A 56,569-nucleotide genomic window follows, 5' to 3' on the forward strand; every position below is an offset into this window, starting at 1 on the left:
CACCGAGGGGCGGCGCTGTCAGGCCTCCGGGTCGGCCCACTGTGCCGGGGCCGACCACGCCGCGAGCGTCCGCCCGCTGACGAAGGTGTGCTCCCTCCCCGTGACCGGATCGGTGAACTCCAGCCTTAGCGCGAGCAGTTGCAGCGGGCGCCGGAAGTCACCGGCCGGCACGGGGGCGGTCACCTCCGGGTAGAGCGGGTCGCCGAGGATGGGCACGCCCAGCGCGCTCAGATGCACCCGCAGCTGATGGGTCTGCCCGGTCTCGGGGACGAGCCGGTACCGGCCGAGTCCCGCCCGGTGCTCGGCCAGTTCCACCCGTGTCACCGCGTTCGGCTCGCCCTCGACCTCCCGGGCGGCCGGCACCCCGCGTTCCTTCACGATCCGGCTGCGCACGGTCCGGGGCAGGGCGAGCGAGGGATCGTACGGCGCCACGGCCTCGTACTCCTTGCGCACCAGGCGGTCCCGGAACAGCGTCTGGTACGCGCCGCGCTCCTCGGGCCGCACCGTGAACAGCACCAGACCGGCGGTGAGCCGGTCCAGCCGATGGGCGGCGGTCAGCGCCGGGAGGTCCAGTTCGTGGCGCAGCCGGGCCAGCGCGGTCTGGGCGACATGGGCGCCGCGCGGGGTCGTCGCGAGGAAGTGCGGCTTGTCGGCCACGACGATGTGCGCGTCCCGGTGGACCACCTGGAGCGGGAACGGCACGGGAGGCTCCTCGGGCAGCTCCCGGTGGAACCACACGAACATCCCCGGCTCGTACGGTGCGTCCGGCGCCACCGCCCGCCCGTCGGCCGCCACGACCAGCCCCGCGTCGAACATCTCCTCGACCATGCCGGGCCCGGCCCCCGTCAGCCGCTCCACGAGATGCTCCCGGACGGTGGCCCATGTGCCACCGAAGGGCAGCCGCACCCGCACCGGGTCGACACCGTCGCGCTGGGGCAGCGGGGCGGGCGGGGGTGTCGTACGGCGTCTCATCGCGACCCAGAATACGGTCGGGCAGGTGAATACGGTTGAGCCGGCGGCCCGCTCCTCGGCAGGATGCCGATCATGCCCTTCCTCACCCGCCCGGTCCTGACCGCCGGAGCCCTCACCCGCACCTCCCAGCCCACCCTCCCCACCGGTGACGGCCTGGTCCTGCGCCCCTGGCGGGCCGGGGACGCACCTGCCGTGCACGCCGCCTTCCAGGACCCGGTCCTGCACCAGTGGCACATCAGGTCCTGCGACTCCGAGGACGAGGCGGCGGCCTGGATCGGGGAGTGGCAGCGGGCCTGGGACAAGGAGGACAACGCTCAGTGGGCCGTCGTGGACGAGGTCACGGGCGAGCTGCGGGGCCGGGTCGCCCTGCGGCAGATCCTGCTCGGCGACGGCGTGGCCGAGGTCGCCTACTGGACGGTGCGGGAGGCCCGCGGCCGGGGTGTGGCGGCCCGCGCCGCGACCGCCCTGACCCGCTGGGCCTTCGAGGAGATCGGCTTCCACCGCCTGGAACTCATGCACTCCACCGTCAACGAGGCGTCCTGCCGTGTCGCCGCCAAGTGCGGCTTCGCCCTGGAGGGAACCAAGCGCAGCGCCCTCCAGCACCCGGACGGCTGGCACGACATGCACTTCCACGCGCGCGTGCGCGGCGACTGAACGCGGCCCGCACCGGCGGCCGGTGCGGAGCAACTCCCGGGCCGGGCCGCTGTCCGACCGGTGACCGGTGACCAGGACCGACGTCCGACCGGTGACCGAGGCCGTTGCCCGACCGGTGACATGATGAGGAGCCGAACTCCCCCGCCCCGAGGTGAAGGCCATGCCACCGTACGAGCTTGCGGACCGACTCGTCGTCGGCGTCGCCTCCAGCGCCCTGTTCGACCTGGAGGAGTCGGACGCGGTCTTCCGGGAGCAGGGCGAGGAGGCCTACCGGGCCTACCAGGAAGAGAATCTGGACGCCACGCTCCGTCCCGGGGCCGCGTTCGCGTTCATCCAGCGGCTGTTGTCGCTGAACGACCTCGGGGACCCCGGCGACCCGCTCGTCGAGGTGATCATCCTCTCGCGCAACGACCCCGACACCGGTCTGCGGGTCATGCGCTCCATCCAGGCCCATGAACTGCCGATCACGCGGGCCGTCTTCATGCAGGGGCGTTCCCCGCACCCGTTCATGACCGCCTTCAACATGTCGCTGTTCCTGTCGGCGAACGGGGACGACGTGCGCGAGGCGGTCGCCGCGGGCCTGCCTGCGGGGCACGTTCTCGGCTCCCCGCAGGCGGACGACCCCGCCGACCGGGATCTGCGCATCGCCTTCGACTTCGACGGCGTCCTGGCAGGCGACGCCTCGGAGCAGGTGTACCAGGCGGGCGGCCTGGAGGAGTTCCGCGCCCATGAGGCCCGCAATGCCGCGACTCCGCACGATCCCGGGCCGCTGCGCGACTTCCTGGCCAGCGTCAACCGGATTCAGCGCTGTGAGGAGCAGCGGCGGCGGGACGACCCGGACTACACGATCCGGGTGCATGTCTCCATCGTGACCGCGCGCAGCGCGCCGACGCACGAGCGTGCCGTGACGAGCCTCAAGAAGTGGGGCGTCACCGTCAACGACGCCTTCTTCCTCGGCGGCATAGAGAAGGGCGCCGTCATGAAGGTGCTGCGACCGCACATCTTCTTCGACGACCAGGTGACCCACCTGGAGCGCACGTCCCGGACCACGCCCAGCGTGCACGTGCCCTTCGGCAAGATCAACGAGACGGCGCCCTGAGGGGAGGGGCTCCCGGCGGCTTGGGGGGTGCTTCCGCAGCGGCTTCGGGCGGTCTTGGGGCAGGCCGGGGGTGGCCTTCGAGCAGCCTTCGAGAGGTCTGGGGCCGCGCCCTATGCGGCCGCCGCGCCGTCGCTCTCCTGCTCGGCCTCGATGCGGGCGTTCCAGTCCCGCTTGGAGGCCTGCCAGCCGTCCTCGTTGTGGCCGAGGCGCCAGTAGCCGGAGATCGAGAGGTCCTCGCGCGGGATCTGCAGGTCGACCCGCAGCAGCCGGCGCAGCTCCTTCACGAACGACGCCTCACCGTGCACGAACGCGTGCAGCCGGCCCTGGGGGAACGTGAACGCGCGCACGGCCTCCAGCAGGGCCTCGCCCACCGGCCTCTCCCCGCGGTGGAGCCAGACGACCTCCACGTCGGAGTCGATCTTCTGCTCCTCCTCGGGGCCGGACACCTCCACGAAGGCGTGCGCCCGCGAGCCGGCGGGCAGCGACTCCAGAGCGCGGGCGATCGCGGGCAGCGCGCTCTCGTCACCGACGAGCAGATGCCAGTCGGCGTCCGGGGCGGGCGCGTACGCCCCGCCGGGGCCCATGAAGTGCAGGATCTCCCCGGGCTGCACCCGGGCGGCCCAGGGCCCGGCCAGACCCTCGTCGCCGTGGATCACGAAGTCCAGGGCGAGTTCGAGGTTCTCCGGGTCCCAGGCGCGCACGGTGTACGTCCGCGTGACGGGCCACTGCTCACGGGGGAACTCCGCACGGATCCGCTCCAGGTCGAAGGGCTCCGGATAGGTCACGCCCGGCGGGCCGAACAGCAGCTTCACATAGTGATCGGTGCAGGTGTCCGCCGCGAGACCGGCGAGTTCCTCGCCACCGAGCACCACGCGCTGCATGTGCGGGGTGAGCCGCTCGGTGCGCACCACCCGGGCGGTACGGGGCTTTCGCGGCTGTCGTCCCGGACGCTCTGCCATCACGGCCTCCTGCTGCATTGGTTAGGTTTACCTAAGTTAGCATCTCTCTTCCGCCGACAGGGGTCTCGCGGGGAGCGCGATGAACGCGTTTTACCGGAAGATTCCGTTGTGGATCACTCGCCGAGCGTCGTCAGCAACCGTTGCAGGGAGCCGCCCAGCCCCCAGCGTGCCGCCAGCGCATCGAGGCCGGCCGGGTCGCGCGGGGTGCGCGGCAGCGCGATGTCCACGTCCGGCAGCGGCACGTCGTCCGCGACCCGCACCACCTTCGGCGCGACGGCCACATACGGCCGCGCCTCGGTCAGCCGCTTGCGCTGCGACGGCGTCAGCTTCGCCCGGGGATCGTCGACCGCCGCCATGATCCCGGGCAGATCGCCGAACTCGGCGAGCAGCTTGGCGGCCGTCTTCTCGCCGATCCCGGCCACGCCCGGCAGGCCGTCGCTCGGGTCGCCGCGCAGCAGTGCCAGATCCGCGTACCCCCGGCCGTCGACTCCATACTTCTCACGCAGGGCCGCCTCGTCGGTCAGCTGCAGCGTGCCGACCCCCTTGATCGGGTACAGCACCCGGATCCCGCGCTCGTCGTCGACCAGCTGATAGAGGTCGCGGTCGCCGGTGACGATGTCCACCGGGCCGGCCGCGCGGCCGGTGAACGTGCCGATCACGTCGTCTGCCTCGTAGCCCTGGACGCCGACGCGGGCGATGCCGACCGCGTCCAGCACCGCCTCGATGACCGGCACCTGCGGGGAGAGCGTGTCCGGCACCTCCTCCTCGTCCGGCCCGCCCTCGTGCTCCACCGCGACCCGGTGCGCCTTGTAGGTGGGGATGAGGTCCACCCGCCACTGGGGCCGCCAGTCGGCGTCCATACAGGCCACCAGTTGCTCGGGACGGTGGTCCTTGACCAGGCGGTCGATGAAGTCCAGCAGTCCCCGCACGGCGTTCACCGGCGTGCCGTCGGGCGCCTTCACGGAGTCCGGCACGCCGAAGTAGGCGCGGAAGTACAGCGAGGCGGTGTCGAGAAGCATGAGTCGTCCGGTCACGCTCGCATCATGCCGCACGGCACTGACAGTCACTCGATGCCGGAGACAGGTCGCTATGAGCTGTATCACTTAAAAGTTTGACCAAGGAGCTACTGGAAAGGCGCGGCCTCTGTCCTGTCCCGCCAGACGAGAGGTACGTGTGTCATCCAGGCTTGAGGCCGAGCACCTGTTCAAGGTGTTCGGCAGACGACCGGACCGGGCAGTCGACAGGCTGCGACAGGGCACCGACCGCGAGGAGCTGCGCGCCGACGGCACCACCGCCGCCGTGATCGACGCCTCCTTCCGCGTCGAGGCCGGCGAGATCTTCGTCGTCATGGGCCTGTCCGGCTCCGGCAAGTCCACCCTGCTGCGCATGCTCAACGGTCTGCTGGAGCCGACCGCGGGCCGGGTGCGCTTCGACGGCGAGGACTTGACGGCGCTCACCGACCGCGACCTGCGCGCGCTGCGCTCGAAGAAGATCAGCATGGTCTTCCAGCACTTCGCTCTCTTCCCGCACCGCAGCGTCCGCGACAACGCCGCCTACGGTCTGGCCGTGCAGGGCGTGCCCCGCGCCGAGCGCGAGCGCCGCGCCGACGAGGCGCTCGCCCTGTGCGGCCTGGCCGGCTGGGAGGACTCCTGGCCGGACGAGCTGTCCGGCGGCATGCAGCAGCGCGTGGGCCTCGCCCGGGCCCTCGCCACCGACGCCGACCTGCTCCTGATGGACGAGTCCTTCAGCGCCCTGGACCCGCTGATCCGCCGCGACATGCAGGACCAGCTCCTCGAACTCCAGAAGACCCTGAAGAAGACCATCGTCTTCATCACCCACGACCTCAACGAGGCCATGCGCCTGGGCGACCGCATCGCCGTCATGCGCGACGGCCGCATCGTGCAGACCGGCACCGCCGAGGACATCCTGCTGCGCCCGGCGAACGACTACGTCGCGTCCTTCATCCAGGACGTCGACCGCTCCCGCGTGCTGACCGCCGCCGCGGTGATGGACACCGAGCTCCGTGGCGACGAGGCGGACTGCGGCTGCGAGACGGCCACGCCGGACACGCCGTTCACCGAGCTGTGCGCCATCAGCGCCCGCCTCACCCACCCGGTCGCCGTCCTCGACGCCGGCCGCGCGCTCGTGGGCGTCGTGCCCCGCCGGCGTCTCGTCGGCCTCCTCGGCGACGAACAGGGCGAACCCACGGCGTGCGACAAGGGCGGGAAGAAGGTGATCGCCCGTGCCTAGGCTGCACCTCGGCGACTGGGTCGACTCCGGTGTCGACTGGCTGGTCGCCCACCTGTCCTGGCTGTTCGACGCGATCCGCACGGTCGTGGAGGGCATGTACGACGGCATCGACACGGTCCTCGCCGCCCCCGCGCCGCTCCTGATGGCCGGCATCCTCGCGGTCGTCGCCTGGTGGCTGCGCGGCCTGGTCGCCGGCGTCCTCGCCTTCGCCGGCTTCGCGCTCGTCGACTCGCTCGACCTGTGGGACCGGGCCATGTCCACGCTGGCCCTGGTCCTCGTCGCCACCGTCCTCGCCCTGGTGATCTCGATCCCGCTGGGCATCTGGGCCGCCCGTTCCAAGGCGGTCAGCGCCGCCGTGCGGCCCGTCCTGGACCTGCTCCAGACGATGCCCTCGATGGTCCTGCTGATCCCGGCCATCCTCTTCTTCGGCCTGGGCACCGCCGCCGGTGTCGTCGCCACCCTGATCTTCGCGCTCGCCCCCGGCGTCCGCATGACCGAGCTGGGCATCCGCCAGGTCGACGCCGAACTGGTCGAGGCCGCCGAGGCGTTCGGCACCACACCGCGCGACATCCTGCTGCGCGTCCAGCTGCCGCTCGCCCTGTCGACCATCATGGCCGGCGTCAACCAGGTGATCATGCTGGGTCTGTCGATGGTCGTCATCGCGGGCATGGTCGGCACCGGCGGCCTCGGCGGCGCGGTCAACGAGGCCATCGGCCAGCTCGACATCGGCTTCGGCTTCGAGGCGGGCGTCGGCATCGTCGTCCTCGCCATCTACCTGGACCGCATGACCGGCGCGCTCGGCACCCAGCTGTCCCCGCTCGGCCGCAGGGCCGCCGCGAAGGCCCCGACGACCGCGTGGTCGTACCGGCCGCGCCCGGCGGTCGCCGTCGCCGGTGTCGTCGTCCTCGCGCTCGTCGCGGGCGGCCTCGGGATCTTCGGGCCCTCCTCCGGCACCTCCGCGGCCTCCGGCCAGAACACCGGCAAGGGCAGGCAGATCAGGCTCGGCTACATCCCGTGGGACGAGGGCATCGCCTCCACCTTCCTGTGGAAGGAACTGCTGGAGCGGCGCGGCTTCAAGGTCACCACCACCCAGTACGCCGCGGGCCCCCTCTACACCGGCCTGGCCACCGGCCAGCTCGACTTCCAGACCGACTCCTGGCTGCCCACCACGCACGCCGAGTACTGGAAGAAGTACGGCGACAAGCTCGACGATCTCGGCAAGTGGTACGGCCCCACCTCCCTGGAGCTGACCGTCCCCTCCTATGTCAAGGACGTGAACTCCCTGGCGGACCTGAAGGACCACGCCTCCGAGTTCGGCGGCAAGATCGTCGGCATCGAGCCCAGCGCGGGCATGATGGGCATGCTCAAGGACAAGGTCCTCAAGGAGTACGGCCTCGACGGCACGTACGAGGTGGTCGACGGCTCCACGCCCGCGATGCTCGCCGAGCTCAAGCGCGCCTACGCCAGGAAGCAGCCGGTCCTCGTCACCCTCTGGTCGCCGCACTGGGCCTACAGCGACTACGACCTGAAGAAGCTCCAGGACCCGCGCGGCGCCTGGGGCAAGGGCGACGGCGTGCACACCCTCGCCCGCAAGGGCTTCGCCGCCGACAACCCCGAGGTCGGCAGGTGGCTGAAGGACTTCTCGATGACCGAGAAGCAGCTCACCGGCCTGGAGGCGCAGATCCAGGAGGCCGGCAAGGGCAGGGAGCAGGACGCGGTCCGCACCTGGCTGGGGCAACACCCGGGGCTGGCCGACAGCTGGGCGCCGGTCGCCCGCAAGGGCGCACAGAAGCAGGCGGCCGGGTGACCTGACGGGCCCGGACCGCCGTCAAAGGGGCGGGTGTCGCCGTACGTCCGTCGACGGGCGTGGGGCGACGCCCGCCCCTCGCGGTGTCCGGACCCCTGCGTACGACCTGTCCGGCTACGGCAAGGATCCGGCCAACTACACAGCGCCATGGGCCCCGCCCGGGCGGGAACACGGACGCCCGCTCCCGCCTTGAAGCAGGAGAGACCCGTCCCGCACGGCCGGGCGCCGCACTGGCGCGAACCGTGGGGGTACGGGCCCCGGGGTGTGTCGGGGATGCGCCACCCGCCTGAAACGGTTTGCCGAACATGCGTAGGGTGCAGAGAACTCTTCGGAGGTGCGCCCGGCGGCGGGCACCCTGCCGACGGCACGACGAGTGAAGCAGGGAGCCGGAGCGATGGGCGACCACAAAGACCAGCAGCCCGTGCGGGTGGGCGCGGCCGTACGGCGGCGTCGCCGCGCGCTGGAGCTCACCCTCGCCGTCGTGGCCGAGCGCAGCGGCCTCTCGGTGCCCTTCCTGAGCCAGGTCGAGAACGACCGCGCCCGTCCGAGCCGCACGTCCCTGGAGAAGCTGGCCGACGCCCTGCGCACCACGGCCGTCGAACTCCTCGCCGCCGCCGACCCCGCGTGCAGCGTGGACGTCGTACGCGCCGACCTCACTGCCGAGGGTGAGGGCGACTGCACCCCGCGCACCCGCTCCCTGGTGCGCGGCCACCACCAGCTGCACGCCTCCGAGTTCACCGGCGACCACGAGGCCGGCCGCGAGTTCCAGCACCGCAACGACGAGCTGATGTACGTCGCCGAGGGCGCCGTCGAGATCGAGGCCGAGGGCCGCGCCTACCGCCTCGGCCGCGGCGACACCCTGTACCTCACCGGCGGGGTCCGCCATCGCTGGCGGGCGACCGTCCCGGACACGCGGGTCGTCGTGGTGGCCGTCGCCGAGCACATCGAGGCTGTGCAGGACAGGGCTCGCTAGTGCGCCGGGGGACGGGCCGTCGTGGGGCGTTTGCGGGCCCGTTGTGGTCGATCGCGCAGTTCCCCGCACCCCTTCGGGGCGCTGCCTAGTGCGCGTCGTCTCCCTCGTCCCCTCCCTGACCGAGGCCGTCGCCGTGACGCTGCCCGGAGCCTTGGTCGGCGCCACCGACTGGTGCAGCCACCCGGCGGACCTCGACGTCACCCGTATCGGAGGCACGAAGAACCCGGACACGGACCGTGTCCTCGCCCTGGCTCCCGACCTGGTGATCGCCAACGAGGAGGAGAACCGCGCGCCCGACCTGGACGCCCTGCGCGCGGCGGGTACGGAGGTGCTGGTCACCGAGGTACGGACGGTGCCGCAGGCCTTCCGGGAGCTGGACCGCGTCCTGACCGCGTGCGGGGCGCCCTCCCGGCCCCGCTGGCTGGACGAGGCGGAGGCGGCCTGGGCCGCACTGCCGCAGCCCGCGAGCCGCACCACGGCCGTCGTGCCCGTCTGGCGCCGCCCCTGGATGGTTCTGGGCCGCGACACCTTCGCGGGTGACGTGCTGGCCCGCCTGGGCGTGGACCACCTCTACGCCGCCCACCCCGACCGCTATCCCCGCGTCCCCCTGGACGAGCTGCGCGCGGCCCGCCCGGACCTCGTCGTCCTGCCGGACGAGCCGTACCGCTTCACCGCCGACGACGGCCCCGAGGCCTTTCCCGGCCTGCCCTGTGCCCTGGTCGGCGGACGGCACCTCACCTGGTACGGACCGTCGCTGGCCGAGGCGCCGCGGGTGCTGGCGAAGGCCCTGCGAGCAGCTCACCGCTGAGCATGCCCCGCACCGTCCCGGCCGAGGCCGCGAGCCATGCGGTGACCAGCATCGCGTACAGGCCGACGGCCAGGGCCTCGTACCCGGCGAGCCCGGTGTGCCGGGCGAGGGCGGCGGCTCCGGTGACACAGGTGCCCACCGGGAAGGTGAACGCCCACCAGGTCATGGCGAAGCCCATGCCCCGGCGCCGGGCCCGCACCACGTGCACGGCCGCGAGCACCAGCCACAGCAGCGCGAACCCCATGACCGGCACTCCGTAGAGCACGGCGAACACATCGAGACCACGGGCGTACGGCGCCGGTACGACCCCGGGGGCGTCGTCCGCGATCAGGCCGAGCGCGGTGGTCGACTGCCCGAGCGGGCCGAGGACCAGGAACAGGGTCGGGGTGAGCGCGAGCGGCAGCGGGCCCGAGGTGATCAGCCGGGCGAAGACCAGCGGCAGCATCAGCAGGGTGGCCAGCAGGCTCACTCCGAACAGCGCCAGGCAGGCCAGCAGCAGGGTCTCCCGGGGCTGCCCGGGCGGCAGGTGCGGCACGAGCAGCGGACCGAGCGCGGCGGAGACCATCGGCGCGACGAGCGGCAGCAGCCAGACCGGAGTGGCGTCGGAGGGCTCGACGCGGTGCCGGACCGTCATCAGGTACGGCACCGCGACGGCCGCCGTCAGCCCGATCGCCGTACCGGCTGTGAACAGCACCGTGTCGAGGGCGACGGCCGGGCCGGTGCCGATCCAGTCCCGGCCGACGGTGACGGCACCGCCGCCGACCGCGAGCAGGGCCATGGACAGACAGCCGTAGAAGGGCGCCATCGCTGGGTCGAGGAGGTGGGCGCGGGCCTGGTCGCGGTGGTGGGCCCAGTGCCGGGCCCGGGCGGTCAGCAGGACCGCCAGCACCAGGGAGGCCAGCGCCCAGACCGCCGTGCACAGCCCGCGCAGGGCGCCGAGGTGTACGGGGAGGGCCGCGCCGGCCGTGCCGACGACGGAGGTCCCCATGACGGCGGCGTACCAGTTGGGGCCGAGATGCCGCACGCGCACGGCACGGGCGGCGGGAAGCGAATGTACTGCGGTGACCATGGATCCACCCTCACGCCGCCGATCGCCGCTGACCAGGGGGTTCACATCTATCAGGGCATAAGCTGGCTTTATGAGCGAGAAGTATGCGACGGACGACGGACGGCCCGGTGGCTCGCTGGCGCACCGGGTGCCGGACCTCGGCGCCCTGGAACTGCTGCTGGCCGTGGCACGGCTGGGCAGCCTGGGGGCGGCCGCCCGGGAGGTCGGCATCACGCAGCCGGCGGCCAGCAGCCGCATCCGCTCCATGGAGCGGCAGCTCGGCGTGGCGCTGGTCGACCGCTCCCCGCGCGGCTCCCGGCTCACGGACGCGGGCGCCCTGGTGACCGACTGGGCCCGACGGGTGGTGGAGGCGGCGGCCGCCTTCGACGCGGGCGCGCGGGCCCTGCGTGACCGGCGGGACTCGCGGCTGCGGGTCGCGGCGAGCATGACCATCGCCGAGTACCTGCTCCCGGGCTGGCTCCTGGCCCTGCACGCCGAGCGCCCCGACACGGCGGTGTCGCTGCTCGCGGGCAACTCGGCGAAGGTCGCGGAGCTGTTGCTGGCCGACGAGGCGGACCTGGGCTTCGTGGAGGGGCTCACGGTCCCGGCGGGTCTGGACTCCGCGGTCATCGCCCAGGACCGCCTGATCGTCGTCACGGCCCCCGGCCACCCCTGGGCCCGCCGCCGGCGTCCCGTGACGGCCCAGGAGCTGGCGGCCACGCCGCTGATCCTGCGCGAGCGGGGCTCCGGCACCCGCCAGGTCCTGGACACGGCCCTGGGCGGCCTCGCCCGTCCGCTGATCGAACTCTCCTCGACGACGGCGGTGAAGGCGTCGGCGGTCAGCGGCGCGGGCCCCTCGGTCCTGAGCGAACTGGCCGTGGGGGAGGAGCTGGCCCTGCGGCGCCTGGTGAGCATCCCGGTGGAGGGGGTGTCGCTGCGCCGCGACCTGCGGGCGGTGTGGCCGACGGGGCACCGGCCGACGGGCCCGGCCCGGGAACTGCTGTCGCTGACCCGGCACGCGCCGAGCACGACCGGCGGCTGAGGCAGGCCCAGTCCGGCCCGGTGCGCCGAGGCGCACCGTCCCGTTCAGCTCGGTGTGGCGAGGTGCCGGGCCGGGCGGGAAGGCAGGGTCGTTCTGCCCGGTGCGGCCACGTGCCGGCCCGGCAGGAAGGCGGGCCGGTCAGTCCGATGCGGCGACGTCCGGGGCGTCCGGGACATCCGGGGCCTGCGGGACTTCCGGGACCTGCGGCTCGGGCGGGAGGGCTGTCGATGCGGCGTCGACCAGTGCCCGCATCACCCGCAGGTCCTCGCCCATCTCCGGATGCCACTGCACCCCGAGCGCCCACCCCCGGCCGGGCGGCACTTCGATCGCCTCCACGGTCCCGTCCTCCGCGTGGGCCGACGGCAGCAGCCCCGCCCCGAGCCGGTCCACCGCCTGATGGTGATAGGTGGGCACGGAGGTCTCCTCCGGGACGATCCCCCCGTACAGCGTCCCCGGCTCCGGCTTCACCCGGTGCCTGCCGAACACGCCGACCGCCTCCGTGTGCCCGTCCAGGTGCTGCACCAGCGTGCCGCCGAGCGCCACGTTCAGCAGCTGCATGCCCCGGCAGATCCCGAGCAACGGCACGTGCGCCGCCAGCGCCGCCTCGATCAGCGCGAGCTCCCACGCGTCCCGCTCCGGCGCGGGCGGCCCCGTGCGCGGCGAGCGCTCGGCGCCGTACCGGGACGGATCCACGTCCGGCCCGCCCGCGATCACCAGCCCGTCCAGGCGCCGCACCGCCGCGGCGGCCCGCCCGGGCGCGTCCGGCGGCAGCAGGAAGGCGAGCCCTCCGGCCCGCTGCACCAGGTGCGGATAGCCGGACGGCAGCAGCACGGCGTCCAGCTCCCACACGCCCCAGCGCGCACCGGCCTCCAGATACGTGCTCACACCGATCAGCGGTCGTACGGTCACGCTGCCCTCCAGGGAATCGAAAGGTCCACACGCATACCTTTGCAGAGCCGACTCACGCCAGGAAGCCCCGCAGCAGCGCCGCCGTACCCGCGCAGTGCTCGCGCATCATCTCCCGCGCGCCGTCCGCGTCCCCGTCCAGCACCGCCTCCACCAGCGCGGTGTGCTGGCGCTGCGAGTGCTCCAGGTTGCGCACCAGCAGCGGGATGCAGTCCAGCAGGTCGTTGACGGTCGCCCGTACCGCCGCGTACTGCGCGGTCAGCGACGGCGAACCACACAGCTCGGACAGGGTCAGGTGCAGCAGCGTGTCCAGTCGTCGGTAGTCGGCGAGCGGGGCCTCGTGGGTGCGGTCCAGGGCCTGCCGCAGCCGGCCAGCCTGCTCGTCCGTCAGCCCGTGCGCCGCGCACAGCCCCGCCGCTCCCACCTCGAGCACCTCGCGGAAGCGCAGTACGTCCTCGATGTCGACCTCGGTGATCCGTCGCCGCAGCTCGTCCTCGCCGCCGGCGTCCGCGCGCGGCAGCACGAACGTTCCGCCGTACCGCCCGCGCCGCGACTCCAGCAGGCCCTGGTCCTGGAGCACCTTCAGCACCTCGCGCAGGGTCACCCGGCTGATCCCGAGCCGCTCCGCCAGCTCCCGCTCGGCGGGCAGCCGTTCGCCGCCCGGCACCAGGCCGAGCCGTACGACCTGGAGGATCTGCTCCAGTGCCTCCTCGAAGCCGTTGCCGGCCCGCACCGGCCGCAGCACCGGAGTGAGCCGGTCGGTTCCCATCCGTTCACCGAGCCCCGTCGGATCCACTTCCTGCGACATCCGGCCGTACCCCCTTCCCAAGCAATGGTTCTCGGCAATACCTTATGGCTCCCGGCCCCGCCGCAAAACGCGACGCAGCCCAAGGAGGCTCTCCCGTGGCAGACCGCACACCCCCGCTGAGCGTCGAGGAGCTGCGTGCCCTCGTCGCCGGCGGTGAGATCGACACTGTCGTCCTGGCCTTCCCCGACATGCAAGGGCGGCTCCAGGGCAAGCGGTTCGCGGCCAGGTTCTTTCTCGACGACGTACTCCAGCACGGAACCGAGGGCTGCAACTACCTTCTCGCCGTCGACACCGAGATGAACACCGTCGACGGCTACGCGATGTCCTCCTGGGACCGCGGCTACGGCGACTTCGCCATGCACCCCGACCTCGCCACCCTGCGCCGCATCCCCTGGCACCCCGGCACCGCCCTGCTCGTCGCGGACCTCGCGTGGAACGACGGCTCCCCGGTCGCCGCCGCCCCGCGCCAGATCCTGCGCCGCCAGCTCGACCGCCTCGCCGAACTCGGCTACACCGCCCAGGTCGGTACCGAGCTGGAGTTCATCGTCTTCAAGGACAGCTACGAACAGGCCTGGGACGCGGGTTACCGCGGCCTGACCCCGGCCAACCAGTACAACATCGACTACTCGATCCTCGGCACCGGCCGCATCGAGCCCCTGCTGCGCCGCCTGCGCAACGACATGGCCGGCGCCGGCCTGACCGTCGAGTCCGCCAAGGGCGAGTGCAACCCCGGCCAGCACGAGATCGTCTTCCGCTACGACGAGGCCCTCACCACCTGCGACCAGCACGCTCTCTACAAGACCGGTGCCAAGGAGATCGCCGCCCAGGAAGGCGTCTCGATCACCTTCATGGCCAAGTACAACGAGCGCGAGGGCAACTCCTGCCACATCCACCTCTCGCTCGCCGACGCCGACGGCGGCAACGCCATGGCCCAGGGCCACGAGGACGGCATGTCCGAGGTCATGCGGCACTTCCTCGCCGGACAGCTCGCGGCCCTGCGCGACTTCTCCCTCCTCTACGCCCCCAACATCAACTCCTACAAGCGGTTCCAGCCCGGGTCCTTCGCGCCCACCGCCGTCGCCTGGGGCCACGACAACCGCACCTGCGCCCTGCGGGTGGTCGGCCACGGCCGCTCCCTGCGCTTCGAGAACCGCCTCCCCGGCGGCGACGTCAACCCGTACCTCGCCGTCGCCGGACTCGTCGCGGCCGGTCTGTACGGCATCGAGCACAAGCTGGAGCTGCCCGAGCCCTGCCCCGGCAACGCCTACAGCGCCGACTTCGAGCATGTCCCGACCAGCCTGCGCGAGGCCGCGGAACTCTGGGAGAACAGCCCCGTTGCCAAGGCCGCCTTCGGCGACGAGGTCGTGGACCACTACCGCAACATGGCACGCGTCGAACTGGAGGCCTTCGACGCCGCGGTCACCGACTGGGAGCTGCGCCGCTCCTTCGAACGCCTGTGATTCGAACGCCTGTGAAAGGTCATCACGTGTCCGACCCGCACGAGCTGAAGGTCCTCAACCCCGCCACCGAGGAGGTCGTCGCCACCGTCCCCGCCGCCGACGCGGCCGACGTGGACGCCGCCGTCGTACGGGCCGGGCGCGCCCAGCAGGCATGGGCCGCCCTCGCGCCCGCCGACCGCGCCCGCCTGCTGCGCCGCTTCGCCGACGTCGTCGACGCCCACGTCGACGAACTGGCCCGCCTGGAGGTCCGCGAGGCCGGCCACACCCTCGGCAACGCCCGCTGGGAGGCCGGCAACGCCCGCGACCTGCTGCTGTACGCGGCCGGCGGCGCCGAGCGCCTCCTGGGCAGGCAGATCCCCGCCCCGGGCGGCTGGGACGTCACCTTCCACGAACCCCTCGGCGTCATCGGCGTGATCGCCCCCTGGAACTTCCCCATGCCGATCGCCGCCTGGGGCTCCTTCCCCGCCCTCGCGGCAGGCAACGCGGTCGTCCTCAAACCCGCCGAGACCACCCCGCTCACCGCCCTCCGGCTCGCCGCACTCGCCCTGGAGGCGGGCCTGCCCGAGCACGTCTTCCAGGTCCTGCCCGGCTACGGCCACACCGCGGGCCGCGCCCTGGTAGACCACCCCGACGTGGCCAAGATCGTCTTCACCGGGTCCACCCGCACCGGCCGCGAGGTCATGGAGCGCTGCGCCCGGCTGGTCAAACCGGTCACCCTGGAACTCGGCGGCAAGAGCCCCAACGTCGTCTTCGCCGACGCCGACCTCAAGACCGCCCTCGACCCCTTCTCCTTCCTGGACAACGCCGGCCAGGACTGCTGTGCCCGCACCCGCATCCTCGTCCAGGAGTCGGTGTACGAGGAGGCCCGCGACTTCCTCGCCGACGCGCTGGCCGCCGTCGTGGTGGGCGACCCGGCCGACGAGAAGACCCAGATGGGTCCGCTGATCTCGCGTCAGCAGCTGGACCGCGTACGGTCGTACGTCCCCGAGGGCGCCCCCGCCCTGCGCGGCAGCGCCCCCGACGGGCCCGGCTTCTGGTTCCCGCCGACCGTCCTCACGGGGGAGGGGCCGGACAGTGCGGCGGCCCGCGAGGAGATCTTCGGTCCCGTCGCCGTCCTCCTCCCCTTCGGCGACGAACAGGACGCGATCCGCCTCGCCAACGACACCCCCTACGGCCTGTCCGGCTCCATCTGGACCCGGGACGTCGGCCGCGCCCTGCGGGTCTCCCAGGCCGTGCGCGCGGGCAACCTGTCCGTCAACTCCCACTCCAGCGTCCGCTACTGGACCCCCTTCGGGGGCTTCAAGCAGTCCGGACTCGGCCGTGAGCTGGGCCCGGACGCCCTGACCGCCTTCACCGAAACCAAGAACGTCTTCATCAGCACGGAGGGCCCCGCACAGTGACCGACACCCTTGTTTGCCGCCGCCTGGCCGGCCGTACCGCCGTCGTCACCGGAGCCGGCAGCGGCATCGGACTCGCCGCCGCGCGCCGCCTCGCCTCCGAAGGCGCGCACGTCGTCTGCGCCGACGTCGACGAGGCCCGCGGCAAAGCCGCCGCCGACGAGGTCGGCGGGCTGTTCGTCAAGGTCGACGTGACCGACCCCGAGCAGGTCGAGGCGCTGTTCAAGACGGCGTACGACACCTACGGCAGCGTCGACGTCGCCTTCAACAACGCCGGCATCTCCCCGCCCGACGACGACTCCATCCTGGAGACCGGCCTGGAGGCCTGGAAGCGGGTCCAGGAGGTCAACCTCACCTCCGTCTACCTGTGCTGCAAGGCCGCCATCCCGTACATGCGCCGCCAGGGCAAGGGCTCCATCATCAACACCGCGTCCTTCGTGGCGAGGATGGGCGCGGCCACCTCCCAGATCTCGTACACCGCCTCCAAGGGCGGCGTGCTCGCCATGTCCCGCGAACTGGGCGTGCAGTTCGCCCGGGAGGGCATCCGCGTGAACGCCCTGTGCCCGGGCCCGGTCAACACCCCGCTGCTGCAGGAGCTGTTCGCCAAGGACCCGGAGCGGGCCGCCCGCCGGCTCGTCCACATCCCGCTCGGCCGGTTCGCCGAGGCCGAGGAGATCGCTGCCGCCGTCGCCTTCCTGGCCAGCGACGACTCCTCCTTCGTCAACGCGACCGACTTCCTCGTGGACGGCGGGATCTCGGGCGCGTACGTCACGCCCCTGTAGGCGCACGACCCAGGACGGCGGCCGCCACCCGGGCGGCCGCCACCCACGGCGGCGGCCTCAGAGGAAGGTCTGCCCCTCACCGCGGTACGTCGGCACGGCCGCCGTCACCGTGTCGCCCTCGATCAGGTGCAGCGTGTCGAACCGCTCGCACAGCTCGCCCGCCTTGGCGTGCCGGAACCACACCCTGTCGCCGATGAGCAGGTCGTCGGCGGGCGTCCCGAGCAGCGGGGTCTGCACCTCGCCGGGGCCCTCCTGCGGGTCGTAGCGCAGGCCCTCCGGCAGGTACGGCACCGGCAGCCGGTCGGGACCTGCGGCGCCGGAGGCCGGATAGCCGCCGCCGAGCACGGTGACCACACCCACCCCGGGCCGCCGTACGACGGGCTGGGCGAACAGGGCGGCCGGACGGCCGGTGAACGTCGTGTAGTTGTCGAAGAGCCGGGGCACGTACAGCCCCGAACCGGCCGCGATCTCGGTGACCGCGTCCTCCGCGGCGGTGTGCTGCACACTGCCCGTGCCACCGCCGTTGACGAACTCAAGGCCGGGCGCCACGGCCCGCACCGCACGCACCACGGCGGCGCGCCGCTCGACAAGTTCACGCCGGGCGGTCGCCTGCATCAGCCGTATGGCCCGCGAGCGCAGCGGCCGCCCGGCGACGGCGTCCCCGACCCCGGCGACATGCCCCTCGTACGCCATGATCCCCACCAGCCGGAACCCCGGCCTGCGGGTCACGGCCCGGGCCAGTTCGGCGAGTTGGGCCGGGGTGCGCAGCGGCGAACGCAGCGCACCCACCCGGATCCGGCCGCCCAGCAGTTGCAGCGAGGTGTCCAACTCCAGGCAGACACGCACCACTTCGCGACCGCCGTCGCGGGCCGCGTCGATGAGGTCGAGCTGGGTGACGTCGTCGGCCATCACGGTGACGGCGCCGGCGAGCTTGGGATCGGCGGTCAGTTCCGCGAAGCCCGCACGGTCGGCGGACGGATAGGCCAGCAGGATGTCGTCGAAACCGGAGCGAGCGAGCCACAGGGACTCGGCCAGCGTGAACGACATGATGCCCCGGAAACCGTCCCTGGCCAGGACGCGTTCCAGCAGGGCCCGGCAGCGGACCGACTTGCTGGCGACCCGGACGGGCTTGCCGGCGGCGCGGCGGACCAGGTCGTCCGCGTTGGCGTCGAACGCGTCCAGGTCCACGATCGCGACAGGTGCGTCGAGGTGGGCGGTGGCCCGGTCGTAACGGGCCCGATCAGCGGCACGCGCAGTCATGACGGAAGCCTGCCAGACAGGATTACCGCAGGGTAGGGGGACGTTCCGGGCAGATGCCCCGGCCTGGTGGACTGGTTCTCCTTCTCTTACCGACAAGCCGTAGAGTGACGCGCACGTACGGCGGAACGCCGCAGGCCGCTTCACCTGAACCGGGATGCCGCTCCAGCCGTACGGGTATGCGTGCCCGGACGGAGTTCTCCCACCGGGCACGGCCGGGAAGCACGACGGCCCGCGTACGAGGAAACGGCCCGGGCACGAGGAAACGGGGGGTGCATGAGCACGGAAGCGCGCCGCGCCCCGGTCCCTCCGCGCCCCTCGACACCGCCTCCTGGCCACCCCCGGCCTCCCGGGCACACCCCGGACACCGCTCCCGCCACGCCGCCACCGGGCACGCCCACCGGCTCCACACGGATCCCGGACGGGTACGGTCCCCTCCCTGATGCGGCGCTGCGCCGGGTCCCGGGGGCGCAGCGCACCCCGCCCGCGACCGCGCCGGAGGACGGCGACCTCGCGGGCGACCTCGACGACGAACCCTCCGTCTTCGCACCGCGCCCCGCGCGCACCGCGTCCGCCCCGGCGACGGGGGAGGGGGAGGTGCGGCCGAAGCCCCGGCACACCGGGGGAGCGACCGGAGACGACCGTCCCCGCATCGCCGCCCCGCGCCCCTCCGCCGTACCCGAGGCCACCCACCCGGCGAGCCCGCCGCCACCCCCTGCCTCGGCCCGCTTCCCCGACGCCCCGCCGAGCGCAGGCCGCAGGCCCCACGAGCCGGGCCCCGGCAGGCCGGCGCCGTCGCGCCCGGCCCATCACCCCGGGGTCCGTCCCGGCAGCGCCGAAGCCCCGGCGGGCGACGCCGCCGCCCCGGCCGTGCCGCCGCGCCCGGTGCACGACCCGGGGGCGCCCCGTCGCACCGAGGCCCCGGCCGAGTCCCTGTCGGAGACGACGGCTCCGCTGCGGCGCATTCCGCCGGCACCCGGGCGGCAGCGCCCCGCGCCCGCGTCGTCGTCCGCTTCCGGGTTTCCGGGTTCCGCGCCCGCCTCGTCGTCCGCCACAGGGCGTCCGGGCTTCGCGCAGGGGCCGTCGTCCGCCGCAGGGCGTCCGGGTTCCGCGCAGGGGTCTGCCGCCGGGAAGCGCGAGCCCGTGGCCGGAATGCAGGAGCCTGCCGCCGGGAAACCGGACTCCACGCCGGCTCCCGTCTCCGGCCGTGGGGATGCGCCGGTCTCCGGCCGTGCAGACGGCTCGGTCGCCGGACGTGGGGATACCCCGGCGGCGCTGCGCCCGGAAGTCCCGCCCCGTCGCCCTCAGGCCCCGGCCGAGTCGCCGTCCGAGACGACGACCCGGCTGCGGCCGATCCCGTCGGCAGCCGGGCCCGGGCGCCCGGGCGCCACGGCCGGCTTCGGCAGCCCGGCCTCCGCCTCCCCGGCCTCCGCCTCCCCGGCCTCCGCCTCCCCGGTGTCCTCGCCCCTGCCCCCTGCACGTGAGGCCAGGACCGCCTGGAGCCCGAGCGACCCGGCCCACCCCGTCGGCCCCGCGCCGTCCTTGCCTGACCCCGTGTTCTCCTGGAGCGCGGGAGCGGCCGCCCGGCCCGTCGCCTCCTTCGGGGAACCCGAGAGGTACGACGAGCGGATGCGGACCCGGCCGGCGGCGGTGCGGATACGGCCCCGGACCGCCGCTGCCGCCGCCTGTCTGGTCCTCGGCCTCGGCCTCATCGGCGGTGCCGTGACCGGGAGTTGGCTCACCGGCGACGGCGACGGCGAGGACGGCACGGCCGGGAGCGGGTTCAGCGCCGCTGCGACGCTGTGGCACAGCGTGCCCGTCGACAAGCTCTTCCCGCCCACCGTCCAGGGCACCGGAGCCGGCCCCGGCGGCGCCGACCGGACCTGGACACGGATCGCCGTCGCCCCGGACAGCGGCTGCGCCGACGCCTTCGACCCGCTGCTGCACAAGGTCCTCGCTCCGGTCGGCTGCCAGCGGCTGCTGCGCGCCACCTACACCGACGCCACCCAGACCTACGTCACCACCGTCGGGCTGCTGTTCACCAAGGGCGACGCCGCGAGCATGTCCGCGCTCGCCGCCCGCTTCCGCCGCGAGCACCTGGAGCGGCGCAGCGACCTGATGCCGCGGCCGTACGCCGCCAAGGGCACCGCGGCGGCCGGCTTCGGCGCCAGGCAGCGCGCCGCCTGGACCGTGTCCGTGCTCACCGACGCCCCCGTCGTCGCCTACGCCGTGTCCGGCTGGGCCGACGGCCGCACCGTCGACGCGCCGCAGCCCGCCGCGGACGCCACCGGCGCCGCCACCGGCGCCGCCACCACCACGGCACCCGTTCAGGCCGGCCTCGGCAACGAGGCGCAGGGCCTGGCCGACCGCATCGAACGGCGACTGCGCCAGAGGGTCGGCTCGGCCTCCTCGGAGAGTCCGTCATGAGGCGGCCGAAGGGCGGCAGCCGCCGCAGGGGCCCGCTCGGCGCATCGGCGAGCCTGCTGCTCGCCGGGTCCCTCGTCCTGCTGCCGTCCGCCGCCGCGTACGCCGACGGCATCCGTGCCCAGCAGTGGGGCCTGAACGCCCTCCACCTCGACGAGGCCTGGCGCACCACCAAGGGCCGCGGCGTCACCGTCGCCGTCCTGGACACCGGGGTCGAGGCCGACCACCCGGACCTGGCAGGAAACGTCCTGCCCGCCAAGGACATGATCGGCTTCGGTGCCGGTCCGGGCGACCGCACCTGGGCCCGGCACGGCACCGCCATGGCCGGCATCATCGCCGGACACGGCCATGGGTCCGGCAACGCCGACGGCGTCATGGGTGTCGCCCCCGAGGCGAAGATCCTGCCCGTGCGGGTCATCCTGGAGGACGGCGACCCCGCCCGCACCAAGGCCCGCACCACCCGTGGCGACGCCCTCGCCGACGGCATCCGCTGGGCCGCCGACCACGGCGCCGACGTCATCAACCTCTCCCTCGGTGACGACTCCGACTCCGCGCACCCGGAGCCGAGCGAGGACGAGGCCGTGCAGTACGCCCTCAAGAAGGGCGTGGTCGTCGTGGCCTCGGCGGGCAACGGCGGCGACAAGGGCGACCATGTCTCCTACCCCGCGGCCTACCCGGGCGTCATCGCCGCCACCGCCGTGGACAAGTACGGCACGCGCGCGTCCTTCTCCACCCGCCGCTGGTACGCCGCGGTCAGCGCGCCCGGCGTGGGCGTCGTGATCGCCGACCCCGACCACAAGTACTACGAGGGATGGGGAACCTCGGCCGCCTCCGCGTTCGTCTCGGGCGCGGCGGCCCTGGTGAAGGCGGCCCACCCGGACCTGGCCCCGGCCCAGATCAAGAAGATCCTGGAGGACACGGCCCGCGACGCCCCGGTGGGCGGGCGCGACGACTCCCGGGGCTTCGGCATGATCGACCCGGCGGCCGCGCTCAAGGCCGCGGCCCGTCTCAAGCCCCAGCGTCTGCGTCCGGCGTCGTACGCCGGTCAGTACTTCGGCCCCGGCCCGGACACCCCCAGGGCCACCGGCTCCGCCTCCGCCTGGGCGGGCCCCCTGGCGGGCAGTGCCGGCGGGGTTCTGCTGGTGGCCGCGGTGGTCATGTGGAGAAACCGCAGGGAAACCCGCCGCTAGAAGACCGCAGGGAACCCGCCGCTGCAAACGCGGGCGCCCCCGGAGACAGGGTCGCCCGGAGACAGGGCACCCCGGGGAGATGCGGGCGCCCCCGGAAGCGCGGCGCTGTCCCGGCGTGAGGACCCGCCGCGCAGACCCAAACGGCCCCGCACGCCCGCCACCCACCGACGCCCGAGCACCCCTACGACCCCGAGGCGAACCCGGTCACCGCTGCCTTCGCCGCCGCCTCCACCAGTGTGATCCCCTGGGCCTGGCTCACCGTGCCCCCGGACAACACGGCCACCAGGAAATCGGCCCCGTCCACCGTCACCCGGCCGATGCTGTTCACATCCCACAGCCCGGTCGCGCTGCGCGGCATCCACCCGTTCTTCAGCGCCCACGACGCCCCGACGGCCGCCGCCGACACGCCCCACTGCTGATCGGCCTCCACCCCCTTCATCAGCGCCTGGACGTACGTCCGGGAGGCCGCGCTCAACAGTGACTCCTGGCCGAACACCTGCTGAAGCAGCACCAGTTGATCCGCGGCCGTGGTCTGCGTCAGCCCCCACAGCTCGCCGTCACCGCCCGAGGTCGCCGAGAGGCCGAAGCGCTCGTTCGCCGCGTCCAGACCCCCGGCCCGCCCGATCGTGTGCCACAGGGCCGTCGCGGAGGCGTTGTCGCTGTTCTCGATCATCTTCGTGGCGTACGCCCTCTCGGCCGCCGTCAGCCGCCGCCCCGCGTCCTGCGCCTGCAGCAGCAGCGTGGCCAGGATGTCGACCTTGACGATGCTCGCCGTGTCGAAGGTGGCCTCGCCGTACGCGGCGCTCTCGCCGGAGTCCAGTTCCAGCACCGCCGCCGACACCCGCGCTCGGGACGGCACCGTCACCGAGGCCATCGCCTTCGACAGCAGTTCCTTGCGGCCCACGGCCGACGGCGACGTCGCGGGTTCCACCGATGCCTCCTCGCCCGCCGCGGCCGAGGAGGAGGCCGACGGCTGTGCCGCCGACGATACGGCCCCGGCACCGGAGTGCACCCGTGCCTTCCCACAGACCGTGCCCCACCACGCGACCCCGGCCACGGCGACGACGGCGAGCACGGTGTGCGCAAAGGGGCGGCGCCGCGCGCGGCGGGCACGGCGACGGCCTGCTCCGGTGGACTCCATGCCCGCGATGCTCGTGGCGGTGGCTGTGCGCCCTGTTGGACGGACGTGAGATCCGCGTCAGGGAATGCTGAGATTCCCGTGAAGGCGGCGACGGCAGGCTGCCCGGCCCCGCACGAAGCCGGCCGCATCCCCCCGATAGGGTCGGTGACCGTGGCGAACAAGAACATTCCCGACCCCGGCTTCTCCGACGACGACGGCTCCGCCGACCCCCGGCTGAGCGCCGCGCTCGCCGCCTGGGCCGAGGACCGCACGGCCGTGGGCCCGGTCCTGGAGGCACTGAGGGGCGCCCGGCTCCTGGTGCCCGTGGTGGCCCTGCTCGGCGAGGTCGAGGAGGACGAGAACGGGCTGCGCCGCGAGAAGACCAGCGACATGGCCGTGCCCACCCTGAAGGCCGGCGGCCGCACCGCCCTGCCCGCCTTCACCTCCACCGACTCCCTGGCCCGCTGGGACCCGGCGGCCCGCCCCGTCGCCGTACCCCTGCACCAGGCCCTGCAGGCCGCCGCGCACGAGAAGGCGGACACGGTCGTGCTGGACCTCGCCGGACCGGTGCCCTTCGAACTGACCGGCCCGGCGCTGCTCGCCCTCGCCGAGGGCCGCACGAGCACCGACCCGCTCGACGACCCGGCGGTCGTCGCGGCCGTGCGCACCGCCGTGGCCGCCGAGCCCGCCGTGCTCCGGGCCCACCTGGGACCCGGACAAGCCGACGGGATCCTCGCCCTCGTCCTCGACCCGGCCGCCGCCCCCGCCGAGGCCGCCCGCGCGGTGGCCGAGCGGCTGGCCGCCGACGACACGCTGAGGGCCCGCCTGGTGCGGGGCCTCGACCTGGCGCTGCTGCCGGCCGGGACCACCCCTCCGGGCGAGCCCTTGTACGTACGCGGTTGAGACGGGCCGGGTCCTAGCCGTAGACCGGGCCGGTGTACTTCTCGCCCGGACCCTGGCCCGGCTCGTCCGGCACGATCGACGCCTCGCGGAACGCCAGCTGCAGCGACTTCAGGCCGTCGCGCAGCGGCGCCGCGTGGAACGAGCTGACCTCGGTCGTGCTCGCGTCCAGCAGACCGGCGAGCGCAGTGATCAGCTTGCGGGCCTCGTCCAGGTCCTTGTACTTGTCGCCCTCCTCGCTCAGCCCGAGCTTCACGGCGGCGGCGCTCATCAGGTTGACGGCGACCGTCACGATCACCTCGACGGCGGGGACCTCGGCGATGTCCCGGGTCATCGCGTCGAAGTCGGTGTTCTCAGGAGGGGTCTCACTCATGCCCCACACGATAGGCGAGAACGTACGGGCGCCTTCAGCAGCCCCGTCCGGGCTCAATTAGCCCTTGTCAAGCGATCCTGCTAACCTTGTTCACGACCGGCCGGACACCAGTGTGCTCGGCCCACAAGTGGAGGCTCCGATCTCCCACCTGACCGTCCTTCGGGACGGCGGGTCATCCGGTCAGGCGGCCACCATCGTTCCGTACGGACGATGGAGCCGCCCGATTCGCGCCCCGCGATCATCGCGGCGGTGCTCCGGTTGCTATGGGAGCCCCGCCTGTGATCGTCCGGGGCGTTTTTTGTGCTTCGGCGCGGTTAGGTCTGCACGAAAAGAGACGTACGCGGCTGTCCGCCAGACTGCCGTGTGGTGCTACCGAGGAGGATCCATCAGCGCCGAGCCCCGCATCAACGACCGGATTCGCGTTCCCGAGGTGCGACTTGTCGGTCCCAGTGGCGAGCAGGTCGGCATCGTGCCGCTTGCGAAGGCACTGGAGCTTGCGCAGGAGTACGACCTGGACCTGGTCGAGGTCGCGGCGAACGCCCGTCCGCCCGTGTGCAAGCTCATGGACTACGGGAAGTTCAAGTACGAGTCGGCCATGAAGGCCCGTGAGGCGCGCAAGAACCAGGCGCACACGGTCATCAAGGAGATGAAGCTCCGGCCGAAGATCGACCCGCACGACTATGACACCAAGAAGGGTCACGTCGTCCGGTTCCTCAAGCAGGGCGACAAGGTCAAGATCACGATCATGTTCCGTGGTCGCGAGCAGTCCCGGCCCGAGCTGGGCTACCGACTGCTGCAGCGTCTCGCGGAGGACGTCCAGGACCTCGGTTTCGTCGAGTCGAACCCGAAGCAGGACGGCCGGAACATGATCATGGTTCTCGGTCCGCACAAGAAGAAGACCGAGGCCATGGCCGAGGCCCGCCAGGCGCAGGAAGCCCGGAAGGCGGACGCGAAGGCGAACCCCGGTCGGTCGCAGAACCCTGCCGAGGCTGAGGCTGAGGCTGAGGCTGAGGCGACCGCCGAGGAGCCCGCCGAGGCGTGATCCCGCGGGACGCGAGTCCCCGGGATGTAACTGATACAAGAGCGACGCTCCACCGTGCCCGGTTTTCGTGACCGGGCACCGGAGCGCCACCCGACGAGGAGATACGGCGCTATGCCGAAGAACAAGTCGCACAGCGGTGCCAGCAAGCGCTTCAAGATCACCGGCTCCGGCAAGGTGCTCCGTGAGCGCGCCGGCAAGCGCCACCTGCTTGAGCACAAGTCGTCCCGCGTGACGCGTCGCCTCACCGGCAACGCCGAGATGGCCCCGGGCGACGCCGCGAAGATCAAGAAGCTTCTCGGCAAGTGACGCACGGCGCTCGAATCCGAGCGCCGTACGCCAGGACCGGGACCCAGTCGTTTCCGGGTCGTGTGAGTACCCCCCACGACCCCGCTACAAGGAGTTAACAAGTGGCACGCGTCAAGCGGGCAGTCAACGCCCACAAGAAGCGCCGGGCGATCCTCGAGCAGGCCTCCGGCTACCGCGGTCAGCGTTCGCGCCTGTACCGCAAGGCCAAGGAGCAGGTCACCCACTCGCTGGTCTACAACTACAACGACCGCAAGAAGCGCAAGGGCGACTTCCGTCAGCTGTGGATCCAGCGCATCAACGCCGCTGCCCGCGCGAACGGCATCACCTACAACCGCTTCATCCAGGGTCTGAAGGCCGCGAACGTCGAGGTCGACCGCAAGATCCTGGCCGAGCTGGCCGTGAACGACGCGAACGCCTTCGCGGCGCTCGTCGAGGTCGCGCAGAAGGCGCTGCCGTCGGACGTCAACGCCCCCAAGGCTGCGTGACGCCGCGCTGGCTCTGAGCCGACGTGACTGAAGGACCCGCAGGCTGTCATGGCTTGCGGGTCCTGTTGTTGGAGCCCTCAGCCTTGGTCTCGGCTGCGGGCCGGTGGGGGCTGGTCGCGCAGTTCCCCGTGCCCCTTCGGGGCGCGAAACTGAAGCTCTCCCGAAGGTGAAGAAGATGCCCCCCGTCGCTCCCGAGCTGATCTCCCCCCGGTCCGCCCGTGTCGCCGCCGCCCGGCGGCTCGCCAAGCGGAACTTCCGGGGCAAGGACCGGCTGTTCCTCGCCGAGGGACCGCAGGCCGTGCGGGAGGCCGCCGGACACCGGGTCGGCGGGCAGGACACCCTCGTCGAACTGTTCGCCACCGTGGAGGCCGCGGAGCGGTACGCCGACATCATCGGGGAGGCGCGCGCCGCGCACGCCCGCGTCCACCTCGCCTCCGAAGAGGTCATCGCCGACATCTCGACCACGGTCACCCCGCAGGGGCTCGTCGGTGTCTGCCGGTTCCTCGACACCCCGTTCGAGGACGTCCTGGCCGCCCGGCCCAGACTCGTCGCCGTGCTCGCCCACGTCCGCGACCCGGGCAACGCGGGCACCGTGCTGCGCTGCGCCGATGCCGCCGGCGCCGAGGCCGTCGTCCTCACCGACGCCTCCGTGGACCTGTACAACCCCAAGGCCGTACGCGCCTCCGTGGGCTCCCTGTTCCATCTGCCCGTCGCCGTCGGCGTGCCCGTCGAGCGGGCCGTGGCGGGCCTCAAGGACGCCGGTGTGCGGATCCTCGCCGCGGACGGGGCCGGCGACCGTGACCTCGACGAGGAACTGGACCGGCAGACGATGGGCGGCCCGACCGCCTGGGTCTTCGGCAACGAGGCCTGGGGGCTCCCCCAGGAGACGCGCGCCCTCGCGGACGCCGTCGTGCGCGTCCCCATCCACGGGAAGGCCGAGAGCCTGAACCTCGCCACGGCCGCCGCCGTATGTCTTTATGCATCGGCCCGTGCACAGCGCGCCCGCACGGGGTGCCGCTCCGTCACCGAGAGCTAGTAGGGTGGCCGGCTCGGGACCCTGCGCCGGCTGAGAGGTGGGGTACAGGGATGAGCGTGGGCGGCACGAGCACCGGGCCGGACGGGCGGGACGCGCACCGCACACCCGCGTCCCGGCACGGCGACCGCACCGGGACCGGCCTCGGCATGGATCCCGACCAGCTGCCCGACGGCCTCGTCGTCGCCGACGAGCACGGCCGGGTCGTCTGCTTCAACACCGCCGCCGCCCGCATCACCGCCCTGAGCGCCTCCGAAGCCCTCGGGCAGCACCTGGACAAGGCGCTGCCGTTGGAGGACCTGGAGGGCAGGCGCTGGTGGCAGCTCACCGACCCCTACGGCGGCCTCGCCATCCGGGTCCGGCAGCCCGAACGCAACCTGCTGCTCCCCGGCGGGCGGGAGGTGCTGGTCTGCGCCCGATACGTACGCGCCGAACCCCTCGCTCCCGTCCACCGTGTCATCGTCTCCCTGCGTGACACCGAGGCCCGCCGCCGCACCGAGCGCAGCCACGCCGAGCTGATCGCCACCGTCGCCCACGAGCTGCGCTCGCCGCTGACCTCCGTCAAGGGCTTCACCGCCACGCTCCTCGCCAAGTGGGAACGCTTCACCGACGATCAGAAGCGCCTGATGCTGGAGACCGTCGACGCCGACGCCGACCGGGTCACCCGGCTCATCGCCGAGCTGCTCGACATCTCCCGGATCGACTCCGGACGCCTGGAGGTGCGCCGCCAGCCGGTCGACATCGGCGCGGCCGTCGGCCGGCACATCCAGGCCTACGTCGCCGCGGGACAGCCGGCCGAACGCTTCCTGCTGCGCATCGAGCAGCCGCTGCCCGCCCTGTGGGCCGACCCCGACAAGGTGGACCAGGTGCTGAGCAACCTGATCGAAAATGCCGTGCGCCACGGCGAGGGAACCGTCACCATTGGCGTCACGCCCTCGCCGTCCCCGCGCGAGGGCGAAGAAACCGGCACGTCGGTCACGGTGAGCGACGAAGGGCCCGGCATCCCGGAGGAATCCATGAACCGCGTCTTCACCCGCTTCTGGCGGGGCAGCAAGCGCGGCGGCACGGGTCTTGGGCTGTACATCGTCAAGGGCATCGTCGAGGCCCACGGCGGCACCATCACGGTCGGCCGCGCCCTCGTCGGCGGCGCCGAGTTCCGATTTACGTTGCCCGTGGGGGCCCCGGCGTATCTCGCCTGAGAACGCCCGGGCGGCCCGCGGGCGCATTCGCGTTCCTTCACCCCGTTAGACTCGGCCTTTGGCACCTTTGTGTCCTTCACGCGGCCCTCACGAGTCGGTGACGGGGACCATCCGCCAGCCAATCGGAAGCACGGGAAGAGATGTCCGCACCCAATAAGTCGTACGACCCTGTCGAGGTCGAGGCGTTGAAACCGGAAGAGATCGAGCGCATGCGGGACGAGGCGCTCGCCGCCTTCGCGGCCGCGGGCTCCCTCGACGCGCTCCACGAGGCCAAGGTCGCCCAGACCGGCCCGGCCTCCCCGCTGGCCCTCGCCAACCGCGAGATCGGCGCCCTGCCCCCGCACGCCAAGGCCGAGGCCGGCAAGCGCGTCGGCATGGCCCGGGGCGCCGTCAACAAGGCCCTCGCCGCCCGCCAGGCCGAGCTGGAGGCCGAGCGTGACGCACGCGTGCTCGTCGAGGAGGACGTCGACGTCACGCTGCCCCACGACCGCGTCCCGGCCGGCGCCCGGCACCCGCTGACCACGCTCTCGGAGCGCATCGAGGACGTCTTCGTGGCCATGGGCTACGAGGTCGCCGAGGGCCCCGAGGTCGAGGCCGAGTGGTTCAACTTCGACGCCCTCAACATCGGCCCGGACCACCCGGCCCGCGGCGAGGCGGACACCTTCTTCGTCCAGGCCCCGGACGGCACCGCCGACTCCGGCGTCGTGCTGCGCACCCACACCTCGCCGGTCCAGATCCGCTCCCTGCTGGGCCGCGAGCTGCCGGTGTACGTGATCTGCCCGGGCCGCGTGTACCGCACCGACGAGCTGGACGCGACGCACACCCCGGTCTTCCACCAGGTCGAGCTGCTCGCCGTCGACGAGGGCCTGACCATGGCCGACCTCAAGGGCACTCTGGACCACATGGTCCAGTCGCTGTTCGGCGAGGACATGAAGACCCGGCTGCGCCCGAACTTCTTCCCCTTCACCGAGCCGTCCGCCGAGATGGACATGGTGTGCTACGTCTGCCGCGGCGAGTCCGTCGGCAACCCCGACCGGCCCTGCCGCACCTGCTCCAGCGAGGGCTGGATCGAGCTGGGCGGCTGCGGCATGGTCAACCCCAAGGTGCTGGCCGCCTGCGGCGTCGACCCGGAGAAGTACAGCGGCTTCGCCTTCGGGTTCGGCATCGAGCGGATGCTGATGTTCCGCCACAACGTCGAAGACATGCGAGACATGGTCGAGGGTGACGTCCGGTTCACCCGGCCGTTCGGGATGGAGATCTGATGCGGGTCCCGCTTTCTTGGCTGCGGGAGTACGTCGACCTGCCGGCGACCGAAACCGGCCGTGACGTCCAGGCCAAGCTCGTTTCGGCCGGCCTTGAGGTCGAGACCGTCGAGCAGCTCGGTGCCGACCTCAAGGGCCCGCTGGTGGTCGGCCAGGTGCTGACCATCGAGGAGCTGGAGGGCTTCAAGAAGCCGATCCGCTTCTGCACCGTCGACGTCGGCCGGGCCAACGGCACCGGCGAGCCCCAGGAGATCGTCTGCGGCGCCCGCAACTTCGCCGTCGGCGACAAGGTCGTCGTGGTCCTCCCGGGCGCCACGCTGCCCGGCGGGTTCTCGATCGCCGCCCGCAAGACGTACGGCAAGACGTCCCACGGCATGATCTGCTCCGGCGACGAGCTGGGCATGGGCGACGACGGCACCCACGGCATCATCGTGCTGCCGCCGGAGACCGAGGTCGGCAAGGATGCCGTCCAGCTGCTGGAGCTGGTCGACGAGGTCCTCGACATCGCCGTCACCGCCAACCGCGGCGACTGCCTGTCCATCCGCGGTGTCGCCCGCGAGACCGCCATCGCCTACGGCCTGCCGCTGCGCGACCCGGCCCTGATCGACGTACCGGCACCGAACGCCTTCGGCTACCCGGTCCAGGTCACCGCCCCGATGGGCTGCGACCGCTTCACCGCCCGCACCGTCACCGGCCTGAGCCCCGAGGCGCGCTCCCCGATCTGGCTCCAGCGCCGGCTGCAGAAGGTCGGCATGCGCCCGATCTCGCTCGCCGTCGACGTCACGAACTACGTGATGATGGAGCTGGGCCAGCCGCTGCACGCCTACGACCGGAAGCTGGTCCAGGGCACCATCGGCGTGCGCCGCGCGCAGGAGGGCGAGAAGCTCGTCACCCTCGACGGGACCGAGCGGGGGCTGCACGCCGAGGACCTGGTCATCACGGACGAGCGCGGCCCGATCGGTCTCGCCGGCGTCATGGGCGGCGCGAACACCGAGATCGCCGACCACGACGACGAGCAGAACGCCACGACCGACGTGGTCATCGAGGCGGCCCACTTCGACGCCGTCTCGATCGCCCGTACGGCCCGGCGTCACAAGCTGTCCTCCGAGGCGTCCCGCCGCTTCGAGCGGGGCGTGGACCCGCAGGCCGCCTCGGCTGCGGCCCAGCGCACCGTCGACCTGCTCGTGCTCCTCGCGGGCGGCACCGCCGAGGCCGGCGTCACCGAGGTCATCGCACCCAGTGCCCCGCACACGATCACCGTCCCGGCGAACCACCCGGACAAGGTCGCGGGCGTGGACTACGGCCGCGAGACCGTCGTACGACGCCTCCAGGAGATCGGCTGCGACGTGTACGGGCAGGACGAGCTGATCGTCACCGTCCCGTCCTGGCGGCCCGACCTGACCGACCCGAACGACCTGGCCGAAGAGGTCATCCGTCTGGAGGGCTACGAGAACCTGCCCTCCACGCTGCCCAGGCTCCCCTCGGGCCGCGGTCTGACCCACCGCCAGCGGCTGCACCGCCGGGTCGGCCGGGCCCTGGCCGGCGCCGGCTACGTCGAGGCGCCGACCTACCCGTTCGTCGCCGAGCAGGCCTTCGACCACCTCGGCCTGGAGGCCGACGACCCGGCCCGCCGTGTCGTGAAGCTGGTCAACCCGCTCAACGACGAGGAGCCCGCGCTCCGCACGACGCTGCTGCCCGGCCTGCTGGGTGCCCTGCGGCGCAACGACGGGCGGGGCTCGCACGATCTGGCCCTGTTCGAGACGGGTCTGGTCTTCCAGCCGGGCGAGGAGCCGCGTGCCGCCGGGCACCTGTCCGTCGACCGGCGTCCCACCGACGAGGAGCTGGCCGAGCTGAACGCCGCGCTGCCCCGGCAGCCGCGTCACGTGGCCGTCGTGCTCGCGGGCGCTCGCGAGCGGGCGGGCTGGTGGGGCGGCGGCCGTCCCGCCGGGTGGGCCGACGCGGTCGAGGCCGCGCGGACCGTCGCCCGTGAGACCGGTGCGGACCTGGTGGTGCGCAAGGGGCAGTACGGTCCCTGGCACCCCGGCCGGTGCGCCGAGCTGGCGGTCGTCGCCGACGGCACGGACACGGTCGTGGGCCACGCGGGAGAGCTCCACCCGCGCGTCCTGAAGGCCCTGGGTCTGCCCGAGCGCACCTGCGCGATGGAGCTGGACCTGGACGCCCTGGAGGCGGCGGGCGACGGCGTCCCGCAGGCGCCGGCCATCTCCACCTTCCCGGTGGCCACGCAGGACGTCGCGCTTGTGGTCGACCGGCCGGTGCCGGCCGCGCAGGTCGAGGCGGCGCTGCGCGAGGGCGCGGGCGAACTGCTCGAGTCCATCCGGCTGTTCGACGTGTACGAGAACGCCGAACAGATCGGTGAGGGCAAGAAGTCGCTGGCGTACGCGCTCCGCTTCCGGGCCGGGGACCGTACGCTGACCGTGGACGAGGCTTCGGCCGCCCGGGACGCGGCTGTCGCCCTGGCGGGCGAGCGGACCGGGGCCGTGCTCAGGGGCTGACCGCCGTAGAGGTTCTGTTGTCGGCCGGCTGCGGATCTTCCGTGGCCGGTCGCGCAGTTCCCGGCGCTCCTCGGGGGCGCGTTGCCCTGCCGTCAGCTGCATAAATGCACGTCGGCCTGGGTGTTCTCACTCGTTCGGGTGGGAACCGAGGGAGATCTGTCCCTACTGGGTCATGCCTGTCGACAGAATCGGACCGGCCTTTCGGGGTCGGTCCGTCTGCTCTGTCAGGGCCCATTTGGGGGACCAGAGGCATGATCCGCATCAAGGCACGGGTGACCACCGCGCGGGGAGCCGTACTGGCCACACTCTGGGGAGCCGTGGCGGTCGCCTACAAATTCGGCTGCTCGCAGCAGGACGGCCTCGGTGCGCGCATCGTCACCAGCGCCGTGTTCTTCGCCGTCGGCACCGGACTGATCGTGTACGTCCGCCGCGCCCTGCTGCGTGAGCTGCGGCAGGCCCGCCGGGTCGCCGGCGCCGCCCAGAGCGTCGTCCTGCGGCCCGTGCCGGCCCGGCTCGACGGTCTGAATCTCGCCGCGGCCCAGCTGTCCGCCGACCGTGGCGCGACGATCGGCGGCGACCTGTACGAGGCGGTCGCCACCGAGCACGGGGTCCGGGTGGTGATGGGGGACGTGCGCGGTCACGGTCTGGGCGCCCTCGGCACCGTCGCCGCCGTGCTCGGCAGCTTCCGCGAGGCGGCGCACGACGAGCCCGAACTCGTCTCGGTCCTGCGCAGGCTGGAGCGCACGCTGGCCCGGCACCTGCGCGAGCGGTCCCGGGCCGAGCACCCCTCCAGCGGTGCCCAGGATCCCGACAACCCGGTCGCCGAGGAGTTCGTCACGCTCCTGCTCCTGGAGATCGACGGCGAGGGCGGGCTGCGCGCCCTCAACTGCGGTCATCCCTGGCCGTATCTGCTCCGGGACACCCGGGTGGAGCCGCTCACCCGGGCCGAGCCGCTCCCGCCCCTGGGGCCCTTCCCGCTCCCGGCGGAACTGGAGGCCCGTCCGTGCGGCCGCCTCCTGCCCGGTGAGTCCCTGGTCCTGTTCACGGACGGAGCGGAGGACGCCCGGGACGCCCGGGGCCGTTTCCTCTCCCTGCCGACCGTCCTGCGCGAGGCGGTGTACGACCACCCGCTCTCCGCCCAGACGGTCCTGCGCACGGTCTTCGGAGCCGTGCTGCACCACACCGGCGGCCGGCCCACGGACGACATCGCCGTGCTGGTCCTGCGCAACGACCGGAGGAACGCCGGTATACCAGGGGCGCGGGGAACTGCTCGACAAGCCCCCACCGACCCCCAGCCGACGACGCACCGCTAGCCCGGCAAAGCACTCCGTCCCGGCGTCGCACCGCCGTCCCGGCGTCGCCGCCAGCCGCCGCACCGCTGTGGGCGCGCCTGGCCGAGCCACCGCTTTCTGAGGGGGAGCCGGTGGCTCGGCCGGCCTCTTGCGAGGACTTTCAGTGAACCGGCAGAACACTCTCCGCAACAGTGTGCACACGCTGCGGATTCGCGCACTCCGTTCACACCCCGTGTGAAAGCGGACGCACTACGCTGACGGCACCAGGCAACTCGGGGGGGCAATCCCATGCAGCCCAACACTCTGCTCGACGCGATCCTGGACGAGGCGGGGATCTCGCACGCCGGTCTCGCCGCCCACGTCAACCAGGCGGGCCGGAAACGGGGCCTGACGCTCCGTTACGAACACACCGCCGTGGCGCGGTGGCTGAAGGGGCAGCGGCCACGCGGCCAGGTGCCCGACCTGATCTGCGAGGTGCTCGCGGGACGGCTGCACCGGCCCGTCACCCTGGACGACATCGGCCTCGGGGTGCCGGGCGAGCCCAGCACCCCGCACGCCGGCTCGCTCTCCGGCTTCGTGGAGCGGGCCACCGCGCTGTGGCGCTCCGACGAACAGCAGCGGCCGCATGTGCTCGGGGCTCCCGCGGTCACCGGCACCCCCGCCGTCATGCCGGTGTGGGAGTGGGAGAACCCGCCCGAGGACGTGGACGTCTCCCGGGGCGGCCGGCACCGGGTCACCACGGCCGACATCGAGATGCTGCGCGCCGCCCGCACCCACTACGAGCAGATGTACCGCAAGGCCGGCGGTATCGCGACCCGCACCCGGATCGTCGGCTTCCTCAACGCGGAGGCGGCGCCGTTGCTGCGCGGCAGCTACACCGACGCCACCGGCCGCCAACTGCACCGCGCCACCGGCGGGTTGGTGGCGATCGCGGGCATCTGCGCGTACGACTCCGACGCGCACGGACTCGCCCAGCGCTACTTCCACCAGGCGCTCAGGCTGGCAAAGGCCAGCGGCGATCGGGGACTTGGCGCCTATGTCATCGCGCTGCTCGTCAACCAGGCGCTGTTCATGAAGGAGTACCGCCAGGCCGTGGCCTTCGCCGAGGCCGCGCTGCGCGCCGCCGGCCGGCACATCACCCCGGCCCTCGCCTCCGACCTGTACGCGATGCAGGCCAAGGCGTACGCCCACCTCGGCGACAGCAGCAGCGCGCTGTCCTGCATCCGCCGGGCCGAGACGGCCGCCGACCGTATCCGGCGCGGGTACGAGCCCGACGAGACCGGCTACGTCCAGCCGGGCCTCGTCAACGTGCAGGTGGCCGAGGCGCTGCTCAGCCTCGGGGAGCTGGCCGCCGCCCGGGAGCACGCGGCCGCCGCGGTCGACAACCCCGCCCACGACCGGGGACGGGTGCACCGGCTCGCCATGCTCAGCACGATCGAGCTGCGTCAGGGCAATGCCGACAACGCGGTGGCCACCGCCGTGCAGATGGCCGAACAGGCCCGCGGGATGGAGTCCCAGCGGCTGCGCGACAGACTTCGCGCGGTGCGCGAGCATCTGGTCAGCTGCGGCTCGGCCGGAACGGCCGAGGCCGCCGAACTCATCGACGGCGCACTGCGCGTACCGCTGTAGCCCCCGGCTGAGGCCTGCGCTGTAGGCCTGGACAAGTCCCTGCTGCGATATTGCCACTTACTCGTCGGAAGGTGGCAGAACCGTGCAGTGGACGAAACGGAACGAACAAACTGTCTATGAAAACCGCTGGTTCAGCGTCAACCTCGCAGATGTCGAGCTGCCGGACGGCCGGCACCTCGACCACTTCCTGATCCGGCTGCGGCCGGTCGCCGTCGCCACGGTGGTCAACGAGGCGGGCGAAGTCCTCCTCCTGTGGCGCCACCGGTTCATCACCGACAGCTGGGGCTGGGAACTGGCCGCGGGCGTGGTCGAGGACGGCGAGGACATCGAGAGCGCGGCCGCCAGAGAACTGGAGGAGGAGACCGGCTGGCGGCCGGGACCCCTGCACCACCTGATGAGCGTGGAGCCGTCCAACGGCCTCACCGACGCCCGGCACCACATCTACTGGTCCGACCGGGGCGAGTACGTCGGACATCCCGTGGACGACTTCGAGTCGGACCGCCGCGAATGGGTCCCCCTCAAAGTCGTCCCCGACCTGATCGCCCGAGGGGAGGTCCCGGCCGCCAACATGGCGGCCGCGTTACTTCTGCTGCACCACCTCAGGCTCGCCGACGCCTAGCTAGTGGGCCAGAGCCTGCCAGACCGTCACGACGAGCGCTCCCAGCGCGGTGAGCGCGGCGACCGAGGGCAGTGGCCAGCGTGCGTGTTCCAGCGAGTTCAGGCGGGTGTGCAGCTCGTCCACCTCCTTGGCGGTCTCCTTGGTGCGGTGACTGAGCAGGGCGAGTCCTCCCTCGACCTGGGCGTACGCCACGTCTAGGCGGCGCCGTAACTCTGCGAGTTCTCCATGGACCACGGGATGCTCCGGGTCGGCGGTCACAGGTCCACTCCTTTCTGTAGTCGAACGTGGTTGTTCCGCATCCCTTGCATGCGCATGAAGAGTGAACTCGCCTGGTGGGCGCGTGGGGAGAGTGTGCGAAGGGCATATGCGTGCCCGGCGCGCACACGGTGTGTGAAACAGACGGGCCCGGCACCGAGTTCGGTGCCGGGCCCGCAGGGCGTCGCTCTTCGTAGTCGGCCGCAGTCGGCCGTGGGTCAGCCGTAGGTGTAGAAGCCCGAGCCGGACTTCCGGCCGAGCCGGCCCGCCTCGACCATGCGCTGCAGCAGCGGGGGAGCGGCGTACAGCGGCTCCTTGTACTCGGCGTACATCGAGTTGGCGATGGAGACGATGGTGTCCAGGCCGATCAGGTCCGACAGCTTGAGCGGGCCCATCGGGTGGGCGCAGCCCATCTCCATGCCGTTGTCGATGTCCTCGCGGCTCGCGATGCCCGACTCGAACATCCGGATCGCGGACAGCAGGTAGGGCACCAGCAGCGCGTTCACGACGAACCCGGAGCGGTCCTGGGCACGGATGGCGTGCTTGCCGAGCACCTTCTCGGCGAACATCTGGGCGCGGCTGAGGGTGCCCTCGGAGGTGGTGAGCGCCGGGATCAGCTCGACCAGCTTCTGCACCGGAGCGGGGTTGAAGAAGTGGATGCCGACCACGTGGTCGGGGCGGGAGGTGGCGACCGCCAGCTTCACCAGCGGGATGGAGGAGGTGTTGGAGGCCAGGATCGCGTCCGCGCGGGTCACCACCTGGTCGAGCACCTGGAAGATCTCCGTCTTCACCTGCTCGCTCTCCACCACGGCCTCGATCACGAGATCGCGGTCGGCGAACTCGCCGAGATCGGTGGTGAAGCTCAGCCGCGCCTGCGTGGAGTCCCGCTCCTCCTCGCTGATCTTGCCGCGTTCGGCGGCCTTGGTCAGGGAGTTGAACAGCCGGGTGCGGCCGATCTCCAGGGCCTCGCCGGTGGTCTCGGCGACCTTCACGTCCAGTCCCGCGCGGGCGCACACCTCGGCGATGCCGGCGCCCATCTGGCCGCAGCCCACGATTCCGACGCGCTCGATGTCGGTCACATCGTTCCCTTCGCTGGTGTTCTCCGGCTCAGGCAGGACCCCGGGTTCGGCGCCTGCTCCGATCGTGCACGTTACCGCCAAGTATCGATGATCGATCGCCCGGGTGGGTGCATCCTGGGGCGCGGAACGATCCGTGACGTGACGGATCCGGAGCGTATGGGGGTGTGCAGATGGGGCGTATGTCACGGCGTGCGTTCGCGCTGGCGGCGCTGTCGACGCTGACCATGGCCCATGGAGCCGCGGCCGTGCCGGCCCGGCCGGGCCCGGAAGATCACGAGCCGCCCCCGGCAGCCGAGATGCGGGGGGTGTGGCTGGCGACCGTGTCCAACCGCGACTGGCCCTCGCGGGCGGGCCTGACGGCCGCCGCGCAGCGCACGGAGCTGATCGCCCACCTCGACAGGGCGGTACGTGACCGGCTCAACACGGTGGTCCTCCAGGTGCGGCCGACCGCGGATGCGCTGTGGCCCTCGCCGTACGAGCCCTGGTCCGAGTGCCTCACCGGAACCCAGGGCCAGGACCCGGGCTGGGACCCGCTGGGCACCGCCGTCCAGGAGGCCCATGCCAGGGGCCTGCAGCTGCACGCCTGGTTCAACCCCTACCGCATCGCCAACCACACCGACCCCGGCCGGCTGGTCGCCTCGCACCCGGCGCGCAGACACCCGGACTGGGCGGTGCCGTACGGCGGGAAGCTCTACTACAACCCCGGCCTGCCCGAGGTCCGCGCCTTCGTCCAGCAGGCCATGCTCGACGCGGTCGCCCGGTACCCGGTCGACGCCGTCCACTTCGACGACTACTTCTACCCGTACCCGGTCGCGGGCCAGACCTTCGACGACGACGCCGCCTACGACCGGCACGGCGGCGACTTCCCCGGCCGGGCCGCCTGGCGCCGCGCCAACATCGACACGCTGGTGAAGGAGATGGCGGCGGCCGTCGGACGGGTGCGTCCCGGCACCCGCTTCGGGGTCAGCCCCTTCGGGGTGTGGCGCAACGCCACGACCGACCCCCGTGGTTCGGACACACAGGCGGGCGTGCAGACCTACGACGACCTGTACGCGGACACGCTCACCTGGGTCCGCAACCGGTGGATCGACTACATCGTCCCGCAGCTGTACTGGCACATCGGCTTCGCGGCCGCCGACTACGCGACCCTGGTCGACTGGTGGGCGAAGGCGGCCGAGGGCACCGGGACACAGCTGTACATCGGAGAGGCCCTCTACAGGGCGGGGGCGGCCGGACAGCCCTCGGAGTGGCGTGACCCCGTGGAGCTGTCCCGGCATCTCACCCTCGCGGCCCGGTATCCGCAGGTGCGCGGGCATGTCTTCTTCGCCGCCAAGGAGGTGGCGGCGGATCCGATCGGGGCGATGGCGCGGGTGGTCGCCGACCACTACGGGCAGCCGGCGAAACCACCGCGCTGATCTAGTGCTGGTTCTTGTCCTTGTGCTTGACCTGGCAGTCGGGGCCGGGGGACATGATCGCCTCGTGCCCGTCCTGGAAGCGGACGCGGTACGGCGGATTGCCCTCGGAACCCAGCACTTCCACGACCTCCGAGATGTGGTCGTGTTCGCCGACCACCCTGCCGTGCTGGACAAGCTGGTCGCCCACGGTTGCGCGCATCAGGCCCTCCTCACGGTCACGACCGTTGGGTGACGGCGATGCAGACGAGCACGGCGACGGCGGTCAGCGGAGCGGCCGCCGCGAGGTGCTCGCCCAGCAGCAGCGCCGACCACACCAGTGTGAGCAGCGGTTGGGCCAACTGCAACTGGCTGGCCTTCGGAATCCCGATGGCGGCCATGCCGCGGTACCAGACGACCAGCCCGAGGAACTGCGAGACCACCGAGACCCACAGCAGACCCGTCACGCCGTGCCAGGTCGGGTGCACCGGTTCGGACGACAGCGCCAGCGCGGCGGCCGGCACGCTCAGGGGCAGACACAGCACCAGCGCCCAGCCGATGACCTGCCAGCCGGGCATGACGCGGGCGAGCCTGCCGCCCTCGGTGTATCCGGCCGCGCACACCAGCAGCGCGGCGAACAGGTATCCGTCGGCGGCGGTGAGCGTGCCGCCGCTCTGGCCGACGGTGAAGGCGATCACGGCCGCCGCGCCGACGAGCGCCGCCAGCCAGAACCGGCGCGAGGGCCGGTGACCCGTGCGCAGCGCCGAGCAGGCGGCGGTGGTCAGCGGGAGCAGGCCCACCACGACGGCGGCGTGCGAGGTGGTCGAGGTCTGCAGGGCGAGCGTGGTCAGCAGCGGGAAGCCGGCCACCACGCCGGCGGCGACGACCGCGAGACCCGGCAGATGCCGCCGCGCGGGCGGCGGCACCCTGAGCACCAGGAGACACACTCCCGCGACGAGCGCGGCGAGGACGCTGCGCACGGCCACCAGGGACCAGGGGCCGAAGCTCTCCAGGCCCCATGCGGTGGACGGGAAGGTGAGGGAGAAGGCGATCACGCCGAGTGCGGCAAGGCCCGTGCCCAGGGACCGGTGCTCGCGGGGAGGGGGGACCGCTATCGCCGTCGTCGTAGTAGCGCTACTCTGTACTTTCATGTCTGAGCGTAGCAGTGTGGGTGAACTGGCAGAACAGCTGCGGCGGGAGATGGACCGCTACTCTCCTGGTGGAAAGCTCCCATCGAGCAGGGCGCTGGTCGAGCGGTTCCGGGTGAGCCCCGTGACCGTCTCCCGGGCCCTGGCCCAGCTGGCCGCCGAGGGACTGGTGGTCACCCGGCCCGGTGCCGGCGCCTTCCGCGCGCGGCCGCGGGCCGCCGGGTCCGCCGGGGACACCTCCTGGCAGGAGGTCGCGCTGAGCGCCGAGGGCGCCGCCGACCTGGTACCGCGCACGGTGGACGCCTCCGGCGTCACGATCTGCCTCGCCGCACCGCCCCCGGGCGTGCTGGAGTTCAACGGCGGCTACCCCCACCCCTCCCTCCAGCCCGAGCGGGCGATGGCCGCGGCCCTCGCCCGCGCCGGACGACGGCCCGGCGCCTGGGGCAGGCCCCCGCTGGAGGGCCTGCCGGAGCTGCGGGAGTGGTTCGCGCGCGGTATCGGCGGTGCCGTCACGGCCGCCGAGGTACTGATCGCCGCCGGCGGGCAGTCCGCACTGGCCACGGCGCTCAGGGCGCTCGCCCCGCCCGGCGCCCAGGTCCTCGTGGAGTCGCCCACCTATCCGGGCATGCTGGCCCTGGCCCGCTCGGCCGGCCTGCGCCCGGTCCCGGTGCCGGTCGACCCCGACGGCGTACGGCCCGACCTGCTCGCCGACGCCTTCAAGGCCACCGGTGCCCGGGTGTTCGTCTGCCAGCCCCTGTTCCAGAACCCGACCGGCGCGGTCCTCGCCCCGGACCGCCGCGCCGAGGTGCTGCGCATCGCCCGCGCCGCGGGCGCGTTCGTCATCGAGGACGACTACGTACGGCGACTCGTGCACGCCGACTCGGGCCCGCTGCCCCGCACGCTGGCCGCCGACGACCCCGACGGCGTCGTCGTCCACGTCGGCTCGCTGACCAAGGCGACCTCGCCCAGCTTCCGGGTGAGCGCGCTGGCCGCGCGCGGACCGGTGCTGGAGCGCCTGCGCGCCATCCAGGTGGTGGACAGCTTCTTCGTCCCCCGGCCGCTCCAGGAGGCCGCCCTGGAACTCGTCGGCTCACCGGCCTGGCCCCGCCATCTGAGGGCGCTGTCGGCCGAGCTGAAGACCCGCCGCGACGCCATGACGGCCGCACTCGCCCGCCACCTTTCCGAACTCGCCCTGCCGCACATCCCGTCCGGCGGCTACCACCTCTGGCTCCGCCTCCCCGACGGCAACGGGAGCACCTCCCGGGCGCTCGGTTCCGGGGCGGAGGCGTCCCTGACGGCCGCGGCCCTGCGCGCGGGGGTGGCCGTCACGCCCGGCCGTCCCTACTTCAGCGCCGAGCCGCCGGCGAGCCACCTCCGCCTGAGCTTTGCGGCGGTGGCCGGGACGGGGGAGATCGAGGAGGGGGTGCGGCGGCTGCGGGTGGCGTGCGACGAGGTGCTCTAGACGTGCCGTTCGGGCAGGTGGGTGACGCGGGCCCCGGCGGGCGGGACGTGGCCTCTGGCCCCGGCGGGCGGGGCGTGGTCCACAGGGCCGGGTGGGACGCAGTCCAGTCGGCCGGGTGGGGCGGGGCGGGCGGGTAAATCCGTTCGACGCCGGCCTCGCCGGCCTGTGAGGATCCACCGCATGAGCGACGCACCCGACCTCCCCGACGGCTACGAGTTCTCCGCCGACACCGCCCGCGTCGACGTCGGCCGCGTCCACGGCTGGCTGTCGGCCGACGCGTACTGGGCGATCGACCGTCCCCGGGAGAAGCACGAGCGCGCGATGGCGTCCTCGATCAACTTCGGGGTGTACGCCGTCGGCTCGGGCGAACAGGTGGCCTACGCGCGCGTGGTGACCGACCGCGCGCTGTTCGCCTGGCTCGCCGATGTGTACGTCGACCCCTCGGTGCGCGGCAAGGGCGTCGGCACGGCGTTCGTCGGCCGCATCCTCGACCACCTGCGGCCCTTCGGCCTGCGCCGCATGCTGCTGGCCACCGAGGACGCGCACGGCGTGTACGAGAAGCTGGGCTTCGGGCCGCTGGAGCGCCCCGACCAGTGGATGCTGCTCCCGTTCGAGTAAGCGCTCGCATACCCCGGGTAGCTCACAGGCGGCAGCCCTTGACCTGCGCACACGCGCGGCCCACCATCACCGCATGCCACTTCGGGTCACGTTCGTCGCCTCAGCGCGCAGCTCCCCGCTGCTCGCGGAGCGCTTCCAGGACGACCGGCCGCTGGACCAGGCCGGCTGGGACGAGGTGCAGAGCCTGGCCGGGGACCTGCTGCCGTTGGCGGCGGCCGAGCTGCGCTACTGCTCCCCGACCCCGCGCAGCCGTGCCACCGGCGACGCCCTCGGGTACGCCCCGCTGGTGCAGCTCGCCCTGCGCGACTGCGACATGGGCCGCTGGGGCGGCCTGACGCTGGGCGAGGCGATGGCCCGTGAGCCGGACGCCGTGGACGCCTGGCTCGCCGACCCGCGCTCCACCCCGCACGGCGGCGAGTCACTGCTGGCCTTCATATCCCGGGTCGGCGGCTGGCTGGACACCCGCCCGGTCGAGGACGGTGGCCGGATCGTCGCCGTCGCCGAGCCTTCCGTGATCCGCGCGGCCCTGGTGTACGCCCTCAAGGCGCCGCCCGCGACCTACTGGAACATCGACGTCCGTCCCCTGTCGACGACCACCGTGACCGGACGCGCGGGGCGCTGGAACCTCCGCCTCGACGCCGCGCCGGCTCAGCGCACACGCGCGTAGCAGGTGGTCAGCACCAGGTCCTTGGCCGGTCCGCCCACCCGCCACACCGTGCGCCAGTGGTCGGCGTCCGTGACGGTGAACTCCCCCCGGTAGAGGTCGGCCGAGCAGGAGTGATCGGCGACGTACCGCCCCGTGGTCAGGTCCAGCTCGTGGAAGGGCCGGCCGTCCGCGAACCGTACGTCCGCCGTGCCCGGCGCACTCCCCGGCAGGAACCGCAGCGTCCGCGTGGCGTCCCGCGTCACGCCCTGCCAGGTGAACGCACCCGACTCCTCGTGCAGCAGCCCGCCGCCGTCGAGCGGGCCGAAGACGGTGACCCCTTCGAAGTGCCCGTCGCTCCCGCTCGCCAGGTCCCGCACGGTCCGCTCCACCCGCCAGCCTCCGGCCAGATGGGCCAGGACGTCGGCCATGGGCCAGAACTCGCCCATCATCACCCCTGTCCGTCTGCCTGTTCGTGTGTCCGCCGACGCGCGTCCGCCCCCTGTTCCGTTTCCCATCCTGCCGTGCCGGACGCGTCCGTGGACGACCGGCCCGGTCCGCGCTCACTCTCCGCAGCGGCCCGTCAGGGCGGTTCACCTGACTATCACCATTCGGAAAGCCACTGTTTTCCCGGACTTCATGAAATTCACGCGGTGTTTCCCGTATTCGGAAGAAGTCACCCCACTTTTCGGTGCACGCACAACCAACGTGAAACTTGTTCCGTCTAAGACGGCGAATCGATGAGGCATACATTCTGTGGGGGACCGCCCGAAATGCATTGCTCGACTTCGCCCGGCAGAAGTGGCGCCGCTCACAGCAGTGCGCGTCGGCTCCCGGACAGGAACAGGGTGTGAAAGAAATATCCCGACCGAGGCGGGCCGCCGCCCTGCTCGCCGCGGCCGTCACGATCACGGCGTTCTGCGCCGCCGACACCCTCGCCCGCAGTTACCCCTTCGGTCCCCGCACTCGCAGCGTCAACGATCTGGGCAACCAGTACGTGCCCTTCCACGCCCACCTGTGGGACCTGCTGCACGGCAGGGCCGACGGCGGCCTCCTCGTCAACTGGCAGTCCGGCTACGGCTCCAGCTTCCTGCCCGACCTCGGCACCTACCTCAGCAGTCCGTTCGCGCTGCTCGTGGCCCTCTTCCCGCGCGACGAGATCGATCTCGCGGTGTACGTCGTCACCGCCCTGAAGACCGCCGCGGCCGCGGCCGCCATGGCCTGTCTGCTCCTGACCCTGCGCTCCGGCCGCTGGTGGGCGGCCGGTCTGCTCGGCACCTCCTACGCCCTGTGCGGCTGGAGCGTCGCCGACGCCTCCTACAACCCGATGTGGCTGGACGGGCTCATCGCCCTGCCCCTGCTCTGCCTGGTCGGCGAATGGGCGCTCGCCGGACGCCGCCGCTACCTCGGCGTCCTCGTCGTGGCCCTCGCCTGGGCCGCCAACTTCTACACGGCCTACATGGCCACCCTGGGCGCCGCACTCGTCCTGCTGCTCCGGCTGCTGCTGGCGGACCTGCCCCGCCGCCGGGCGCTCGCGGCGGCGGGCCGCGCCGCCCTCATCGTCGTCCTCGGCATGGGTCTCGCCGCCCCGCTGGTCACCGTTGTCTACTTCGGCACCAAGCACGCCTACCCGGGCCGCGTCCGCGAGTTCGTCCCGGTGGGCAACGAGGACCTGCTCGCCCGGCTGCTGCCGGCGACCTACGGCTTCGCGTCCCCCGCCCTCTACGTCGGCATCACCGCCCTGCTGCTCGCCCTCGCCCTGCCGTTCCACCGCGCGGTCCCCGTCCGGGTGCGCACGGGCTGGACCCTCCTCGTCCTCCTGGTGACCCTCTCCCTGCAGTGGGCGCCGACCCACCTGGTCTGGCACGCCTTCGCCACCCCGCAGGGCAGCCCCTACCGCCAGGCGTTCGTGCTGTGCGGGCTGCTGGTGATCGCCGCCTGGCAGGCGCTGGCGTACGGCCTGCCCGACCGGCGCGCGCTCACGGCGGCCGCCGGACTCCTCGCCCTGATCGCCCTCGTCGCGAGCAGCAGTCACGTGGTCCGGTTCTTCGCCTGGCCGGTGCTGCTGCTCGCCACCGCCGGCGCGCTCGGCGGACTCGCCCTGCTCGGCCGTGCCGGCGCCGGGCGGCGCAACCGGCTCACCGTCCTGGCCGTCGTGCTGCTGCTCGGCGCGCAGATCGGCGAGACTGCCGCCACCTCCGCCGTGGCGACCCGGATGCGCCTCGCGCACATGGACGACTATGCGCCCTGGGGGCAGCGGCAGTCGCGGCAGGCGGCGGCGGTCTCCGAGGCCGACGGCTGGCCCCGGTACCGCACCGACCCCGGACGCGAGCAGACCGTCGGCAACGACCCGATGCTGGTCGGCGGCCAGGGCGCCCAGTACTACAGCAGCCTGACGTCCGACGTGCTCAGCCGCACGCTCACCGCGCTCGGGGGCGGCTGGACCTCGCGCGGCCGCAACCTCCAGAGCCTCGACAACGCCGTCACCGACGCGATCTTCTCCGTGGGCGCCCGGGTGCACTCCCCGCCCGACCCGCACCAGAACTGGTTCCCGCAGGACGGCAGCGGGGTGACCGTGTCCCGCCAGGAGGTGCCGCCCCTGGTGACGGTCCGTCCGTCCGGCGCCGCCGCGCACGCCGGCCTCTCCGCCTTCGGTCCGTCGCCGTACCGCAACCAGGAACTGCTGCTGGGCACCCGCGTCTACACGGTGCCGCGCCTCACCGTGCGCACCAGCGCCGGCCGGGTGCCGAGCCGCAGCGACGACGACCGGCCCGGCCTGCGCATCGGCGCGCTGCCCGCCGCGACCGTCGTGCGCAGGCCCACCATCACGGCCCGGTGCCCGGCCGGCAGCGAGGTGTACCTGTGGGCGCCGCACCTGTCGGGCACCGCGCGGCTCACCGGCGCCCCGGCGCAGGGCCCGACCGGACGGTTCCGGTCCGACCACCCCGTCACCAAGATCGCGCCCATGCAGCGGCTCGGGACGGTTCCGGCCTCCGGCCGCCTGCGGATCGAGCTGTCGCCGGACAAGACGAGCATGGTCCCGGACGGCGCGGTCGGCTGCCTGGACACCGCCCGGCTGCACAGCGCCGTCGAACGGCTCAGGGCCACCGGCGCCACCCGGGTGACCGTCTCCGACGGCACGATCCGGGCCGAACTGCCGCCCGGCAGCCGGGGCACCGCCGTCGTCGCGGCGCCCCGGATCGCCGGCTGGCGCTGCGCGGCGGGCGACGCCCCCGCCGCGCCCGCGGGGGAGTACCACGGGCTGATCGCCATGCCCCTCGACGGTTCCGCGACCAGTCTCACCTGCACCTTCCACCCGCCCGGCCTGCGGCTGGGCACGGCCGTCGGGGGCGCCTCGCTCCTCGTGCTCGCCGTGCTCGCCACCTTCACCGCCGTCCGCCGCCGACGTGCCCCGGCACCGTCCACGACCACACCACCGCGCGAGCGCGTGGCCACCGCCCTGTGACCGCTCCCCTGGAGGGACCGCCATGCTGATATCGATCGTCGTGCCCTGCTACAACGAGGAAGACGTTCTCGAACGCTTCCACGTCGAGGTCCAGAAGATCGCGGACGAGCTGCTGCCGCTCGGCCACGACATGGAGTTCGTGTACGTCGACGACGGCAGCCGCGACCGCACGCTCGCCGTCCTGGAGGACCTCTCCGTGCGGGACTCCCGGGTGCGCTACGTTTCCTTCAGCCGCAACTTCGGCAAGGAGGCGGCCCTGCTCGCCGGCCTCAGGCACGCCGCGGGCGACTCGGTCGTGGTCATGGACGCCGACCTCCAGCACCCGCCGGAGCTGATCAAGCGGATGGTGAAGCTGCGCGCGCAGGGCTACGACCAGGTCATCGCCAGGCGCACCCGCACCGGCGACCGCTTCGCCCGCACCTTCACCGCCCGCCTGTACTACCGGCTCATCAACCGCCTTGTCGACGTCGAACTCGTCGACGGCGTGGGTGACTTCCGCCTGCTCTCGCGCCGCGTGGTGGACGCGATCCTGGACCTCACCGAGTACAACCGCTTCTCCAAGGGCCTGTTCGCCTGGGTCGGCTTCCCGAGCACCACCTTCGAGTACGAGAACGCGACGCGTGAGGCGGGCAGCAGCTCCTGGTCCTTCCGCAGCCTGCTCAACTACGGCCTGGACGGCCTGCTGTCCTTCAACAACCGGCCGCTGCGCGCCGCCCTGTGGCTCGGCATGGGCCTGCTGCTGTGCGCGGGGCTGTACACGGCCTGGATCGTGGGCGCCGCCCTGGTCAACGGGGTCCAGACACCGGGGTATGTGACCATCATCACCGCCGTCACCGCCCTGGCCGGTGTCCAGATGGTCATGCTGGGAGTCATCGGGGAGTACACCGGCCGCATCTACTACGAGGTGAAGGGCCGTCCGCACTTCCTGGTGAAGGCGACCAATGTGGAACGGACGAAAGATCTCATCCCCTGATGTCCAGGCAGATCCTCACCTTTGCTGTGGTCGGAGTCGTGAATACGGCCACCTACTACTGTCTTTACCTGTTGTTTCTCAATTGGCTTCCCTACCTTGCCGCGCATACTCTGGCTTTCCTCATCAGTATGGTCGGATCCTTTTTCCTGAACGCGCGCTTCACCTACCGCACGAGGCCCACCTGGCGGAAATTCCTGCTGTTCCCGCTGACCAACGTCACCAATTTCCTCATCACGACCGCCGGGGTGTACGTGATCGTCGACGTCCTGCACGCCGGCAGCCGCTTCGCCCCACTGCTCGCCTCGGCGGCGGCGATCCCGGTCACCTTCGTCGTGTCCCGGTGGGTCATGCTCCCCAAGTCGATTGCATAAAAGTGCATCGATACGTATAGTCATGCCATCCAGAGGAGGATGGACATGGCGGTACGTGCGGCGGTGGCCGGAGCGAGCGGATACGCGGGCGGAGAGGTCCTGCGCCTGCTCCTCGCCCACCCCGAGGTCGAGATCGGTGCCCTGACCGGCAACTCCAACGCCGGCCAGCCACTCGGCGCGCTCCAGCCGCATCTGCTGCCGCTGGCCGACCGGGTGCTGGCCGAGACCACGCCCGAGGCGCTCGCCGGACACGACGTCGTCTTCCTGGCGCTGCCGCACGGGCAGTCCGCCGCCGTCGCCGAGCAGCTCGGCCCGGACGTCCTCGTGATCGACATGGGCGCGGACTTCCGGCTGAAGGACCCGGCCGACTGGGAGACGTTCTACGGCTCCCCGCACGCCGGCACCTGGCCCTACGGCCTCCCCGAACTTCCGGGCGCCCGCGCCCGGCTCACCGGGTCCAGGCGCATCGCGGTGCCCGGTTGCTACCCGACCGCCGTCTCCCTCGCCCTGTACCCGGCCTACGCGGCCCGCCTCGCCGAGCCCGAGGCGGTGATCGTCGCCGCGTCCGGCACCTCCGGCGCCGGCAAGGCACCCAAGCCGCACCTGCTCGGCAGCGAGGTCATGGGCTCCATGACGCCGTACGGCGTCGGCGGCGGCCACCGGCACACCCCCGAGATGATCCAGAACCTCACCGGGGCGGCCGGGGAGCGGATCGCGGTCTCCTTCACACCCACTCTCGCGCCGATGCCCCGCGGGATCCTCGCCACGTGCAGCGCCACCGCCCGGGCGGGCGTCACCGGAGAGTCGCTGCGCGCCGCCTACGCGAAGGCCTACGCCGACGAACCGTTCGTCCGTCTGCTCCCCGAGGGCCAGTGGCCGGCGACGGCGTCCGTCCACGGTTCCAACGCCGTTCAGGTGCAGGTCGCATACGACGCGGCGGTGGGCCGCATCATCGCGATCAGCGCCATCGACAACCTGACCAAGGGCACCGCGGGCGGTGCCGTCCAGAGCATGAACATCGCCCTGGGTCTCGACGAGACGACCGGGCTTTCGACGATCGGAGTCGCACCGTGAGTGTCACGGCAGCCAAGGGATTCACGGCGGCGGGCATCGCCGCCGGGATCAAGGAGAACGGCAACCCGGATCTGGCTCTGGTGGTCAACAACGGGCCGCGCCGTGCCGCCGCGGGCGTCTTCACCTCCAACCGCGTGAAGGCCGCGCCGGTGCTGTGGTCCGAGCAGGTCCTCGCAGGCGGCCAGGTGTCGGCCGTCGTCCTCAACTCCGGCGGCGCCAACGCCTGCACCGGCCCCAAGGGCTTCCAGGACACGCACGCCACCGCCGAGAAGGCGGCCGAGGTGCTCGGCCGGGGCGCCATCGAGGTCGCCGTCTGCTCCACCGGTCTGATCGGCGTGCTGCTGCCCATGGACAAGCTCCTGCCGGGCATCGGGGCGGCCGCCGCCCAGCTGTCCGAGCACGGTGGCGAGAAGGCGGCCATCGCCATCAAGACCACCGACACCGTCCACAAGACCTCCGTGGTCACCAAGGACGGCTGGACCGTCGGCGGCATGGCCAAGGGCGCGGGCATGCTCGCCCCCGGCCTCGCCACCATGCTGGTCGTGCTCACCACCGACGCCGACCTCGGCGACGAGGTGCTGGACCGTGCCCTGCGCGCCGCCACCAGGGTCACCTTCGACCGCGTCGACTCCGACGGCTGCATGTCCACCAACGACACGGTGCTGCTGCTCGCCTCCGGATCCTCCGGCATCACTCCCGGCCACGACGAGTTCGCCGAGGCCGTACGGCAGGTCTGCGACGACCTCGGGCAGCAGCTGATCCGCGACGCCGAGGGCGCCAGCAAGGACATCAAGGTCGAGGTGATCAATGCCGCGACCGAGGACGACGCCGTCGAGGTGGGCCGCTCCGTCGCCCGCAACAACCTCCTCAAGTGCGCGATCCACGGCGAGGACCCCAACTGGGGCCGCGTGCTGTCCGCGATCGGCACCACCCGGGCCGCCTTCGAGCCCGACCAGCTCAACGTGGCCATCAACGGCGTCTGGGTGTGCAAGAACGGCGGCGTCGGCGAGGACCGCGAGCTGGTCGACATGCGCTACCGCGAGGTGCACATCGTCGCCGACCTCGCGGCCGGCAGCGCGACCGCCACCATCTGGACCAACGACCTCACCGCCGACTACGTCCACGAGAACAGCGCCTACTCCTCATGAGCACCGGAACCACGCGCAAGCACACCGCCCTGCCCAAGGCCCAGATCCTCATCGAGGCGCTGCCCTGGCTCACCCGGCACCACGGCAAGACCGTCGTCATCAAGTTCGGCGGCAACGCCATGGTGAACGAGGAGCTGAAGGCCGCCTTCGCCCAGGACGTCGTCTTCCTGCGGCACGCCGGTCTCAAGCCGGTCGTGGTGCACGGCGGCGGCCCGCAGATCAGTGCGGCCCTCGACCGGCACGGCATCGTCAGCGAGTTCAAGGCGGGTCTCAGGGTCACCACCGAGGACGCCATGGACGTCGTACGGATGGTGCTCGCCGGACAGGTGCAGCGCGAGCTGGTCGGCCTGCTCAACCAGCACGGACCGCTGGCCGTGGGCCTGACCGGCGAGGACGCGCACACCATCACCGCAACCAGGCACCGGCCCGAGATCGACGGCGAGCCGGTCGACATCGGGCGGGTCGGCGAGATCACCGAGATCGACACGGGCGCGATCGAGGCACTGCTCGCCGACGGCCGCATCCCGGTCGTCTCCTCCATCGCCCGCAGTCAGGACGACGGACATGTCTACAACGTCAATGCTGATACGGCGGCTGCGGCACTCGCTGCGGCACTGGGGGCCGAGACCCTCATGGTCCTCACGGACGTCGAGGGCCTCTACGAGGACTGGCCCGAGTCCGACGAGGTGATCAGCCGGCTCACCGCATCGCAGCTGGAGAAGCTGCTGCCGGAGCTGTCCGCCGGCATGGTGCCGAAGATGGAGGGCTGTCTGCACGCCGTGCGCGGCGGCGTACGGACCGCCCGGGTCATCGACGGCCGGGTCCAGCACTCGATCCTGCTGGAGATCTTCACCGACGAGGGCATCGGCACCATGGTCGTGCCCGACGACGCCGAGGGGGAGCAGTCATGACGGGTACCGCGACCAACGCAGAGCTGGCCGGGCGCTGGCAGGGCGCGCTGATGGACAACTACGGGACTCCTCGGCTGGCCCTCGTGCGCGGCGAGGGCGCCCGGCTGTGGGACGCCGACGGCAGGCAGTACCTCGACTTCGTCGGCGGTATCGCGGTCAACGCCCTCGGCCACGCCCACCCGGCCGTCGTGGAGGCCGTCAGCAGGCAGATCGCGTCCCTCGGCCACGTCTCCAACCTGTTCGTCGCCGAGCCGCCCGTGGCCCTCGCCGAACGGCTGCTCCAGCTCTTCGGACGGGACGGCAGGGTCTACTTCTGCAACTCCGGCGCCGAGGCCAACGAGGGCGCGTTCAAGATCGGCCGGCTGACCGGGCGCAGCCACATGGTCGCCACCACGGGCGGCTTCCACGGCCGGACCATGGGCGCCCTCGCGCTCACCGGCCAGCCCGGCAAGCAGGCGCCGTTCCTGCCGCTGCCCGGCGACGTCACGCACGTCCCCTACGGCGACGCGCAGGCGCTGGCCGCGGCGGTGACCGAGGAGACGGCGCTCGTCGTCATCGAGCCCATCCAGGGCGAGAACGGCGTGGTGGTGCCCCCGGCCGGCTATCTCAAGGCGGCCCGGGCGATCACCGCCGCCACCGGGGCGCTGCTCGTCCTCGACGAGGTCCAGACGGGCGTCGGCCGCACCGGGAACTGGTTCGAGTACCAGGCCCACGAGGGCGTCCTGCCGGATGTCGTCACCCTCGCCAAGGGACTGGGCGGCGGGCTGCCGCTCGGCGCCACCGTGGCCTTCGGGCGGGCCGCCGAACTCTTCCGGCCCGGCCACCACGGCTCGACCTTCGGCGGCAACCCGGTGGCCTGCGCGGCCGGCCTCGCCGTCCTCGACACCATCGCGGACGACGGACTGCTGGAGAACGTCAAGCGGCAGGGCGAGCGGCTGCGGGACGGAATCGAGGCGCTGAACCACCCGTTGATCGACTATGTCCGGGGTACCGGCCTCCTCCTGGGTATCGTGCTCACCGGGCCGCACGCACCGCAGGTGCAGCAGGCGGCCCAGGAGGCCGGTTTCCTGGTGAACGCGCCCGCCCCCGACGTCGTGAGGCTCATGCCGCCGCTGAACCTCCGCGACGACGAGGCAGGTGCCCTCCTCCAGGCGCTGCCCGGCATCCTCGAGGCGGCGAGCCCGGCGAACGGGGACGGACGATCCGGAGAATGAGACGACGATGAGCCAGGCGCAGGACCATGATCAGGCGGCGGCCGCCGGGCCCGCCGTACCGCAGACCCGCACCGCACGGCACCGCCGGATCGTGGACATCCTCAACCGGCAGGCGGTGCGCTCGCAGAGCCAGCTGGCGAAGCTGCTCGCCGACGACGGGCTGAGCGTCACCCAGGCGACGCTGTCCCGGGACCTCGACGAGCTGAACGCGGTCAAGATCCGCAACAACGACGGCGACCTGATCTACGCGGTGCCGAGCGAGGGAGGTTTCCGCACGCCCCGCGCGCCGCTCGGCGAGTCGGCGAAGGAGGAGCGGATGCGGCGCCTGTCCCAGGAGCTGCTGATCTCCGCGGAGGCCTCCGCCAACCTCGTGGTCCTGCGCACCCCGCCGGGGGCCGCCCAGTTCCTCGCCTCGGCCATCGACCAGGCCGAGCTGCACGACATCCTGGGGACCATCGCCGGTGACGACACCCTGCTGCTGATCAGCCGGGACCCGACCGGGGGACAGGCGCTGGCGGACCATCTGCTGCGGCTGGCGCAGAACGGTCACTGACCCGCATGCAGGGCCCCGCCCGGCGGCGCAGAATAGGAAGGTGATCTTCCGTGGCGGGCACGCAATCTCCTGGCGGCGGCCGACCGTATACAGAGGTGTGTCGGGTCTCCGGTCACCTGTGGGCCGCCTTCCGGACGAAGCGCTGCTGTCCGGACTGGCCACAGGCGACCCGGAACTCGCCGTCACCTTCGTCCGGAGGTTCCAGCACAGGGTGTTCGGAGTCGCCATGGCGGTCACCAGGGATCCACAGCTCGCCGAGGACATCGCTCAGCAGACGTTCGAGCGGGCCTGGCGCCATGCGCAGATCTACGACTCGCGCCGCGGATCGGTCACGACCTGGCTCACGACCATCGCGCACAACCTCGCCATCGACGCCGTCCGTGCGCGGCGGACGGAGCCGGTGGCCCCCGAGAACCTCGACGGCCTGCTCGGCGTGGTCACCGAGACCCCCGAACAGTGGGCGCTCGCCGACGAGGCCTCCTCCCAGCTCCGAGCCGCCCTGGCGCGGCTGCCGCGGGAACAGGCCCGCGCCCTGGTGATGGCCGGCATCTACGGCATGACGGCCCAGCAGATCGCCGACGCGGAGAGCGTCCCGCTGGGCACGGCGAAGACACGGATCAGGACGGCGATGGCGAAACTGCGGTCCACGCTCGCGTCTCCGAACCGAGGCGAAAATGTCCCGTGACGTGACCTGCGAGAACCTGCGCGAGATCGGCGCCGAGCTCGCGCTCGGAGTGCTGCCCGGCCGGGAGCGGGCGGCGGCCGTCGCGCATCTGGACCACTGCGCCGACTGCCGGGAGTACGTCGAGCAGCTGACCCTCGTCGGCGACCGGCTGATCGGTCTGCTGCCGGAGAGCGAGCCGCCGGTCGGGTTCGAGGCCCGGGTGGCCCGCAAGGTGGCCCAGGACGCGGCGGCGCACGAGGCACGGTCCCATGACCGCACGCGCGGTCTCGCGCACAAGGGCATCCGGGGCCGGGCCCGCCGTGCGCGGCTGCGGGTGGCGGCGGTCGCCTCCGCACTCGCGCTCGCCATCGGGTTCGCCGGCTGGGCCGTCGGCACCGCCGTCCAGGAGGTCACCGCCTCGCCGCCGGCCGCCGTGGAGAGCGAACCCCTGCTGGTCGGCGACATGATCCCGACCGGCGGCGGGCACCCGGTCGGCGACGTCTACGCCCAGCCCGGCCCCCACGGCTGGATCTTCATGACCGTCACACTCACCGGCACCGGCGCCCCGTACAACGGCAAGGTCCGCTGCGTGCTCGAACACTCCGACGGCACGACGGTGCCCGTGGGCGACTTCCTGCTGCGCGACGGACACGGCTCGTGGGGCGGGCAGACCGCCATCGATCCCAAGGCGGTGTCCGGCGCCCACATCGTGACCACGGACGGCACGGTCCTCGCCCGGGCACCTCTGCAGACGGGCCAGGTCGTGACCCGGGCGTGACGGAGCCGCCCGCCGGCCCCCTCCGCCGGCCCTCAGACGCGGGCCGCATGCGCCGCCCGCCGGGCCCCGGGCGGTGGCTGGACGGGCAGCATCGCCTCCAGGGCGGCGGCCAGTTCGGCGACCGTGGGACGGGAGGGCGCATCGGCCCTGAGACAGCCGTCGACGGCAGCGGCGAGAGCGGCGGGCAGACGCCTCAGGGACGCGACCGGCGGGGCACCCCGCTCCAGCTGCGGATACCCCGCGGGCGGGCCGGCGGGAGTGCCGTCTTCGGACTCCTGCCCGTCGCAGGTCTCCTCGGCCGCCGGCCCGCCGCGGCCGAACGGCAGGACTCCGCAGGCGGCCTCGAACAGGGTGATGCCGATGCCCCACACGTCGGCCGCGGCGGTGAGCGGCCCGCCGCGGGCCTGCTCCGGGGCCAGGTAGCAGAACGTGCCCAGGCCCGCGGGCGCCGGCCCGGGCGGCCGGGCCACACTCAGGTCCAGCACCTTCGTATGACCGCAGTCCACCACCACGTTGGACGGTTTGAGGTCCAGGTGCAGCACGCCCCGGCCGTGGAGGTAGTGGACCGCGGAACACAGCTGCACCCCCAGCAGCGCCACGTCGGCGGCGGCCGGCCGGCGCCGCAGCCTGTCCAGGAGGTGGGAGAGCGTCTCCCCGGTCAGGGTCTCCAGGACGACGAGCGGCTCGGGCGACTCGACGGTCTCGTAGGCACGGACCAGGTGGGGATGGGTGAACTCGCGCAGCCACCGTCCCTCGCGCAGCAGCCGCTCCCGCAGCCGCTGCTCGCCCCGGCGGTCGGGACGCACCGCCTTGAGCACGCACCGGCAGGCCCGCTGCTCGCTCCAGACGTCGTAGACGTCGAGCCAGCCGGTGCGGGTCAGGTGCGCCAGCACCCGGTAGCCCGGCACCGGCGTGGTGCCCGGTGCCAGGGGCGGGGCCGTGCGGGCCCCGGGAACGTTCACGAGGGCACCTTGCGCGGGAGCGGGGGGCCGGGCACGGCGTTTAGCCGGTGGAGCCGGGCGTAGGCGCCGCCACGGGCGAGCAGATCGTCGTGGGTGCCCTGCTCGACGACCCGGCCGTGGTCGAGCACCACGATGCGGGTGGCGTCGCGGACGGTCAGCAGGTTGTGCGAGATGACGACGGTGGTCCGCCCGGACATGAGCCGGCGCAGCGGGTCCATGATCCGCAGGCCCGACCGTACGTCGAGCCCGGTGGTCGGCTCGTCCAGCAGCAGGACGGGGGCGTCCCTGATCATCGCGCGGGCGATCGCCAGGCGCTGGCGCTGCCCGCCGGACAGCGTCCGGCCGCGCTGCCCGACCAGCGTGTCGTAGCCGTCCGGGAGAGACGTGATGAACTCGTGCGCGTCGGCGGCGCGCGCCGCGGCCACGATGTCCGCCTCCGCCGCGTCCGGACGGCCGTAGGCGATGTTCTCCCGCACGGTGCCGTGGAAGACGAGTGTCTCCTGCAGCACCACCGCGACGTTCTCCCGCACGTCCGTCAGGCGCAGGCTGCGCAGGTCGGCCCCGTCCAGGCGGACCGCTCCCCGGTCGGGGTCGTAGAAGCGCAGCTGCAGCTTCGCGAGCGTCGACTTGCCGGCGCCGCTGGCCCCGACCAGCGCCACCGTCTCGCCGGGCGCCGCGTGGAAGGACACGTCCGACAGCGCCCAGGGCGGGTTCTGCGCGCTCTGCTGTTCCCCGGATTCCCGCTCGGCCCGGGCGGGGGGACCCCCGGACGCGGAATCGCCCGTGCCGGGATAGCGGAACCACACGCCGTCGAACTCCACCTCGCCGCGCGTCCGGCCGGTCCGCCGGGCCCCCGGGGCCTCGGTCACCTGCGGCCGCTGGTCCAGCAGCTCGATGATCCGCTCGGCCGAGGCGGACGCCGCGTAGAAGGTGGTGCCGAGCCCGGACAGGCCGCGCACCGGGCCGTAGAGCTTGCCGATCAGGGCCAGGAAGACCAGCAGTCCGCCGAGGGTGAGCTGGCCCTGCGTCAGTTTCCAGGTGCCCAGGCCCATGACCGCGAGGCCGCCGGCCACCTCGATGATCTCGACGACGGGCCCGTAGACGGCACGGATCCGCGCCGAGGCCATCGCGGCACGGAACCGGCCGGCGCTCTCCCGCTCGAAGCGGCGTTCCTCCCACCCCTGCCGGTTGTACGCCTGGACGAGGGCGACATTGCCCAGCGACTCCTCGGCGATCGCGCTGATCGAGCCGCTGAGCCGCCTGCGCTCGCGCGACGCCTCCTTGATCAGCCGTGAGAAGTGCCGGCCCGCCGCCCAGAACAGGGGCACGATGGCGAGGGCGAGCAGGGTCAGGTCCCAGCGCAGGTAGACGAGCAGACCGAGGAAGACGCCGAGCCGGATCACGTAGTACAGGGCGTCCGCCACTCCCGACAGCAGGAAGGTCTCGACCGCGTCGACGTCACCGGTGACCCGCGAGAGCACGTCCCCGAGCCGCCGGCGTTCGAAGAAGCCGAGCGAGAGCCCCTGGACGTGCCGGAACACATCGGCGCGCAGGGAGAGCAGGAAGCGTTCGCTGACCCAGGTGGACGTGACGTCGTCGGCGACCCCCAGGACGCCGGAGCACAGGACGAGCCCCACGTAGAGCGGTGCGATCCACAGGAACGGCCGCAGGTCCCGGGGGACCAGCACGTCGTCCACGACGATCTTGAAGAGCCAGATCTCCGCGGCGTCGACGGCGGGGCCGGCCAGGCTGAAGAAGACGACGGGCACGAGCCAGCGGCGGGCTCCGCGGGTGTACGGCCAGAACCGCCGGAACACCGCGCCGGGGGGCACCGCGGGCGCGGCCGCGACCACGCCGCCGGAGGCCTCGCCCACCGACAGCAGACGCCGCAGGAGATGCGCCATGGCACGGGTTCCTCGGGGATAGGCGAAGCGGACCGGGTCCTCCCGTCACCGGTCCGCTCAGCCTGCGGATGTGATCAGTAGCCGCCGTGACCGCCGTGGCCGCCGTGGCCGCCGTGGTCTCCGTGGCCGCCGTGACCGTGGTCGCCGTGGCCTCCGTGGCCGTGGTCGCCGTGGTCATGGTCTCCGTGGTCGTGTCGGTCACCACGGTGGTTCGACGTACTGTCGCCGTGGTCCCGGTGCATGGCTGGCATGAGACTGCTGAAGATGGCCATGTTGTTCCTCCCGAAACTTGCTTCACAGGGGATACGGCGCACGGCGCAACTTGGATGGCATTTCATGGTAAAAG

At 72.6% G+C, this 56,569-nt stretch carries 53 protein-coding genes; 37 read left to right on the top strand and 16 right to left on the bottom strand.

Annotated elements, in window-relative coordinates:
• Positions 1-18: 18 nt before the first annotated feature.
• The gene (locus ACFZCP_RS13770; protein ID WP_391427006.1) at positions 19-972 is read right to left on the bottom strand and encodes a pseudouridine synthase; all 954 of its coding nucleotides are present in this window, start codon (positions 970-972) and stop codon (positions 19-21) included.
• Between the two features lie 72 nt (positions 973-1,044).
• On the opposite strand from ACFZCP_RS13770, the gene ACFZCP_RS13775 reads away from it, so the two are divergent.
• Both ACFZCP_RS13775 and ACFZCP_RS13780 read left to right on the top strand, forming a co-directional pair.
• Entirely contained in the window at positions 1,045-1,626 is a 582-nt protein-coding gene (locus ACFZCP_RS13775) for a GNAT family N-acetyltransferase (RefSeq protein WP_391427008.1), read from the top strand.
• A gap of 160 nt (positions 1,627-1,786) precedes the next feature.
• Positions 1,787-2,725: a 5'-nucleotidase gene (locus tag ACFZCP_RS13780; protein ID WP_391427010.1), complete on the top strand. Its 939-nt coding sequence runs from the start codon at positions 1,787-1,789 to the stop codon at positions 2,723-2,725.
• 110 nt (positions 2,726-2,835) lie between these two features.
• Here the strand turns inward: ACFZCP_RS13780 and ACFZCP_RS13785 are convergent, their stop codons facing one another.
• Positions 2,836-3,684: a siderophore-interacting protein gene (locus tag ACFZCP_RS13785; RefSeq protein WP_391427012.1), complete on the bottom strand. Its 849-nt coding sequence runs from the start codon at positions 3,682-3,684 to the stop codon at positions 2,836-2,838.
• Between the two features lie 113 nt (positions 3,685-3,797).
• Entirely contained in the window at positions 3,798-4,718 is a 921-nt protein-coding gene (locus ACFZCP_RS13790; protein WP_362697854.1) for a 5'-3' exonuclease, read from the bottom strand.
• Between the two features lie 139 nt (positions 4,719-4,857).
• Here ACFZCP_RS13790 and ACFZCP_RS13795 point away from each other — a divergent pair, with 139 nt between their 5' ends.
• The 4 genes from ACFZCP_RS13795 (at position 4,858) to ACFZCP_RS13810 (ending at position 9,522) form a co-directional block, all read left to right on the top strand.
• Positions 4,858-5,934 (top strand): betaine/proline/choline family ABC transporter ATP-binding protein, encoded by a 1,077-nt coding sequence (locus tag ACFZCP_RS13795; protein ID WP_391427014.1) that lies wholly within the window; start codon positions 4,858-4,860, stop codon positions 5,932-5,934.
• Complete coding sequence (locus ACFZCP_RS13800) at positions 5,927-7,741, top strand: glycine betaine ABC transporter substrate-binding protein (protein ID WP_391427015.1); 1,815 nt, start codon at positions 5,927-5,929, stop codon at positions 7,739-7,741. The genes ACFZCP_RS13795 and ACFZCP_RS13800 overlap by 8 nt, the downstream gene beginning before the upstream one ends.
• 394 nt (positions 7,742-8,135) lie before the next feature.
• The gene (locus tag ACFZCP_RS13805; RefSeq protein WP_391427016.1) at positions 8,136-8,714 is read left to right on the top strand and encodes a helix-turn-helix domain-containing protein; all 579 of its coding nucleotides are present in this window, start codon (positions 8,136-8,138) and stop codon (positions 8,712-8,714) included.
• 88 nt (positions 8,715-8,802) lie between these two features.
• Entirely contained in the window at positions 8,803-9,522 is a 720-nt protein-coding gene (locus tag ACFZCP_RS13810; RefSeq protein WP_391427019.1) for a helical backbone metal receptor, read from the top strand.
• Here the strand turns inward: ACFZCP_RS13810 and ACFZCP_RS13815 are convergent.
• Positions 9,449-10,591, bottom strand: coding sequence for a TDT family transporter (locus ACFZCP_RS13815; RefSeq protein ID WP_391427022.1), 1,143 nt, complete (start codon positions 10,589-10,591; stop codon positions 9,449-9,451). The two genes, ACFZCP_RS13810 and ACFZCP_RS13815, sit on opposite strands and share 74 nt — an antisense overlap.
• Positions 10,592-10,661: 70 nt before the next feature.
• Between ACFZCP_RS13815 and ACFZCP_RS13820 the strand changes: the two genes are divergently transcribed.
• Entirely contained in the window at positions 10,662-11,612 is a 951-nt protein-coding gene (locus tag ACFZCP_RS13820; protein WP_391427024.1) for a LysR substrate-binding domain-containing protein, read from the top strand.
• A gap of 138 nt (positions 11,613-11,750) precedes the next feature.
• On the opposite strand, the gene ACFZCP_RS13825 is transcribed toward ACFZCP_RS13820, so the two are convergent.
• Together ACFZCP_RS13825 and ACFZCP_RS13830 are read right to left on the bottom strand one after the other, a co-directional pair.
• Positions 11,751-12,521: a gamma-glutamyl-gamma-aminobutyrate hydrolase family protein gene (locus tag ACFZCP_RS13825; protein ID WP_391427026.1), complete on the bottom strand. Its 771-nt coding sequence runs from the start codon at positions 12,519-12,521 to the stop codon at positions 11,751-11,753.
• A gap of 52 nt (positions 12,522-12,573) precedes the next feature.
• Positions 12,574-13,326 carry an FCD domain-containing protein gene (locus ACFZCP_RS13830; RefSeq protein WP_391427028.1) on the bottom strand — a complete coding sequence of 251 codons (753 nt, stop codon included), beginning with the start codon at positions 13,324-13,326 and terminating at the stop codon, positions 12,574-12,576.
• 95 nt (positions 13,327-13,421) lie between these two features.
• On the opposite strand from ACFZCP_RS13830, the gene ACFZCP_RS13835 reads away from it, so the two are divergent.
• From ACFZCP_RS13835 to ACFZCP_RS13845, 3 genes are read left to right on the top strand one after another with little or no spacing between them, the layout of a single operon-like run.
• Positions 13,422-14,786, top strand: coding sequence for a glutamine synthetase family protein (locus ACFZCP_RS13835; RefSeq protein WP_362697830.1), 1,365 nt, complete (start codon positions 13,422-13,424; stop codon positions 14,784-14,786).
• A gap of 26 nt (positions 14,787-14,812) precedes the next feature.
• Complete coding sequence (locus ACFZCP_RS13840; protein WP_391427031.1) at positions 14,813-16,186, top strand: aldehyde dehydrogenase family protein; 1,374 nt, start codon at positions 14,813-14,815, stop codon at positions 16,184-16,186.
• The gene (locus tag ACFZCP_RS13845) at positions 16,183-16,965 is read left to right on the top strand and encodes a 3-oxoacyl-ACP reductase (protein WP_362697824.1); all 783 of its coding nucleotides are present in this window, start codon (positions 16,183-16,185) and stop codon (positions 16,963-16,965) included. Before ACFZCP_RS13840 ends, ACFZCP_RS13845 begins: the two co-directional genes overlap by 4 nt.
• Before the next feature lie 57 nt (positions 16,966-17,022).
• On the opposite strand, the gene ACFZCP_RS13850 is transcribed toward ACFZCP_RS13845, so the two are convergent.
• Positions 17,023-18,225 carry an alanine racemase gene (locus tag ACFZCP_RS13850; protein ID WP_391427033.1) on the bottom strand — a complete coding sequence of 401 codons (1,203 nt, stop codon included), beginning with the start codon at positions 18,223-18,225 and terminating at the stop codon, positions 17,023-17,025.
• A gap of 273 nt (positions 18,226-18,498) precedes the next feature.
• Here ACFZCP_RS13850 and ACFZCP_RS13855 point away from each other — a divergent pair, with 273 nt between their 5' ends.
• Both ACFZCP_RS13855 and mycP read left to right on the top strand, forming a co-directional pair.
• Complete coding sequence (locus ACFZCP_RS13855; protein WP_391427035.1) at positions 18,499-20,649, top strand: hypothetical protein; 2,151 nt, start codon at positions 18,499-18,501, stop codon at positions 20,647-20,649.
• Positions 20,646-21,836: a type VII secretion-associated serine protease mycosin gene (gene mycP, locus ACFZCP_RS13860; protein ID WP_391427037.1), complete on the top strand. Its 1,191-nt coding sequence runs from the start codon at positions 20,646-20,648 to the stop codon at positions 21,834-21,836. Before ACFZCP_RS13855 ends, mycP begins: the two co-directional genes overlap by 4 nt.
• Before the next feature lie 181 nt (positions 21,837-22,017).
• On the opposite strand, the gene ACFZCP_RS13865 is transcribed toward mycP, so the two are convergent.
• Complete coding sequence (locus ACFZCP_RS13865) at positions 22,018-22,977, bottom strand: serine hydrolase (RefSeq protein ID WP_391427039.1); 960 nt, start codon at positions 22,975-22,977, stop codon at positions 22,018-22,020.
• Between the two features lie 150 nt (positions 22,978-23,127).
• Here ACFZCP_RS13865 and ACFZCP_RS13870 point away from each other — a divergent pair, with 150 nt between their 5' ends.
• Complete coding sequence (locus ACFZCP_RS13870) at positions 23,128-23,859, top strand: SseB family protein (RefSeq protein WP_391427041.1); 732 nt, start codon at positions 23,128-23,130, stop codon at positions 23,857-23,859.
• A 13-nt stretch (positions 23,860-23,872) separates the two neighbouring features.
• Here the strand turns inward: ACFZCP_RS13870 and ACFZCP_RS13875 are convergent, their stop codons facing one another.
• Positions 23,873-24,229, bottom strand: coding sequence for a DUF1844 domain-containing protein (locus ACFZCP_RS13875; protein ID WP_362697806.1), 357 nt, complete (start codon positions 24,227-24,229; stop codon positions 23,873-23,875).
• A gap of 361 nt (positions 24,230-24,590) precedes the next feature.
• Between ACFZCP_RS13875 and infC the strand changes: the two genes are divergently transcribed.
• The 10 genes from infC (at position 24,591) to ACFZCP_RS13925 (ending at position 35,609) form a co-directional block, all read left to right on the top strand.
• On the top strand, positions 24,591-25,271 hold the full coding sequence (infC, locus tag ACFZCP_RS13880; RefSeq protein WP_391427044.1) for a translation initiation factor IF-3: 681 nt from the start codon (positions 24,591-24,593) through the stop codon (positions 25,269-25,271).
• A gap of 111 nt (positions 25,272-25,382) precedes the next feature.
• Positions 25,383-25,577: a 50S ribosomal protein L35 gene (gene rpmI / locus ACFZCP_RS13885; protein WP_003977225.1), complete on the top strand. Its 195-nt coding sequence runs from the start codon at positions 25,383-25,385 to the stop codon at positions 25,575-25,577.
• A 101-nt stretch (positions 25,578-25,678) separates the two neighbouring features.
• Positions 25,679-26,062 (top strand): 50S ribosomal protein L20, encoded by a 384-nt coding sequence (gene rplT, locus ACFZCP_RS13890; protein ID WP_006141703.1) that lies wholly within the window; start codon positions 25,679-25,681, stop codon positions 26,060-26,062.
• Between the two features lie 175 nt (positions 26,063-26,237).
• Positions 26,238-27,098 carry a TrmH family RNA methyltransferase gene (locus ACFZCP_RS13895; protein ID WP_391427046.1) on the top strand — a complete coding sequence of 287 codons (861 nt, stop codon included), beginning with the start codon at positions 26,238-26,240 and terminating at the stop codon, positions 27,096-27,098.
• A 50-nt stretch (positions 27,099-27,148) separates the two neighbouring features.
• The gene (locus ACFZCP_RS13900; RefSeq protein WP_391427048.1) at positions 27,149-28,294 is read left to right on the top strand and encodes an ATP-binding protein; all 1,146 of its coding nucleotides are present in this window, start codon (positions 27,149-27,151) and stop codon (positions 28,292-28,294) included.
• Between the two features lie 140 nt (positions 28,295-28,434).
• Positions 28,435-29,556: a phenylalanine--tRNA ligase subunit alpha gene (gene pheS / locus ACFZCP_RS13905; protein WP_391427050.1), complete on the top strand. Its 1,122-nt coding sequence runs from the start codon at positions 28,435-28,437 to the stop codon at positions 29,554-29,556.
• On the top strand, positions 29,556-32,069 hold the full coding sequence (gene pheT, locus ACFZCP_RS13910; protein ID WP_391427053.1) for a phenylalanine--tRNA ligase subunit beta: 2,514 nt from the start codon (positions 29,556-29,558) through the stop codon (positions 32,067-32,069). The genes pheS and pheT overlap by 1 nt, the downstream gene beginning before the upstream one ends.
• 251 nt (positions 32,070-32,320) lie before the next feature.
• Positions 32,321-33,382: a SpoIIE family protein phosphatase gene (locus ACFZCP_RS13915; protein ID WP_391427055.1), complete on the top strand. Its 1,062-nt coding sequence runs from the start codon at positions 32,321-32,323 to the stop codon at positions 33,380-33,382.
• Between the two features lie 267 nt (positions 33,383-33,649).
• Positions 33,650-34,990 (top strand): transcriptional regulator, encoded by a 1,341-nt coding sequence (locus ACFZCP_RS13920; protein ID WP_391427056.1) that lies wholly within the window; start codon positions 33,650-33,652, stop codon positions 34,988-34,990.
• An 82-nt stretch (positions 34,991-35,072) separates the two neighbouring features.
• Entirely contained in the window at positions 35,073-35,609 is a 537-nt protein-coding gene (locus ACFZCP_RS13925; RefSeq protein WP_391427058.1) for an NUDIX domain-containing protein, read from the top strand.
• Here ACFZCP_RS13925 and ACFZCP_RS13930 read toward each other — a convergent pair whose 3' ends face one another.
• Together ACFZCP_RS13930 and ACFZCP_RS13935 are read right to left on the bottom strand one after the other, a co-directional pair.
• Positions 35,610-35,867 (bottom strand): hypothetical protein, encoded by a 258-nt coding sequence (locus ACFZCP_RS13930; protein WP_362697779.1) that lies wholly within the window; start codon positions 35,865-35,867, stop codon positions 35,610-35,612.
• 215 nt (positions 35,868-36,082) lie between these two features.
• Positions 36,083-36,943, bottom strand: coding sequence for a 3-hydroxybutyryl-CoA dehydrogenase (locus tag ACFZCP_RS13935; RefSeq protein ID WP_391427060.1), 861 nt, complete (start codon positions 36,941-36,943; stop codon positions 36,083-36,085).
• 179 nt (positions 36,944-37,122) lie between these two features.
• Here ACFZCP_RS13935 and ACFZCP_RS13940 point away from each other — a divergent pair, with 179 nt between their 5' ends.
• The gene (locus ACFZCP_RS13940; protein WP_391427062.1) at positions 37,123-38,358 is read left to right on the top strand and encodes a family 10 glycosylhydrolase; all 1,236 of its coding nucleotides are present in this window, start codon (positions 37,123-37,125) and stop codon (positions 38,356-38,358) included.
• A 1-nt stretch (position 38,359) separates the two neighbouring features.
• Here ACFZCP_RS13940 and ACFZCP_RS13945 read toward each other — a convergent pair whose 3' ends face one another.
• Both ACFZCP_RS13945 and ACFZCP_RS13950 read right to left on the bottom strand, forming a co-directional pair.
• Positions 38,360-38,557: a DUF1918 domain-containing protein gene (locus ACFZCP_RS13945; RefSeq protein WP_362686538.1), complete on the bottom strand. Its 198-nt coding sequence runs from the start codon at positions 38,555-38,557 to the stop codon at positions 38,360-38,362.
• A 16-nt stretch (positions 38,558-38,573) separates the two neighbouring features.
• Positions 38,574-39,485, bottom strand: a complete 912-nt coding sequence (locus ACFZCP_RS13950; protein WP_391427065.1) for an EamA family transporter — start codon at positions 39,483-39,485, stop codon at positions 38,574-38,576.
• Here ACFZCP_RS13950 and ACFZCP_RS13955 point away from each other — a divergent pair.
• From ACFZCP_RS13955 to ACFZCP_RS13965, 3 genes are all read left to right on the top strand, one after another.
• The gene (locus ACFZCP_RS13955) at positions 39,484-40,944 is read left to right on the top strand and encodes an aminotransferase class I/II-fold pyridoxal phosphate-dependent enzyme (RefSeq protein ID WP_391427067.1); all 1,461 of its coding nucleotides are present in this window, start codon (positions 39,484-39,486) and stop codon (positions 40,942-40,944) included. The two genes, ACFZCP_RS13950 and ACFZCP_RS13955, sit on opposite strands and share 2 nt — an antisense overlap.
• A 180-nt stretch (positions 40,945-41,124) precedes the next feature.
• Entirely contained in the window at positions 41,125-41,562 is a 438-nt protein-coding gene (locus ACFZCP_RS13960; RefSeq protein WP_391427069.1) for a GNAT family N-acetyltransferase, read from the top strand.
• Positions 41,563-41,635: 73 nt separating this feature from the next.
• Positions 41,636-42,229 (top strand): histidine phosphatase family protein, encoded by a 594-nt coding sequence (locus tag ACFZCP_RS13965; RefSeq protein ID WP_391427072.1) that lies wholly within the window; start codon positions 41,636-41,638, stop codon positions 42,227-42,229.
• On the opposite strand, the gene ACFZCP_RS13970 is transcribed toward ACFZCP_RS13965, so the two are convergent.
• Positions 42,211-42,654, bottom strand: a complete 444-nt coding sequence (locus ACFZCP_RS13970; RefSeq protein WP_391427612.1) for a DUF6314 family protein — start codon at positions 42,652-42,654, stop codon at positions 42,211-42,213. The two genes, ACFZCP_RS13965 and ACFZCP_RS13970, sit on opposite strands and share 19 nt — an antisense overlap.
• A 401-nt stretch (positions 42,655-43,055) precedes the next feature.
• On the opposite strand from ACFZCP_RS13970, the gene ACFZCP_RS13975 reads away from it, so the two are divergent.
• The 10 genes from ACFZCP_RS13975 to ACFZCP_RS14020 all read left to right on the top strand — a co-directional run bounded on the left by ACFZCP_RS13975 (position 43,056) and on the right by ACFZCP_RS14020 (position 53,357).
• Positions 43,056-45,671 carry a YfhO family protein gene (locus ACFZCP_RS13975; protein WP_391427074.1) on the top strand — a complete coding sequence of 872 codons (2,616 nt, stop codon included), beginning with the start codon at positions 43,056-43,058 and terminating at the stop codon, positions 45,669-45,671.
• Positions 45,672-45,693: 22 nt separating this feature from the next.
• Positions 45,694-46,644 (top strand): glycosyltransferase, encoded by a 951-nt coding sequence (locus ACFZCP_RS13980; protein ID WP_391427076.1) that lies wholly within the window; start codon positions 45,694-45,696, stop codon positions 46,642-46,644.
• Positions 46,644-47,015, top strand: a complete 372-nt coding sequence (locus tag ACFZCP_RS13985; protein ID WP_362686558.1) for a GtrA family protein — start codon at positions 46,644-46,646, stop codon at positions 47,013-47,015. Before ACFZCP_RS13980 ends, ACFZCP_RS13985 begins: the two co-directional genes overlap by 1 nt.
• Before the next feature lie 45 nt (positions 47,016-47,060).
• Positions 47,061-48,089, top strand: a complete 1,029-nt coding sequence (gene argC, locus ACFZCP_RS13990; RefSeq protein ID WP_391427079.1) for an N-acetyl-gamma-glutamyl-phosphate reductase — start codon at positions 47,061-47,063, stop codon at positions 48,087-48,089.
• On the top strand, positions 48,086-49,237 hold the full coding sequence (gene argJ / locus ACFZCP_RS13995) for a bifunctional glutamate N-acetyltransferase/amino-acid acetyltransferase ArgJ (RefSeq protein ID WP_391427082.1): 1,152 nt from the start codon (positions 48,086-48,088) through the stop codon (positions 49,235-49,237). Before argC ends, argJ begins: the two co-directional genes overlap by 4 nt.
• Entirely contained in the window at positions 49,234-50,148 is a 915-nt protein-coding gene (gene argB / locus ACFZCP_RS14000; protein ID WP_362686567.1) for an acetylglutamate kinase, read from the top strand. The genes argJ and argB overlap by 4 nt, the downstream gene beginning before the upstream one ends.
• On the top strand, positions 50,145-51,362 hold the full coding sequence (locus tag ACFZCP_RS14005; protein ID WP_391427085.1) for an acetylornithine transaminase: 1,218 nt from the start codon (positions 50,145-50,147) through the stop codon (positions 51,360-51,362). Before argB ends, ACFZCP_RS14005 begins: the two co-directional genes overlap by 4 nt.
• A gap of 7 nt (positions 51,363-51,369) precedes the next feature.
• Positions 51,370-51,915 (top strand): arginine repressor, encoded by a 546-nt coding sequence (locus tag ACFZCP_RS14010; protein ID WP_391427087.1) that lies wholly within the window; start codon positions 51,370-51,372, stop codon positions 51,913-51,915.
• A gap of 97 nt (positions 51,916-52,012) precedes the next feature.
• Positions 52,013-52,600 carry a sigma-70 family RNA polymerase sigma factor gene (locus ACFZCP_RS14015; protein WP_362686576.1) on the top strand — a complete coding sequence of 196 codons (588 nt, stop codon included), beginning with the start codon at positions 52,013-52,015 and terminating at the stop codon, positions 52,598-52,600.
• A complete protein-coding gene (locus tag ACFZCP_RS14020; RefSeq protein ID WP_391427090.1) occupies positions 52,590-53,357 on the top strand; it encodes a hypothetical protein in 768 nt (255 codons plus the stop codon). The genes ACFZCP_RS14015 and ACFZCP_RS14020 overlap by 11 nt, the downstream gene beginning before the upstream one ends.
• 32 nt (positions 53,358-53,389) lie before the next feature.
• On the opposite strand, the gene ACFZCP_RS14025 is transcribed toward ACFZCP_RS14020, so the two are convergent.
• On the bottom strand, positions 53,390-54,319 hold the full coding sequence (locus ACFZCP_RS14025) for a protein kinase (protein ID WP_391427092.1): 930 nt from the start codon (positions 54,317-54,319) through the stop codon (positions 53,390-53,392).
• The gene (locus ACFZCP_RS14030; protein ID WP_391427094.1) at positions 54,316-56,223 is read right to left on the bottom strand and encodes an ABC transporter transmembrane domain-containing protein; all 1,908 of its coding nucleotides are present in this window, start codon (positions 56,221-56,223) and stop codon (positions 54,316-54,318) included. Before ACFZCP_RS14030 ends, ACFZCP_RS14025 begins: the two co-directional genes overlap by 4 nt.
• Positions 56,224-56,569: the final 346 nt, after the last annotated feature.

It is taken from the genome of Streptomyces sp. NPDC007971 (genome assembly GCF_042958635.1).
Classification (GTDB): domain Bacteria; phylum Actinomycetota; class Actinomycetes; order Streptomycetales; family Streptomycetaceae; genus Streptomyces.

Coding starts and splice junctions, on each gene's coding strand:
- ACFZCP_RS13770 (WP_391427006.1), bottom strand. CDS start 972: ATGAGACGCCGTACGACACCCCCGCCCGCCCCGCTGCCCCAGCGCGAC.
- ACFZCP_RS13775 (WP_391427008.1), top strand. CDS start 1,045: ATGCCCTTCCTCACCCGCCCGGTCCTGACCGCCGGAGCCCTCACCCGC.
- ACFZCP_RS13780 (WP_391427010.1), top strand. CDS start 1,787: ATGCCACCGTACGAGCTTGCGGACCGACTCGTCGTCGGCGTCGCCTCC.
- ACFZCP_RS13785 (WP_391427012.1), bottom strand. CDS start 3,684: ATGGCAGAGCGTCCGGGACGACAGCCGCGAAAGCCCCGTACCGCCCGG.
- ACFZCP_RS13805 (WP_391427016.1), top strand. CDS start 8,136: ATGGGCGACCACAAAGACCAGCAGCCCGTGCGGGTGGGCGCGGCCGTA.
- ACFZCP_RS13815 (WP_391427022.1), bottom strand. CDS start 10,591: ATGGTCACCGCAGTACATTCGCTTCCCGCCGCCCGTGCCGTGCGCGTG.
- ACFZCP_RS13820 (WP_391427024.1), top strand. CDS start 10,662: ATGAGCGAGAAGTATGCGACGGACGACGGACGGCCCGGTGGCTCGCTG.
- ACFZCP_RS13830 (WP_391427028.1), bottom strand. CDS start 13,326: ATGTCGCAGGAAGTGGATCCGACGGGGCTCGGTGAACGGATGGGAACC.
- ACFZCP_RS13850 (WP_391427033.1), bottom strand. CDS start 18,225: ATGACTGCGCGTGCCGCTGATCGGGCCCGTTACGACCGGGCCACCGCC.
- ACFZCP_RS13855 (WP_391427035.1), top strand. CDS start 18,499: ATGAGCACGGAAGCGCGCCGCGCCCCGGTCCCTCCGCGCCCCTCGACA.
- mycP (WP_391427037.1), top strand. CDS start 20,646: ATGAGGCGGCCGAAGGGCGGCAGCCGCCGCAGGGGCCCGCTCGGCGCA.
- ACFZCP_RS13865 (WP_391427039.1), bottom strand. CDS start 22,977: ATGGAGTCCACCGGAGCAGGCCGTCGCCGTGCCCGCCGCGCGCGGCGC.
- ACFZCP_RS13875 (WP_362697806.1), bottom strand. CDS start 24,229: ATGAGTGAGACCCCTCCTGAGAACACCGACTTCGACGCGATGACCCGG.
- rpmI (WP_003977225.1), top strand. CDS start 25,383: ATGCCGAAGAACAAGTCGCACAGCGGTGCCAGCAAGCGCTTCAAGATC.
- ACFZCP_RS13895 (WP_391427046.1), top strand. CDS start 26,238: ATGCCCCCCGTCGCTCCCGAGCTGATCTCCCCCCGGTCCGCCCGTGTC.
- ACFZCP_RS13900 (WP_391427048.1), top strand. CDS start 27,149: ATGAGCGTGGGCGGCACGAGCACCGGGCCGGACGGGCGGGACGCGCAC.
- pheS (WP_391427050.1), top strand. CDS start 28,435: ATGTCCGCACCCAATAAGTCGTACGACCCTGTCGAGGTCGAGGCGTTG.
- pheT (WP_391427053.1), top strand. CDS start 29,556: ATGCGGGTCCCGCTTTCTTGGCTGCGGGAGTACGTCGACCTGCCGGCG.
- ACFZCP_RS13915 (WP_391427055.1), top strand. CDS start 32,321: ATGATCCGCATCAAGGCACGGGTGACCACCGCGCGGGGAGCCGTACTG.
- ACFZCP_RS13920 (WP_391427056.1), top strand. CDS start 33,650: ATGCAGCCCAACACTCTGCTCGACGCGATCCTGGACGAGGCGGGGATC.
- ACFZCP_RS13940 (WP_391427062.1), top strand. CDS start 37,123: ATGTCACGGCGTGCGTTCGCGCTGGCGGCGCTGTCGACGCTGACCATG.
- ACFZCP_RS13945 (WP_362686538.1), bottom strand. CDS start 38,557: ATGCGCGCAACCGTGGGCGACCAGCTTGTCCAGCACGGCAGGGTGGTC.
- ACFZCP_RS13955 (WP_391427067.1), top strand. CDS start 39,484: ATGTCTGAGCGTAGCAGTGTGGGTGAACTGGCAGAACAGCTGCGGCGG.
- ACFZCP_RS13950 (WP_391427065.1), bottom strand. CDS start 39,485: ATGAAAGTACAGAGTAGCGCTACTACGACGACGGCGATAGCGGTCCCC.
- ACFZCP_RS13960 (WP_391427069.1), top strand. CDS start 41,125: ATGAGCGACGCACCCGACCTCCCCGACGGCTACGAGTTCTCCGCCGAC.
- ACFZCP_RS13965 (WP_391427072.1), top strand. CDS start 41,636: ATGCCACTTCGGGTCACGTTCGTCGCCTCAGCGCGCAGCTCCCCGCTG.
- ACFZCP_RS13970 (WP_391427612.1), bottom strand. CDS start 42,654: ATGGGCGAGTTCTGGCCCATGGCCGACGTCCTGGCCCATCTGGCCGGA.
- ACFZCP_RS13980 (WP_391427076.1), top strand. CDS start 45,694: ATGCTGATATCGATCGTCGTGCCCTGCTACAACGAGGAAGACGTTCTC.
- ACFZCP_RS13985 (WP_362686558.1), top strand. CDS start 46,644: ATGTCCAGGCAGATCCTCACCTTTGCTGTGGTCGGAGTCGTGAATACG.
- argC (WP_391427079.1), top strand. CDS start 47,061: ATGGCGGTACGTGCGGCGGTGGCCGGAGCGAGCGGATACGCGGGCGGA.
- argB (WP_362686567.1), top strand. CDS start 49,234: ATGAGCACCGGAACCACGCGCAAGCACACCGCCCTGCCCAAGGCCCAG.
- ACFZCP_RS14005 (WP_391427085.1), top strand. CDS start 50,145: ATGACGGGTACCGCGACCAACGCAGAGCTGGCCGGGCGCTGGCAGGGC.
- ACFZCP_RS14010 (WP_391427087.1), top strand. CDS start 51,370: ATGAGCCAGGCGCAGGACCATGATCAGGCGGCGGCCGCCGGGCCCGCC.
- ACFZCP_RS14020 (WP_391427090.1), top strand. CDS start 52,590: ATGTCCCGTGACGTGACCTGCGAGAACCTGCGCGAGATCGGCGCCGAG.
- ACFZCP_RS14030 (WP_391427094.1), bottom strand. CDS start 56,223: ATGGCGCATCTCCTGCGGCGTCTGCTGTCGGTGGGCGAGGCCTCCGGC.